Annotated in this window: 42 protein-coding genes and 1 tRNA gene (1 of these 43 cut by a window edge); 21 read left to right on the top strand and 22 right to left on the bottom strand. The window is 55.4% G+C overall.

All coding sequences use genetic code 11. From position 1 onward, the window contains the following. Positions 1-912, top strand: the 3' portion of a protein-coding gene (locus tag Pla52o_RS12765) for an outer membrane protein assembly factor BamB family protein (protein WP_231612293.1). 597 nt of this gene lie to the left of the window's left edge; 912 of the gene's 1509 nt are visible here — the last part of the coding sequence; its start codon lies beyond the left edge, outside the window; the stop codon is at positions 910-912. Between the two features lie 100 nt (positions 913-1012). Here the strand turns inward: Pla52o_RS12765 and Pla52o_RS12760 are convergent, their stop codons facing one another. The 9 genes from Pla52o_RS12760 to Pla52o_RS12720 all read right to left on the bottom strand — a co-directional run bounded on the left by Pla52o_RS12760 (position 1013) and on the right by Pla52o_RS12720 (position 19841). After that, positions 1013-2035: a nuclease-related domain-containing protein gene (locus Pla52o_RS12760; RefSeq protein WP_146594990.1), complete on the bottom strand. Its 1023-nt coding sequence runs from the start codon at positions 2033-2035 to the stop codon at positions 1013-1015. A 190-nt stretch (positions 2036-2225) separates the two neighbouring features. Beyond that, positions 2226-5939, bottom strand: coding sequence for a DEAD/DEAH box helicase family protein (locus Pla52o_RS12755; protein ID WP_146594989.1), 3714 nt, complete (start codon positions 5937-5939; stop codon positions 2226-2228). Between the two features lie 368 nt (positions 5940-6307). Then, positions 6308-7057: a hypothetical protein gene (locus Pla52o_RS12750; RefSeq protein WP_146594988.1), complete on the bottom strand. Its 750-nt coding sequence runs from the start codon at positions 7055-7057 to the stop codon at positions 6308-6310. Positions 7058-7061: 4 nt separating this feature from the next. After that, complete coding sequence (locus Pla52o_RS12745; RefSeq protein WP_146594987.1) at positions 7062-7841, bottom strand: hypothetical protein; 780 nt, start codon at positions 7839-7841, stop codon at positions 7062-7064. After that, the gene (locus Pla52o_RS12740) at positions 7838-9805 is read right to left on the bottom strand and encodes a hypothetical protein (protein ID WP_146594986.1); all 1968 of its coding nucleotides are present in this window, start codon (positions 9803-9805) and stop codon (positions 7838-7840) included. Before Pla52o_RS12740 ends, Pla52o_RS12745 begins: the two co-directional genes overlap by 4 nt. Positions 9806-10103: 298 nt before the next feature. Then, a complete protein-coding gene (locus Pla52o_RS12735; RefSeq protein WP_146594985.1) occupies positions 10104-10619 on the bottom strand; it encodes a hypothetical protein in 516 nt (171 codons plus the stop codon). A 59-nt stretch (positions 10620-10678) separates the two neighbouring features. Beyond that, positions 10679-12394, bottom strand: a complete 1716-nt coding sequence (locus Pla52o_RS12730; protein ID WP_146594984.1) for an AAA family ATPase — start codon at positions 12392-12394, stop codon at positions 10679-10681. Further along, a complete protein-coding gene (locus tag Pla52o_RS12725; RefSeq protein WP_146594983.1) occupies positions 12395-16300 on the bottom strand; it encodes an Eco57I restriction-modification methylase domain-containing protein in 3906 nt (1301 codons plus the stop codon). A 151-nt stretch (positions 16301-16451) separates the two neighbouring features. Continuing rightward, the gene (locus Pla52o_RS12720; RefSeq protein WP_146594982.1) at positions 16452-19841 is read right to left on the bottom strand and encodes a helicase-related protein; all 3390 of its coding nucleotides are present in this window, start codon (positions 19839-19841) and stop codon (positions 16452-16454) included. Positions 19842-20388: 547 nt separating this feature from the next. On the opposite strand from Pla52o_RS12720, the gene Pla52o_RS12715 reads away from it, so the two are divergent. The 4 genes from Pla52o_RS12715 to Pla52o_RS12700 all read left to right on the top strand — a co-directional run bounded on the left by Pla52o_RS12715 (position 20389) and on the right by Pla52o_RS12700 (position 24902). Beyond that, a complete protein-coding gene (locus Pla52o_RS12715; RefSeq protein WP_197169208.1) occupies positions 20389-21345 on the top strand; it encodes an HNH endonuclease in 957 nt (318 codons plus the stop codon). 291 nt (positions 21346-21636) lie between these two features. Next, on the top strand, positions 21637-21819 hold the full coding sequence (locus Pla52o_RS12710; RefSeq protein WP_146594980.1) for a hypothetical protein: 183 nt from the start codon (positions 21637-21639) through the stop codon (positions 21817-21819). 376 nt (positions 21820-22195) lie between these two features. After that, positions 22196-23044, top strand: a complete 849-nt coding sequence (locus tag Pla52o_RS12705) for a dienelactone hydrolase family protein (RefSeq protein WP_146594979.1) — start codon at positions 22196-22198, stop codon at positions 23042-23044. Between the two features lie 514 nt (positions 23045-23558). Next, positions 23559-24902, top strand: coding sequence for an MFS transporter (locus Pla52o_RS12700; protein ID WP_146595234.1), 1344 nt, complete (start codon positions 23559-23561; stop codon positions 24900-24902). A gap of 203 nt (positions 24903-25105) precedes the next feature. Here the strand turns inward: Pla52o_RS12700 and Pla52o_RS26890 are convergent, their stop codons facing one another. From Pla52o_RS26890 to Pla52o_RS12680, 3 genes are all read right to left on the bottom strand, one after another. Then, the gene (locus tag Pla52o_RS26890; RefSeq protein ID WP_197169207.1) at positions 25106-25306 is read right to left on the bottom strand and encodes a GxxExxY protein; all 201 of its coding nucleotides are present in this window, start codon (positions 25304-25306) and stop codon (positions 25106-25108) included. Between the two features lie 1388 nt (positions 25307-26694). Beyond that, positions 26695-27762, bottom strand: a complete 1068-nt coding sequence (locus tag Pla52o_RS12685; RefSeq protein ID WP_146594978.1) for an ADP-ribosylglycohydrolase family protein — start codon at positions 27760-27762, stop codon at positions 26695-26697. Beyond that, complete coding sequence (locus tag Pla52o_RS12680) at positions 27759-28322, bottom strand: RNA 2'-phosphotransferase (RefSeq protein ID WP_146594977.1); 564 nt, start codon at positions 28320-28322, stop codon at positions 27759-27761. The genes Pla52o_RS12685 and Pla52o_RS12680 overlap by 4 nt, the downstream gene beginning before the upstream one ends. Positions 28323-28556: 234 nt before the next feature. Between Pla52o_RS12680 and Pla52o_RS12675 the strand changes: the two genes are divergently transcribed. The 4 genes from Pla52o_RS12675 to Pla52o_RS12660 all read left to right on the top strand — a co-directional run bounded on the left by Pla52o_RS12675 (position 28557) and on the right by Pla52o_RS12660 (position 31632). Further along, the gene (locus Pla52o_RS12675; RefSeq protein ID WP_146594976.1) at positions 28557-29144 is read left to right on the top strand and encodes a sigma-70 family RNA polymerase sigma factor; all 588 of its coding nucleotides are present in this window, start codon (positions 28557-28559) and stop codon (positions 29142-29144) included. 13 nt (positions 29145-29157) lie between these two features. After that, positions 29158-29472, top strand: a complete 315-nt coding sequence (locus Pla52o_RS12670; protein WP_146594975.1) for an anti-sigma factor family protein — start codon at positions 29158-29160, stop codon at positions 29470-29472. A gap of 636 nt (positions 29473-30108) precedes the next feature. Further along, positions 30109-30801 (top strand): hypothetical protein, encoded by a 693-nt coding sequence (locus tag Pla52o_RS12665; protein ID WP_146594974.1) that lies wholly within the window; start codon positions 30109-30111, stop codon positions 30799-30801. A 126-nt stretch (positions 30802-30927) separates the two neighbouring features. After that, a complete protein-coding gene (locus tag Pla52o_RS12660; protein ID WP_146594973.1) occupies positions 30928-31632 on the top strand; it encodes a Crp/Fnr family transcriptional regulator in 705 nt (234 codons plus the stop codon). A gap of 144 nt (positions 31633-31776) precedes the next feature. On the opposite strand, the gene Pla52o_RS12655 is transcribed toward Pla52o_RS12660, so the two are convergent. Next, the gene (locus Pla52o_RS12655) at positions 31777-32211 is read right to left on the bottom strand and encodes a zf-HC2 domain-containing protein (protein ID WP_197169206.1); all 435 of its coding nucleotides are present in this window, start codon (positions 32209-32211) and stop codon (positions 31777-31779) included. Between the two features lie 179 nt (positions 32212-32390). Between Pla52o_RS12655 and nrtS the strand changes: the two genes are divergently transcribed. The 7 genes from nrtS (at position 32391) to Pla52o_RS12620 (ending at position 40816) form a co-directional block, all read left to right on the top strand. Continuing rightward, a complete protein-coding gene (gene nrtS / locus Pla52o_RS12650; protein WP_146594971.1) occupies positions 32391-32618 on the top strand; it encodes a nitrate/nitrite transporter NrtS in 228 nt (75 codons plus the stop codon). 164 nt (positions 32619-32782) lie between these two features. After that, positions 32783-33625 carry a DUF547 domain-containing protein gene (locus Pla52o_RS12645; protein WP_197169205.1) on the top strand — a complete coding sequence of 281 codons (843 nt, stop codon included), beginning with the start codon at positions 32783-32785 and terminating at the stop codon, positions 33623-33625. A 151-nt stretch (positions 33626-33776) separates the two neighbouring features. Further along, on the top strand, positions 33777-34538 hold the full coding sequence (locus Pla52o_RS12640; RefSeq protein WP_146594969.1) for a TVP38/TMEM64 family protein: 762 nt from the start codon (positions 33777-33779) through the stop codon (positions 34536-34538). A 154-nt stretch (positions 34539-34692) separates the two neighbouring features. Beyond that, positions 34693-36249 (top strand): mercuric reductase, encoded by a 1557-nt coding sequence (locus Pla52o_RS12635; RefSeq protein ID WP_231612292.1) that lies wholly within the window; start codon positions 34693-34695, stop codon positions 36247-36249. Positions 36250-37186: 937 nt separating this feature from the next. Next, positions 37187-38335 carry a C45 family autoproteolytic acyltransferase/hydolase gene (locus Pla52o_RS12630; RefSeq protein WP_146594968.1) on the top strand — a complete coding sequence of 383 codons (1149 nt, stop codon included), beginning with the start codon at positions 37187-37189 and terminating at the stop codon, positions 38333-38335. An 18-nt stretch (positions 38336-38353) separates the two neighbouring features. After that, positions 38354-39748, top strand: a complete 1395-nt coding sequence (locus Pla52o_RS12625) for an aspartate aminotransferase family protein (RefSeq protein WP_146594967.1) — start codon at positions 38354-38356, stop codon at positions 39746-39748. Between the two features lie 441 nt (positions 39749-40189). Beyond that, positions 40190-40816 carry an SOUL family heme-binding protein gene (locus tag Pla52o_RS12620; protein WP_146594966.1) on the top strand — a complete coding sequence of 209 codons (627 nt, stop codon included), beginning with the start codon at positions 40190-40192 and terminating at the stop codon, positions 40814-40816. Between the two features lie 342 nt (positions 40817-41158). Here the strand turns inward: Pla52o_RS12620 and Pla52o_RS12615 are convergent, their stop codons facing one another. Beyond that, positions 41159-42094: a nuclease-related domain-containing protein gene (locus Pla52o_RS12615; protein ID WP_146594965.1), complete on the bottom strand. Its 936-nt coding sequence runs from the start codon at positions 42092-42094 to the stop codon at positions 41159-41161. A 504-nt stretch (positions 42095-42598) separates the two neighbouring features. Between Pla52o_RS12615 and Pla52o_RS12610 the strand changes: the two genes are divergently transcribed. Continuing rightward, positions 42599-43315 (top strand): ZIP family metal transporter, encoded by a 717-nt coding sequence (locus Pla52o_RS12610; protein ID WP_146594964.1) that lies wholly within the window; start codon positions 42599-42601, stop codon positions 43313-43315. A gap of 733 nt (positions 43316-44048) precedes the next feature. Here the strand turns inward: Pla52o_RS12610 and Pla52o_RS12605 are convergent. The 3 genes from Pla52o_RS12605 to Pla52o_RS12595 form a co-directional block, all read right to left on the bottom strand. Further along, positions 44049-44633 carry a DUF2726 domain-containing protein gene (locus Pla52o_RS12605; protein WP_146594963.1) on the bottom strand — a complete coding sequence of 195 codons (585 nt, stop codon included), beginning with the start codon at positions 44631-44633 and terminating at the stop codon, positions 44049-44051. A 178-nt stretch (positions 44634-44811) separates the two neighbouring features. Further along, complete coding sequence (locus tag Pla52o_RS12600; protein ID WP_146594962.1) at positions 44812-45111, bottom strand: hypothetical protein; 300 nt, start codon at positions 45109-45111, stop codon at positions 44812-44814. A 214-nt stretch (positions 45112-45325) separates the two neighbouring features. Next, positions 45326-45940: a hypothetical protein gene (locus Pla52o_RS12595; RefSeq protein WP_146594961.1), complete on the bottom strand. Its 615-nt coding sequence runs from the start codon at positions 45938-45940 to the stop codon at positions 45326-45328. A 162-nt stretch (positions 45941-46102) separates the two neighbouring features. On the opposite strand from Pla52o_RS12595, the gene Pla52o_RS12590 reads away from it, so the two are divergent. Next, positions 46103-46762 carry a metallophosphoesterase family protein gene (locus Pla52o_RS12590; protein ID WP_146594960.1) on the top strand — a complete coding sequence of 220 codons (660 nt, stop codon included), beginning with the start codon at positions 46103-46105 and terminating at the stop codon, positions 46760-46762. A 310-nt stretch (positions 46763-47072) separates the two neighbouring features. Here the strand turns inward: Pla52o_RS12590 and Pla52o_RS12585 are convergent. Beyond that, positions 47073-47146 (bottom strand) — tRNA-Met (locus Pla52o_RS12585). Positions 47147-47729: 583 nt separating this feature from the next. Between Pla52o_RS12585 and Pla52o_RS12580 the strand changes: the two genes are divergently transcribed. Continuing rightward, complete coding sequence (locus Pla52o_RS12580; protein WP_231612291.1) at positions 47730-49298, top strand: prenyltransferase/squalene oxidase repeat-containing protein; 1569 nt, start codon at positions 47730-47732, stop codon at positions 49296-49298. A gap of 17 nt (positions 49299-49315) precedes the next feature. On the opposite strand, the gene Pla52o_RS12575 is transcribed toward Pla52o_RS12580, so the two are convergent. Both Pla52o_RS12575 and Pla52o_RS12570 read right to left on the bottom strand, forming a co-directional pair. Beyond that, entirely contained in the window at positions 49316-50641 is a 1326-nt protein-coding gene (locus tag Pla52o_RS12575) for a DUF58 domain-containing protein (RefSeq protein ID WP_146594959.1), read from the bottom strand. A 123-nt stretch (positions 50642-50764) separates the two neighbouring features. Continuing rightward, a complete protein-coding gene (locus Pla52o_RS12570; RefSeq protein WP_146594958.1) occupies positions 50765-51733 on the bottom strand; it encodes an AAA family ATPase in 969 nt (322 codons plus the stop codon). 350 nt (positions 51734-52083) lie between these two features. Here Pla52o_RS12570 and Pla52o_RS12565 point away from each other — a divergent pair, with 350 nt between their 5' ends. Beyond that, entirely contained in the window at positions 52084-53349 is a 1266-nt protein-coding gene (locus Pla52o_RS12565; protein WP_146594957.1) for a cytochrome-c peroxidase, read from the top strand. Between the two features lie 464 nt (positions 53350-53813). After that, entirely contained in the window at positions 53814-55472 is a 1659-nt protein-coding gene (locus tag Pla52o_RS12560) for a BBP7 family outer membrane beta-barrel protein (RefSeq protein ID WP_197169203.1), read from the top strand. On the opposite strand, the gene Pla52o_RS12555 is transcribed toward Pla52o_RS12560, so the two are convergent. Further along, the gene (locus tag Pla52o_RS12555) at positions 55469-56206 is read right to left on the bottom strand and encodes an SDR family oxidoreductase (protein ID WP_315852952.1); all 738 of its coding nucleotides are present in this window, start codon (positions 56204-56206) and stop codon (positions 55469-55471) included. The genes Pla52o_RS12560 and Pla52o_RS12555 overlap by 4 nt on opposite strands. A gap of 133 nt (positions 56207-56339) precedes the next feature. Continuing rightward, entirely contained in the window at positions 56340-57110 is a 771-nt protein-coding gene (locus tag Pla52o_RS12550) for a DUF6655 family protein (RefSeq protein WP_146594954.1), read from the bottom strand. Between the last annotated feature and the right edge of the window lie 561 nt (positions 57111-57671).

Raw genomic sequence — 57671 nt, 5'->3', positions numbered from 1 at the left:
GTGTTGGTCGATCATCATGGCCCGTCGTACCTCGTCGCGCTCAATAAATCCGACGGCCAAGTCGCCTGGAAAGCCGATCGCGGCGATCGTCTTCCTTCCTGGTCATCGCCCGTGATCGCCCACCGGGGCCATCGTGATCTGGTGATTACCAGCTCCGCGGATACCGTCGACGCCTACGACGCAGTGACCGGGGAATCGCTGTGGCAACTCGACGGTTTACAGGGCAATCACATCCCGTCGGCTTCGGTGGTGGGAGATCGGATCTTTGTCGGTTCGACAACGATGTATGGCGGTGCAACGGATGAGAACGCGACCGCCGGCGCGAATTGCTGCATCGAATTGACCACTGACGATGGCAAGCCCGGCTATCGCGTTCGTTGGCGAGCCGAGCGGGCGAACTCGTATTACTCGACGCCCTTGGCGTTTGCAGGCTACGTTTACTATGTCAACAAAGTCGGCGTGCTGTATTGCATCGACCAAGAAACTGGCCAGCAACGATTCGCCAAACGGATCGGCAATCCCTGTTGGGCATCCGCCGTTGGGGTCACCAACTCGGCCGGAGAGTCGTTGGTGTACTTTGTGTTGAAAAACGGCTTCACCGTCGTGCTGCGTCCCGGCGACCAATACGACCAAGTCGCCCGCAATCGATTGTGGGATCGCGAAGCGATGATGGAGGCCAAAGCGGCGGCGGAGCAACAACGCAGTGCCAATCTCGTCCCTGCCGACCAAGCCAAACCGAAAACGGGGCCAGAGAAGGTGTTCGCGGGGATGCCCGAACGCCAACTGCACCAAATGTTTTCCTACGACGATCCGACCGTTTATGGCGTAGCGGTCGCGGGCAATCGATTGCTGATTCGCACCGGCCAGCGACTGTATTGTGTCGGTCCTGCAGAACCGATCTCAAAACCCTGAACCAACCATGGAAGCCGCGGGTTTCTTGGCAAGTTCCGTTGCGGTGTTCAAGCATGCTCGCGTCCAAGCCAACGGAGTCGGTGCATGATCGCCTAGCAGCTCACTTACTTTCCGATTCGGCCGGATTGGTATGCAGCAGAATCGGGGTGCCACACGACTGGCAATCGCGATAGAAGCAGTTCGCTTTCTTACGAAGCTTCGCTTTCTCGCTACAAACTTCGCATTTTTGCGGCACCGTCTTCTTGGTGTCGCAGACCCGACAGCGGAAATAATAGCCGTAGCGGCCATACAAAATCTCAACGTCCTTGGCGTCGCAGCCATCACACTTGACTTCGAATGGCGGTGCCCCGTTTGACGGTTGCGTCGATGCGACCTCCTTTGCGATCGCCACTTTCTTGGGAACCGCCGGCGGCTTTGGACTTTTCGCGGCCGCAGCACCCCGGCGGCGACTCGCCAGAAAGTCCTTGACCGACTCCATCTCTTCGTCCGTGAAAGCGGGGATATGATGCTCTTCGAGTTGCTTCATTTCCTTTTTTCCTGCGGTCAAATAATTGACAAAGCCCTTCACTCCTTGGGTTTTCTGATAGGTCTCCGTCTTTTTCACGATCTCGTTGACCACCCGTTCCGCCTTCATCAATTCAGGCGGGTTGGCTCCCTTTCGTTCGATCACGCCCTGGTCGGAGATCGCGACAAACACCTGGAAGCGTTGGTCACCAAAATGAGGCTGGATCTTTCCGAACATCTTCTTCGCCCTGAGCGATTCCTTGGCGTCATTGAGCAAGCTTTGCAGCAACTGAGCCTGCAGTCGTCCCTGTTCGATGGGCGATCGCATCCCCGCACGTCGGCTACCCGACTTCCTGATGAACTCGAGATGCTCATTCACCTCGACGGTGCCCGTGATCGACTTGCTTTCGATGATCACAAAACCAAAGCGATGCAGCACCAGATGATCAATCTGCGCTCGCTCGTTGTTCCTTTCAAACGTGACATCATTAAAGACCATCACCTCGGGCGACTCGGCAAAGGCGCGTCGCAAGAAGAACGCCATCTGTTTTTCCGCTTCATAGCCCGCATTTCCCATTGGGTCCGTCGGCCGGGCAGATTCCTTTTCTTTTAAGATCATCAATGACTCTCCGTTCGCAGTTTTAAACAGGCAATCCTATTTCGTTTAGTAAATTAGCCGTTTGGGCGTTAGCCCCGGTTTCGTCATCATAGAACCGGACGCTAACGCGGGTATTGCAATCTCCGGACGCTAACGCGTGGCGGCTGAATAAATTAACACTTGAACTAGCCGCGGTTCCCTGACTCAACCGTCACTCCTCCGCTGACGGATCGATCAAGCCAACGAATTCGCCGATCACTCTCAAGTCGTCCGCTTGCTCCGCAGACACTTGGATCGGAGCATAATCCTTGTTCAGTGGCTGCAGCTCGATCGTGGCATGCTGCCAGTCCTCGCCGGAAACGTGCTTGGTCGAGTGATAGCGTTTGATCGTGTACCGGCCGCCCTCTTCGGGATCCGTGTGGGTGTTGGCTTGCACGAGCAGCAGCTTTCCTTCACGAGATCCTGCATCGATGGGCCGGAACAAGCACCAAGAGCCCGTCGGTATCCTTGGCTCCATCGAATGGCCCGTGACGCGAGCGGCGAACATTCCCTCGCTCAGCGGTTGATTGGGAACCGCAATCCAGCCGATCGTCGTCGGCACTCCCTCAGGCCCCCAATCACCTGCCGCGATCGACAGATCGTAAACCGGTGCATGCGTATTGAACCTCGCCGCCTTCGCCACCTTCGGCCCGACTATCTCTGGCACGACTATCTCGGCATCCGAATCAACCTGCTCGGCGGCATCACCTTGGATGGCCCCTTCGACCGGGCATGGTGACACCTGCCATTGTCCGTCCTGATTCGTGAACTGCACATGGAAGTTCGTTCCCGGCAAGCCTGCCTTCGGCCCAAACCATTTTTGCAGCAGCTCGCCCAACTGGTTCTTCGTTTCGCCTTCGGGTGCCGCCACATTGCAGGCAATCTTGACCATCTTGAATTCCCACTTGGTCCCGTCAGGCAACTGCATCATCGTTGGCCCAAGCGGAATCCCTGGTGTTTTCTCTCTTTCTGGGAATCGGAGGATCGGGCGGCCACCCGAATGCGATACTTTCGCTTCAAAATGGATCACGCCATCATCGGTTGGGATTAAGCGTCGGCTGCGGGTATACGCCGCAAGTCGCCAATCGACCAGTTCTTCGCTCAGTGATTCAAGCGTCGGCTTCAAATGATCCGGACAATCAATCGTCGATTGAAACAATCCGTCCTTCATTGCAAACCACACCGACCCATTTTGCTGGTCGAGCCAGCGATCGATTGGCCAATCGCTCCACCACTTCGCCCAGTCTTCGTCTGTCGCCGTTTCATGGTCGACCGCATGATTTGATCCAGTCAGATCTCGTCTTAGCACGTCGTGGTTTTGCATGAATCGACGACACGCTTTGGCGAACTCGAACAAGTCGACGCCCGTGAACATTTGGCCGGAATCCAGCAATGCTCGTAGCACGACCATTTTGTACGATTTGTTCAGACTGGTCGTCTCCAGGGTCTTAAGCCAGTCCGCAAACAGAGCGGCTGCTTCTTCTTCCCGTGCGTCCAAATCTCCTTCGGCCTTGGCGAATTCGAACCAACTTCCCTCGCCTGCGCCAATCGTTTTTGGCAAATAGCCGCGACTAAACACTTCTAATGCCGAAGGACGGCGGCCCAGTTCATCTCGGATCGCGCGATAGCCTTCGATCGACGCAGTTTTGCCCTTGGGAAGAAACTTTTTCAGCATGTCCTTGGCGTCAAGCTCGACATCTAACAAACAGCCCTCAGGTAGATCTGCCTGTTTTCCCGCCAGCCAATCCTTCAGCGGTTGCCATTTATCGCTACCCGAACGCAGCGATAACAAGTGCACGATGCGCTGCGCAAAAATGCGATGGTTGCCAACAAAGTCGATCACTAACAGCCGCGACTTCCCTTCACTGGCACGCAGACCACGCCCCAACTGCTGAAGAAAGATGATTTTTGATTCCGTCGGTCGAAGCATCACGACACGATCCACCGCGGGAATGTCGAGCCCTTCGTTGAACATGTCGACCACGCACAACGTCTGGAGTTCGCCGCTGCGAAGTCGCGCGAGCGATTCGCCGTAGCTGTCGCTTCCCTCGCCCGAAAAGACCGCTGCGGACGAGACATCCTTCGCCTTCAGCCAATCGCGAGCAAACAAGGCATGACGACGCGAGCAACAAAATACCAGCGTGCGATCCGCGGGATGCTTTTCCATCGCGACCCACAGCTTGTCCATCCGTTCGCTGCGAGCGACTCGTTCTTCTAGCTCCGCCACGTCGAAACGTCCGTTTCGCCAGGGGATTTGCCGGAAGTCGACGGTATCTTTGATCCCCACGTAGTGAAACGGGACGAGCGAGTCCTCGGCGATCCCATCACCGATCGTGGCGTGATAGGCCAAGTTGTCGTCAAAGATCGTGGCCACATCGACGCCGTCGGTACGTTCCGGAGTCGCAGTCAATCCAAGGGCAAAGTCGCAATCGAGTTGGGCCAACACGCGGCGATAGCTCGGTGCACTCGCGTGATGCACTTCGTCCATGATCACGTAGTCAAAGTGTTCTTCGGCCAGCCGTTTGAGCCCCTCGGGACGCGACAGCTTCTGAATCGACGCAACGACCAGATCACCCGCTAACTCGCTGCGTTCTCCGATGTACCACGCCGTCGAGCCTTCGGCGAAGCGGTGGTCCAGTAGCCGCGAAAGTACCGCTTCGGATTGCGCCAGAATATGAGCTCGGTGGGCAATAACCAGCACTCGAGGACGACGACCGACGGAATCGCCGAATTGGCAGGCATCAAACGCCGCCAACCAAGTCTTCCCCATCCCGGTCGCCACGGCGACAAGAGCCCGGCGATGGCCGGCGTCGCGAACACGCTGAAGTGCCTGCAGCGCCTCGACCTGCCAAACGCGAGGCGAGGGAACTTGCACCGGTTCAACCGTGACCGGGACAAAATGCTCGCGGCGGTACTTCTCCGCGGTTTGCTCGTAACTCGAGACAAGCTCAGGCGTCAGTGGCGAGGCGACGTCCCACAACAAATCAAACTGTTCGGAAAACTGGGCGTGGGATGACTCTTGCGTATTGGTGGTTGACAACAGGTTCCATTCCACGCCGGTCAACAACGCCGGTTTTGAAAGATTACTGCTTCCCACTGAGATGAAGTCGCGGTACTCCTCCACGATCCGCCACGCTTTGGGATGAAACGATGCCGGACTGGACGGCAGCTTCGCCATCTCGATCATCTTGACCGACAACCGCGGTGAAGATGAGTCTTCCGCCACTAGTTCGCACCATCCCAACAGTGTTCGCAGTGCTTTAGGGTCCGAGATGAACAAATAGTCGCTGACCAAAATCCGCACGACCGCTTGGTTGGCGATCGCTTCAAAGAGTCGCTCCTCGATCACATCCAGCCCCGAAGACTGGACAAACGACACCAACACGTCGACTGATTTTGCACCCGCAATCCGCCAGGCCAAGTGTTCCCAGAGCGGCGATTCCGGATGCCCTACGCTCAAATGCAAATCGGTATCGGCCGGCTCCGGTGCCGGAGGTTCGCTTTGCTCGATCAGATAATTTGCTTTCGCGGGGATCACATGACGCACTCCACCACGCGGGTCGGCGACATCACCGAGGTAACGCGGGATTACATGGATATGAACATGATCCACGGTCTGTCCTGCAGCGTCCCCCGCGTTGAACCCAACGTTATATCCGTCGGGTTTCGGCTGCAGTGTTTCATCGAGTTTCTGCTTGACGACGTTAACCAGTTCCATCAAGGCGGTTTGTTCCGCCGGCGAAGCATCAAACCAAGTCGCCACGAGCCGTTTGGTAACAACCAGCGAGTGGCCTGGAGCAACAGGGAACCCATCAAAGATGGCAAACGCCAGCTCATTAGAGGCAATCCAATCCTCAGGTGGAACGTAAAGAAACGGAGATTTCATCGACAACGTCTCTGCGACCACAAAGAACAGGCGGGAATCCAAAGGAGCATTTGGAAGGATCTCCCAGGATACAGCCCCAAGCAACGGCTGTCACCCGGGAAGCAAGCGTGAGTCTTCAGGTTGCCAAAAACGTTGTGAGGTCGATGGTCGTTGTTGTCAATGCACCCAGCTTCGATTTTCTCCTATGCGCCGTCAAGCGACAAAAACAAATTTTTGTTGGGCACTCGGCCCGAACGCTTTCGTTGAAGGATTCAATTAAAGCGTCGTCGTACTACTTTGAGGCTCAACTTCATTCGCAACTCAGTTGAGCAACCCCGTCTAGTTTTACGAGGACTAATAGAAGTCGCGATGTCAAACTCCAGGGTGGCTCACTGCATACTTAGCTCCATTTGAGATTGGGAGGTGGCTGCACGCTGACGAAACTCATCGCCTAGGATTTCTAATAGCTGATCCGCATCCAAACTTTGCAAGTCGTAGGTTTTCTCCAGCTGACGGATGCGTGTTGGAAAACGATGCACCAAATCGCCTGCACTGATCTTGTGTGGGGACACGATCCCTTTTGCGGGGCGATTATTCGAGCAGTCCCAATAAAGCCGATCGAGCAATTCAAAGAGGCAAGGAATGCGAGTTAAATACAGGCGTTTGAATACTTCCGTTGTCAACTTGTCGAGAGTGACTAGCGATGAATCGAGAAACAGTCTGTTGCATTCCGGAGCAACCTGCTTGACTTGCCACGCAATAAATAGCAAGTGTCGGTAGAAGTACCGCGATTCGTCGGGCATGTAGATGTACGTGTAGTCGTTGCGGACTTTTCGATTGCCATTACCAGTCGGGCAGATCTGATCAAAATAGAACAGTGAAAGCCACGTCCAGATTCCAGCGTCTTTTCTGACCGCATCCGGTGGTATCGGAGAAAGGAGATCCTGGAAATAATCTGCGGCTTGGCGTCGCGAAGAAAACTCTCGTGGCTCAACAACGATCTGTTTGGACGTCAACACGGTATGTTCGTGACTCTCGAGCAAATCCACTGGCACTGGCTCTTTGGGATTCTCCCGACACGCTTCAAGGAATCTGCGAAACGCTTCGACACCGGCTTTATTGAACTGTCTTAGATGCATTTGATTAGTCCTCCCCATATCCGGAAGCATATCCGGAGTTGGCGTACTTGTTTTTCAGTTCGTGCAACTTGCAGAACTCCGCAACGACCATTTCTACCCAGTCATCGATGAGTTCATCGCCATCAGTAGGTGCCGGCGGTTCTTCGTGATCGGGGTGAAGCTTTCGACCAAAGGTCAACCAAAGAACCGGCCAACGGTCGTCGTCCTCGTCGGGTTCCGCTCCGTCCGCAATTGCGTGGTGGAGTACCTGTCGCATAACTTGCGGATAAATCAATGAAAAGAACACAGGATCGGAGCGGATACTTTCCGATAGGCTAGGGACATCTTGATTGACCAACAGGAAAACGTCGTGCTCGCGAAACTCCAATTTCCAAAGTTCTTGCCCCAGCGGTGCGTGTTCGACCGGCAGGATTCCTTTTCGTCCACTGACGGTTTGCTTGCCTGTTGTGAACGGACGAATGTTATCCGCAACGCCGAGCAATCGGCCGATCCGCTGGCTTGTATCAATGATCTTCAGAGAGAAGAACACGTTTTGTCCGTGAAGGTCGTTGAGCGGCAAACCGGCCGGCTGTTTGAGTTGCCCGACAGTCCCGCAGTCAAACCGCTGAACCAATGAAGAACCCGCACAGGTTGCTTCTAGGACAACGGTTCCATTCGTATCCCAACTGTGACTTCCAAAATCGATATGGGCTGAAAACCGACGCGGAGCTCCGTCTTCCACCTCGATCGTGACGCAGTCTCTGGGGACTCGTTTTCGCCCCAATGAGTTGAATCGCTTGATCATGACATCATCTCCGCTGATACTTCCGTTTGTTCCGGATCCTCTTGGACTTCGTCGATCCGGACGATCAAGTCTCGATGAATGTCAAATCCGCTTGCATTCAAACTGAAGTCTTCTTTCTTGATCTTCATCTCGATTACGTTGCCGTCCTTCGCGGCCGCAGTAATTCCTTTTCCAGTGACCTTGATCGGTCCGTTCTTTGTACGGAAATCAAAGTCAAAATTGCTCCAGTGTTTCATAGGATTTCCGCTAGGCATATCATAGGCAACGGAAACACGGAGTGAAGCTCCGACGGGAGTTGGAAGCTGGCTGGAATCGCAGATTTGAAAACCGCCTTCTCTGCCGTGCATTCGGTACCATCGCGGCGATGGCTCTGGCGGATCAAAGTCTCGTGTTCGTTCACCGTCAGATTTGGGTTTTCGCTTTCTCTGCGGCGATTCGAGCTGCTCTATCGAGAAGAAGTCACTGAGAAGATCAAAGTCGGCCTCCTCGGGAGGTGGAGTCAGCAGCTCGACGAGCGAGTCCACGATCTTGGCAAAAAACTTGACGCGTCCCTTCCAAGTCTTCCAGACTCGGTTCGGGCGTTCATCGTTGGACGTATCCCAACTAACATGGGATGGCCCCTCCGTGTCACCAAGCAATGACGCGAGCGGACCAGGATCAACGGTAACCAACGCGCGGGTGCCCCGCATGGACGGCTTGGAATTGAGCCGAGTAATCGTCATCCCTTCGCGGACGTAATACGACTCAAATCGATCGTTCACCGCAGTGCGTTGTAGATATACATTCAGCTCGCCAATTTCATGACCTCCAGCCTTCTTTGGCAGTGCGGACTGAACTCGGATGGCTACTAACTCTTCATCTGCAAAACTTTTTCGCAGTTTCTGTAGCGTCTCCGAGTCGAATGCCTCCTCAGTCATTGAAGGAATACGGGATTCACCTAGCAGCTTGGTTGAGACCACGTCCCTCGTTGCGTCGAAACATTTCTTTGCAAATTCGACTGGAGGTGGTGTGTTCAGTTTCTGTCGTGCCTTGCCAGTCCAGCTGAGCTTCTTGCAAACCGATCCGATCGTCTGATCGTCAACGCGATACTCGGTCTGTCCACCTGGGAGTCCATCGCCTGCGATCTCGACAACCAGACGCTTTTGAACGACTGGCACGAAGAAGTTAACCGCAACCAGTCGCAGAATGCTTTCCGCTTTTAACTCGTCTGCAACGAAGGGAACAACGACCGAAAGCCCCGGTTCGTTTTTCCGTGTCAGATTCCACTCTGAAGCAAATTGTGCGAGGGCTGCTTCGTCATTGATTGGGAGCACGGTATCCGTCTCGTTGCACCCCCCGCACCAGTAGCCTTCCGCCGCATGCTCCGTCCCCTGGTGTTTGTGAATTTTTAGCACGGCTTGTCCCATGAGAAGCTTCTGCCCATCGGCGTGCCGCACGGTCATGCCGAGCATACACCCAACACGGCTGGCTGCCCGGTAGACTGTTTTGCCAAGTCCCCAACGTCCCAAATCATCGCCCGTTTTTCCACTGCGACCAATGTTTCGCCAGAACCAGAAAAAGTCTTCCCCCTTCGTACCGTTTGGTGGGTCGGTCGCACGATACGGATCGCCACCGAGTCCGCGAGTCCCAAAATCCTCGCAAACGAGGAAGCCGTTTGGTAGAGCAGGTACACCGTCGCCATTGAATTCGACGTCGCGATAGGTCAGGCCCGGCTGAAGGCGTGCAAAGTATTCCGCCAGTCGTTTATTACCTGGCGACGTACCGTGGGGGTGCAAAGCGAATCGAACACGAACCGGTCCATCTCCAGTTCCAGCATCCATCGAATTCTGAATGACTTCACGGACCAACGCATCCGTTCCGGCATACTCTCCTTCGCCGGCATCCTCCGTCTTAAACAGCTCCGTCTCTTGTGGATCCCGCCGGACAGCAGCGCCTGACAGTTCTGCAAAAACCCATTGACTCATCGGTGACCTACTGAACAAAAATAAAATGCAAAATTCTTTTAGAGAATTGTAGCCTGTTTCTATCGCTAGGGGGGGAGGATAGCCGTGGGAGCTGCTCGGAATCAGTTACTGAAAACTTTCGTTCGCTGCTTCTGGATTACGGTCTTCTCGCAGGCACACCTTCATGCTTTTCAACAGGTTCCGAACTCGTCCAGCATTCGGAGGATCACATCGCGGATGCTATTGGCGGATAGATTGCTTTCGACGAACAATCCGTCTGCTAATCGCATTGCTTTACGAAGCGATGTAGCATCCGGCGTCACCGTGTGATGCCCACGGTTGCTGATGAAGTCGGGATAGTCATGCAAGGACCGAAACCGACCTTCGTCGCGAGAAACGAGATGCTGGCAGACCAGCCCATAGAGCCGTTGCCACGTGGTGACACCCGTCGTCGCATGCGGTCCAGGATGAATCCATACGGTCGTTTGTACGTAAAATCCTCATTCAACAAATGAGGGTCTTCACGGTCAAGTTCCGCGATGATTCTCTCGTTCTGTTCGCGATCTGAACCGCTTGCTTGCTCGGCCTCATCTAATCTCACGCTAGTGTATTGCTGAACCAGCTCCGAAAGCTCACTGGCGACTGAGTCGAACGCAGCCACCTTGGTGTTGTATGCGCGTTTGAAGTCGACGCCCTCTTCCAATGCCTGTTCATCGTTGTGGTCGATGGAAAGCCAAATGTCGTCGGAAAGCGCAAGCAAATTTTCACGAACCGCTTCTAGATCCTCGAGTATCAGTCGAGTTCGTGATGCGGCAGTTGGGTTCTGTGGTAGCATGGTTCAGCTTCATTAACACATTGAATATTGACAAATCCCGCCAGGCAATTCCTAGATTGCTAAAGTGATGCGAGTGCGACTCCAAGTGCTGGACTTAGTTGATGAATGATCTTGATCGCATCCTCAGCCTCCTTCGTGTAAAGCGGTGTGACACCAGCGTGGGAAGCAGGGTTGAGAATTCGATCTTTGATCTTCTTTACTTCATTGAGAAGTCGAATTGCATTAAGCTGTTTCCTCGATTCTTCGGTAAGCAAATCAAGAATTGCGTCGTGCAATTCAATTCGTGCTGCCAAGAGCTTGGCAACGAGCCGCCCTTTTTTCTTCTTATCGGCGACATCGATCTTCGTATGATCGATTCCTTCGTCGCGTAGCAGCTGCCTGAACTGCTCAGGCGTAAACTTCGCCTGCAACAAGTTGGCAAGCTCATACTGTGCTTTGAGAGCAAGCAACGTTTTCGCTTCACTGATTTTGGACTCCAAAGTTGCGAAGCCCCCTCGCTCAATCGCGTGGCTTCCGAACTTTTTCGTTTTCGCGGCTGACAGAAACTCTTCTAGCGACTGCTCAACACATTTGCGGAGTCGATTGCCGCACTCCGCAAGCTGATCATTCGCCAAAAAATCCTCGGCAATCTCAAGTTCGGTTTTGACAATATCTAATTGCGGACTGGCTTTGGCATCACCTGACAGCTTGGCGTATTGCCAGTCGTGATGTTCTGCTCCGATGTGCCGTCTAAGTTCTTGGAACAGGCCTATTTCATGAGTCAGGATGATCTTTTGATATCCAGAAAACTCTTGCGAGTTAAGCAACTCAACAACCTTCATTCGATTGCTCATGTCCAAGCTCACCAGCAAATCGTCAAGAACAAGCAGTTTCATCTCCGCCTGATGGAGATTAACGAGTGATGCTGCAAATCGTATCGAGAGGGCAAGCTGTGTGAGCTTGGCTTCGTTGAGAAAGGTCTGCGGTCGTGTAATTGGTTGTCCGTCGAGTTGAACGCCAAACTCTACCATTGGTACTTTGAAGTCAGCGTCTGATTGTCTGGTGCCTGAAAACGATGGTGGGCTTGTGACCTTGAGTTTCAGGTTGAGTTTGGCTGCACTGTCAGCGAAGTGATCGTCGTAAAAACGCTGCGCCCTGTCGCTGATCGAATCGATAATCGGACTCAATATCGCGGCGAATTCGTCTGTTCGAGCTCGAAATTGATCATATGCGTCGGTTCCTGCGATTCCCCGACTTCCCCAGGGATTAGGGTCGCCTGACTTAATGTAATCCCAGCAATCCTTGGGGTTCTTGTTGCTCGTTGAGACGCAGAATGGGAGGATCTCTCGCTCGAACAGCGGCCAGAGGTTGAACCGCTGTGAGTTGCGAAAATGGGAAAAGCCAAAGAAGAAACGATAGGTAATAAAGTCGCTGGCCATTTCACCCTTGGTTATCACCGGCTGGTTTCTGGTCCCGTGAGTATCGTGGCTTATTCGATAGGTCGTATCGTTCTTGGTGCGAGTATCGCGAAGCGTCAATGCGATTTCGCCGGGAACAGTTGCGGCGTCTTCGTGAATATTAAGCAATCGCTCAGGGCTAGCTGGATCGAAGTACTTCGCGATCGACATCTTTCGCCCGCTCTGCAAGAATGTGTAAAGGGCCCAGTAGAGCGAAGATTTCCCCGAGCCGTTTGGACCGTAGACAAGTAGATGTCGGCCTTCAAGATTAAGCGAGAAGTCTCGAAATGCCTTAAAGTTGCGAATCTCAATTCGATGCAGAAGCGACGCGGGAGCCATTTAAACACGCCCCTCTTTTTTGATCACCGCCAGTAGATCTGGACTGTCGGCCGAAATACGCAGCAGACGATTGCGGATCGGTGCCTCCGGCGCGTTATGTGTTCTATAGAAATAATCCAGATAGCCGCTCCGCTTCGATTCACTCGTAGAGGGATCAAAGTCTTCAAGCTCACTTACTAAGTCATCCAAAAACAACAGATCACGCTCGGCCATATGCTCTCTAAAATAGGATTCCATTACGCATCCATCAATTAGGTCTTCCAGGAACGTTGCGATTGACTCCATGCCTGATCGCCGTGCGTGCTGGACAAAATGAACCAACGCCCGAAACGTGTCTTGATACCTAGATTCAATTCGACGTATTGGGATCAGCTCGAAAAACGACTTCTTCACGCGATATGTGTTTCCCGCGTTTTCTGGGAAGTTGTTTTTGAAGCAGCAACGAAAAACCGACGAATTCAAAACACAGACAAGCGATTCGAGACATTCTGTGTCACTCGTCATGACGTAACAAGTATCATTGACGACGTAGTGTTCGTTGAGATCGAAATAGAAAGGGAGTTTCTGAGCTATTTCCTGGTACAAGATCTTTGGCTTCGAGAACACGTCTAGAAAATCACTAGTAGGGTTATTGTCGAGTTCAAGCCAATGATGTTGCCCTGGGTATTCCTGCTCACCAGCAGACCGCAAAGAAGCTCGGGAGTACTGGCATTGGCCACGCTTCCTTAACTGTTTTTCAAAGGCAGACAGATGACGGAAAACTGCTGGGTAGTCAACCTGAAGCGTTGTGTAGGAACCGAATGGGAACGCAAGTTGAAACGCATTGGGCCAGCTAACCCGATAACGCGAGATATCTCGGCCGCGAATGAGGCGATGGATCACATCTACTGAAGAGGGATCCTCTTCGACAATTTCATCACGCTGCTCCTGGCTTAGGTAGAACGCCTCATTGAACCCAGTCTTTATCCCATAGTTAATCTGTATGTTCCAATCCTTCAACTTTAAGCCACCCGCCTCAACAGCAGACTTAATCTCTTGAGTCTTGGAGGAAAGAACCACCCAGGGATCTTCAGACAGGCTGGATTGAACCACCGAATTTGCTAAGAAGTAGCGTGCTGGATCGGCCATTGCTGCGCGATCGTCACTTGCATAACACGATCGCACTTTTTGTCGAGACGGATTCGCAGCAAATCGGGTTATGCAGGTATATGTCGTTGCAGCACCAAAATTCTGTGCCATTCCGAAATCGAGTACGGCCTGCGTGTCGACCTTATTGCTAAGGAATTTTCGAAGCATTTTTCCGTAGCCGGCTCGCATCCATTTGTTGGAGGTGATGTATGTCAATGTTCCGTTATCGCGAAGGAGCTCTGCTCCGCGTTCGTAGAAAAAACAATAAATATCGCCGCGGGCCGCGTATGTTTTGTATCGATCTTTCCAACTATTCTGAACCGACGTACCTGCGAAACGTTCAACTGAGATGTAAGGAGGATTTCCAACCAAGAGATCAAACCCATCCGATAGTGACTTATCGAACATCCAGAGCGGCTCAAAGAACGACGCTGATCCCTGTGGGTCATACGGATCCCATCCAGCCAGCTTCAAAGCGGTGTCCTGATCCCAGAACGTAGACTGCTCGAGCTCTTTCGCCATCGCGGCTCGGATCTCTCGATCTCGCTTTTGCAGTGATTGCTTCTTCTGACGGGTTGTTGCAGCAAAATGGTCGTGACGGATTCGCTGCAGTTCCTTCTCGAGCTTCTGAATCTTCTTACTTTCGAAGAGTTCGAGCTGGGCGTCTTTCTTAAGCGAGATCAGCGTGTCCGCGGCGACGAACTTGGTTTCAAGGTTGGGTAGCGGTCGGATGCCGTGATTATCTTTCTTGCTACGGTTCGTGCGTTGGTCACAAATCAACGAGATGAAGAAACGCAGCTTCGAGATCTGGATGGCGATCGGTTGGATATCGACCCCGTACAAGCAGTTTTCAATGAGGTACAGCTTGCGACCATAGTCGTCGTCGTTATCGCGAAAGTCCTTTTCTATCGCTGCGACGGCGGCGTTGCGGGCAGACGAGTCTGGAATTTCGTCAGCTTTGTCAATTTGCAATTGCATCCACTTTGCGTTATCGGGATCAAGCTTGTGGATGACGTAGACAAGCTTTTGTAGCATCCCCATTGGGAACGCGCCGCTACCGCACGCGGGATCGAGGATTTTGCAGGCGTGGATCGCTTCGAGCAACGTGTCGATTTGATCATCGTCGAAGGGATGTGGCTGTTCGGTGTACGCGAAAAGCGATTCAAGCCCATCGCGTGCTGTGTCTTCACTTAGTCCTGAGCTTGTGAGCGCCGTTCGTAGGTGGGCCTTGAGCGATTCGTCAACCATGTATTCGACGATCGGGCGTGGCGTGTAGAACGATCCGGTTTGCTTTCTCGCGGTCGTTTTGGTTTCTTCGTTGTACGACGCCAATAAGTTTTCAAACACCTTGCCCAATAGTTCGGGGTCAAGAGCTATTTCTTGGTCGATGGGCGTGTTTTCAACGATTGTGAATTTGTAGGCATTTAGGATCCGAATAAGGCCACGAACCGTTTCATTTCGACGGGAACGGATGCCGTACGCATTCGGGCCAGAAAGGTCCACTCCATGTATCGGCTCGGAGAAAAAGAGGTAGTTGGGAACTTGAGGACGCTTCTTTTTGTTCCGTGAAAAGCCGTCGATGTAAAGTTTCTTGCCGGTTTTCTCATCGGTGCGATCCAGGCACTCAAAGAGACCACCGTTAAGAAATGGGATGTCAGCAAACTGCTTGATCGCTTCGTCAGCATCATGAAACAGCGCTTCGTAGCGATAGAGATTGTTGACGTCGTAGGTTGATCGGTTTTTCTTAAACCCTTCGTCTTTGGCGAATTCGCGGTATGATTTCTTGGTTTTCGGGTTTTTGCCCATCTGTTGGTTTAGTGTGCCGAAGAACAGATTTTGCAAAATTCCTTGATGGTAAGTATTAGAGTCGGATTTGAGATCGACGAGCAGTTCCTTCAACGCATGTTCATCGAACAGCGATGGCGGAATCAGCCCCTTCTCTTTGAGGAACCAGCAGAAGATCAGCCGAGTCAATAGGCGGATTAGCGATGTGGCATTTCGTTTGACTTCGTCTTCTTCAACGTCATCAGGGTACTCGACTTGCGTGAGTGCCCAGAAGTACCAACTGGCGAGTTCTCTATAGAATCGCTGGTTGAGCAGCTCTACGTTGAAGATTTGTTCCCATGCGACGTGTAGTGCGTCGAAGGTCTCGATCGGTTCGCGAGACTGTTCACGAAGCGTTTCGAGTGCGAAAGAAGCGAGGATATCCAAGTGGCCGCGATGGGGATCTTCAATCACGATGTCGCGAATGATCGTGACTTTGCCGAGGACATCACGCGACGAGTCTCGCTTGTTTTGCCTCCGGTTGATGACGGCGATTGACAGCACGGGCTGCTTTGCCGCTTTGTGTTTTAGTAGCACCATCACTGGCATCGGGAACACGCGATTAATTTGACGAGCGATGTCGGTCAACCGGCCTCGCGAGTAGTCGTCACCGCTGAGCTCGATTGCGAAGAACAGATACGATCGAAGTAATCCGGCGTTGATATTGGTTTCTTCAAACAGGCTTTTCTGAGTGGAAAGTTCGCTGTCAGTCAGCTGGAACAACAAGTCAGCTGATTTCCACTGATCGAAAAGTGCTTTCTGTTCATTGAAGACGCCGTCTTCGGCATTCTGCTTTACAAATTCTAAGAATCCTTCGGGCTTCGAGGACCCTAGGTCGATCGTTCTTTCACTGCTGTAGCCGAGCGTGCGCAAAAACTCGACCGCATTTTCGCAAAGCGATTTAGCAGACAGCGATTGGATGGATTGACGGATGGTGTCGCGAATGTCAGTCATATTATTTTAATCTTCGTCCGTGATTTCCGGTGTGGTGTCGTCAGGAAAGGCGCGGCGGACGACGCTGGTGAGTTGTTCGGCGGTGGGGAGTTTGCCTTCGAGTTCCGTTGGCAACTTGGTTTGCAATTCGTACTGGGCGACGCCGATCGGTTTAGGGGCTTGACTCTAAAATCGCGAGCCATGTGACCAAGTCAAAGTCGTCACCATCAGCCGCCGGGGTTTCTCCGGAAGTGGGCAGAACGGCGTCACGTCCGGAAAGCAAATTGGAAGTGGCCTTTTTGCGGAATGTGTTTTCGATCGACGCGAGTACTTTGGTAAGCAGTTCGTCGTAATGACTCATGTCGGCGCCGTCCGATGTGTTCGCATCAAACAAATTGCAAAGGCTTTCAATCGCACGAGGGTGATCCGCGGCTAGGTCGCGCAGCAACATCATCGCCTGCTTAGGCTGAGCGAAAGTCAATCGAACCGTGCCATCGTCCAATACATAGACGAGGTAATACGGAGCGAGCGGGTTCAGCCCGGCAGAGTCGGAGCTGACCATTTCTGGATTCGGAGAACCTTCCCCTCGTCGATGACGCAAACAGAACAACACGCCTGCTCGACCGATTGGAACTTCCGAGTTCGGTCCAACGACCGCATAGATTCCTTCAGGCGACTCCTCCAACTCGCTACGGTTCGCTTCTAAAAATCTCAACAAGTCAAGACGAAACTCGTCGAGAGAAAAGTCAGTCAATGAAACGCTGTCGTCAAGGTCTTCGAGATCCAAAATCTCATCTCGAAGTCGCTCGAGCTGCTTGTCGCGGAACAGCATGTCCTCTTTGATCAAGTCTTCGAGTTGGCTGGGGTCGAGCAAGTTATCGGCCTGCGTCGCCGACAGATCCACCAGAGCCATACGGGCTTCGACGCGATGTTTGACGTTGATGTAACGATCTAAATCAGCTACCGGCCAGAAGTTGACAAGCTGGACGCTGTCGTTGCGAGACCCGATCCGATCAATTCGCCCAAACCGCTGAATGATCCGCACGGGGTTCCAGTGGATGTCGTAATTGACCAACAGGTCACAGTCCTGCAAGTTCTGACCTTCACTGATGCAGTCGGTTGCGATCAGCATGTCGATCTCTTGGGCTTGATCTTCAAATTCGGACTCCTGCTCGCTACGACGTTTCGACATGGGCGAAAAGTTTGTCAGGATGCTGTCGTAATCACTTCGTCCCAGAGATGCTTGATTAGCACCATCGCCACGCACAAGGGCCGTATGAATTCCAAGCTCCGTTTGTGCCCAGCCGGCAAGTTCGCGGTACACGTATTGAGCCGTGTCGCTGAACGCGGTGAAGATCAAGATTTTCCGGTTTGGCTTGCCATCGCGGTTTGTGGTCGGTTTACTCGCTTTGCTTTGAATCAGCGATCGAAGTTCGGCTAGCTTGCCATCGCGAGCTGCCGTGACGACCTCAGTCTTCTTGAGCAAGAACTGCAATTGCGTGCGGTCGTTACGGACTTCCTTCAGCCATTCAGGAAGTTTGATGTGCGCTAAGTGTATTCGCCGCCGACCGCCAATCGTAAAATCTTCGCCCTCAAAATCAGGGTCCTCAAAGTCATCGGGCGTGAGAGAATCGAAGTCGATCTCAGGATTGGATTCCTGATGATTCTCAAACGCCTCGATCCGCTCTTCGAGTTTGTCGATCTTTTCGATAGTTCGCCCGAGCGTCAACCGGAATGAATCGACGGAACTTTCAAGACGCTTGAGGAAGTTAATCTTCATCATCGAGATCAAGATTCGTTCGCGGCCTTCTTGTGTAAACACGCCGTTGATTTTGGCTTCATAGCCAGCCCGAACTTCTTCGGGGAGATCATCACGCAGCTTGCTTGAAGGATGGTAAAGTGCCAGCGTCAATCGACCGATCTCGGAATCGAGCTGTTCAAAGGAGAGGAATTTTTCATCCAGGTCGATCGTTGCATGAATTGCCTTTGGCGGTGGCCGTTTGGGAAAGCCACCTAGTCGTTTGATCTCTTCGGCATAGTAAGTCGCGATTTGGCGGCGTGAACGAGCGATGCTAAGTCCGTCAAGTAACTTAAAGAAGTCACCGCCGATCGCGGCGATCAAATCTCTTGTCTTTCGTTGTTCCGCAGGTCGCTTGGACCAAAGCGTGAACTGTGCCTGTGCTCTACGCGTGGTTTCCTTGACCGACGCAATCCCCAGTTTCTGACGAAAGGCACGGTCGGCAACACTGTCTCGAGCAACATCGGCACCCGCGATAAACGATATTTGGTTCCTCAAGTCAGCCAGTTGATTATTCACCGGCGTCGCCGAAAGCAGGAGCATCTTGGTATTTGCACCGGAGGCTACAATGTCCTCCATTAAACGCTCGTACCGACTTCGTCGTCGCTTGGCGTCGCCAGGACGCTGAACTGCTTGCGCGTTGTTGCGAAAGTTGTGAGACTCGTCGATGACGACAAGATCGTAAGCGCCCCAGTTAAGGTCGGCGAGGTCGATGCCGTTCGACTCTCCCCGATCACGTGACATGTCGGTGTGGTGGAGTACATCAAATCGAAATCGATCGTCTGTGAACGGATTCAATTTGCTGTTGGCCTGATAGACGGTCCAGTTGCGACGGAGTTTTTTGGGACAGAGAACAAGCACTCGCTCATTGCGAAGTTCGAAATACTTGATGACTGCGAGCGCCGTGTAAGTTTTGCCGAGACCAACGCTGTCGGCCAAGATGCAGCCGTTGTATTGCAAAATCTTATTGATCGCCGCTTTGGCGCCGTCTTTTTGAAACGAAAACAAAGCCTTCCAAATATCGGTGTCAGGTAAAGCGAGCCTGTTGAGCGAATCATCAACGTCAAGATTACCATCCAGATATTCACGAAACAATTTAAAAAGCGTTAGGTAGTATACGAACTGCGGACTCTGGTTGGCATAAAGCCGTTCGAGGAACTGGATGACGTCCGCTTTGACGTCCCGGACCATTTGCGGATCATTCCAAAGTTCCAGAAACCACTGCTTTAATTCACGACGATCGCGATTACTGTCTACAACCAGGTTCAGTTCAATGTTGTTCCCTTGGCTACCGAGTCCAAGTCCGCGAACCGTAAAATTGGAACTGCCGAGAATCGCTTCTTCGACACCGTCACGGTCGACATGGTACATCTTGCCGTGAAGCAGGTTCGTTTGCTTGACAGTGCGAATTTCAACCTTATCGCGAATCCAGTCGGCACACTGGCGTGCGGCACGTTTCTGTTTCAAACGATTGCTGAGGTGCAATGAGGAATCTTGCAAAAGAAACGCTTTGGACTGATTCTTCTCGGGATCAAGGCGACTGACGAATGTTGGCTCGCCAAATAGAAAATTGAGGTGTCCGATGGAGTCCAGCGTCGATCTCAATGCCGCGTAAGCGTAGATCGTGAAGTAAGCGGAGACGATCGAAAGTTCAGAACCCGGCTTAACCTTCTCCATCAAAAAATCGCCGACGGTGCCGCGTCGATGATTGTCTCGGATGCCGGTGTCGACCTTCGATTCGATTGTTTTATCGCCCTTGCTCATGCTGGCTGAATACCGATACCTGTTTCGCTTTGATCTGCTTGATGTGAAGAGGAAATAATTTACGCTTACCCACCCCACCAAACAAGCTGACTAAAACGGTGAATTCGAACGGAACCCTTGGAAATCGCGGGCGTTTGACCCTTCGGATGTTGCGCCCGCTGGCGTATATGGCCGGCTTCGGTTCGATTGGTTTTTCGAAACGGGGGAATGATCAAAGGTAATACGATTCATTGTAATTACTCGCACTCGAGTGTTTTACATCGTGTTCGGAAGTCCCAGGTATCTGCGTTAAGACAGCGTGTAGACGGCAGGAGGCTCCGCGGTGCGGATCGGCGGGCGGTCCCTGTGCCCCGCGTGTGTCAGATAGGTGGGGCCGGAGGTGTGGCAAATCCATATTTCGCACCCTTTTTTTGCCTGATTGTTCCTTGAGAGAATGCCCACTTTTATTCAGTTGGTGCTGTAAATTGAATCGATCGTCCCGTGCTTCGCAGCGGAACCTTCTGCTCGGACGCGTCCGCGGGTGCACATGGTGCTGCGGTCTCATAGAATGCAAACCAGTGTCAATGGGTATAGACGAAGCAATATCGCGATCGTGGCAGACGAGTACGACAAAATTATCAAGAAGCTCGCTAAATTGCGGGTCGATCGCTCCAAGGGCATCGCCCCGCATAAGCCGCTGTTGCTGCTGGTCGTTCTGGAGCTTGCTAAATCCGGTCTGCTTCGCGATCCGCTTTTAAAACTGACGCCTGATCTGGCGTTTCGCTTTTCGGTGTATTGGTCCATCGTGGCCCATCGCCGTTCGCAACGGCCCGATGTTCGGTTGCCGTTTCACCACCTGGGTTCCTCCAAACTTTGGACTCCCCTGCAAGCGGACGCGGCGCCATCGAAACATCGCGAGTCAACGGTGTCGGTCCGGCTGTCTGACGCATTTTTTGCTGCGTTGCAATCGAGCCGCTTTCAGCAAGCCGCCGGTTACACGCTGATTTCAAATTACTTTGAGCATGCCGAACAGATCGCCCTGTACGAACTTGCCGGAATCGTGCCGCCGGCTGACTCGGCCACGTTGGATGAACTCGCTGCCGAAGTGGACGGCGAAGCCCGCGCCGAAGGACGCACCGCACGCTTCCGCGTCGATGTCGTCGCAGCCTACTGTCACACCTGCGCGCTAACGGGCTACCGCATCACGACCATCACTGGCCACAGTATCGTCGATGCCGCCCACATCCATCCCTTCGCCCGCTCGCGGAACGATGATCCGCAAAACGGCATCGCGCTCTGCAAGAATGCTCATTGGTTGTTCGATCTCGGGCTCTGGAGTATCGAGGATGACTACCGCGTGATCGTCGCCCCCAACGCCTTTGATGAAGCTTGCCCGACGCAAGAATCTCTGGCGTCGATGGCAGGCAAACGTCTGATCTTGCCGCGTGATGAACGGCTTTGGCCGTCGATGAAGCGGCTCGCTTGGCACCGACGCAAGTGCTTCCTTGGATTGGAAAATCGATAGCAATCGTCGCTGCGAAGGCAGGCGAGATGATGATGCGGAAATGTTGGATTGAAAAAGTGAAATTGACAATTGAAAATTGAAAACTTGGAATAGGGCTGGAGTACGCTGAGCGAGACGCTGGCCGCTGGCCGGAAGCAACCGCTTCGTTGCCAATGTGGATGCTCCAAAGCAAACAGGTGGTGGGATCGTGGTGGGAATCGAGCTATCATGCTCTGGACCGTGCAAATCGACACATTGGTGTCGTTTGACCGCCCTGTGTGCACTGCGCTTCGCTTACTCCCTGAACTTGCCATGACCCACACCGACCGTCACGAACAAATCCGCTCGCTGTTCAACCAGGCAGTGCAGATGGTTGATACCGAGCGTCGCTGGTTCCTGCACTCGATTGAAGACCGTGACCTGGCCGCAGACGTCGAACGATTGCTCGAGTCCTCGGCCTGCTGCGGTAGCTTTGGTGACAAAAAATCATCTTAGGGATGAGGGGGTAAGGACACATCGGACGGTGGAATGTGTTGGCGACGATGCACCTCCGCTAACGTAGCCTAGGCTTCCAGCCTGGAGACTCCATCGAACCCAGGCTGGAAGCCTAGTCTACGTGTTGCAGCTTCGCCGCTGTGAGGAGCTATGCCGAAAGACTTCTGCCGAGGTGCTTATATGACCGGACGGCGGAATGTGTTGGGGATGGTGAGAACACATCGGACCGCGGAGCGTCCCGGCGACTATCTGGCGACGATGCGGCGACTATAGGGCGACGATGCGGCGATTCCGACTCGTCTCCGCTTCATTTGCCTGATACCATGGTTCGCTGCTCCGTTGGTATTGCAACCCTTCCCTAGAGATGAGGCATCTGATGTGCGATCAAGATCATTTTGACGACGATTTGAAGAAGTATTCCCGACGTGACTTTAGTGCGATCGCAGCCGCTGGCGTTGGGGCGGCAATGTTGCTGCCCCGCGCGGCTGACGCCGTGGAGGTGAGTGACCGCGATGTCACGATTGAAACTCCCGACGGCCATTGCGATGCCTACTTCGTGACCCCGCAAACTGGCTCCCATCCCGCCGTGCTGATTTGGCCCGATATCTTTGGGCTGCGACCCGCGTTTCGCCAAATGGCAAAGCGACTTGCCGAATCGGGCTACAGCGTTTTGGTCGTCAATCCGTTCTACCGGATCCAGAAAGCACCGACCGCCTCCAAGGGAGCCAACACGCCGATCGCGGACGTCCGTCCCCTGGCTCGGTCCCTCGACGCGGCGACACACCAAACCGATGCGAAAGCCTTCATCGCCTGGCTCGACAAACAGCCTCAAGTCGATAAGAACAAGAAAGTCGGAACGACGGGCTATTGTATGGGTGGCCCCATTGTGATGCGAACCGCTGCGGCGGTGGCCGAGCGTGTCGGAGCGGGCGCCAGTTTCCACGGCGGCGGATTGGTTACCGACAAACCGGACAGTCCCCATCTGCTAGTCCCGCAAATGAAGGCTTCGTTCTTGATCGCGATTGCGGAGAACGATGACGAACGCGATCCCGAGGCCAAGACCACGCTGAAGGAAGCCTTTGCCGATTCCAAATTGCCAGCCGAGATCGAGGTGTATCCCGCCGGCCATGGCTGGTGTCCGCCGGACAGCAGGGTCCACAACGAGGAACAGGCGGAAAAGGCTTGGCAGAGAATGCTGGTGTTATTCAGCAAGACTTTGGTGTAAGCCGGACTCGGCAGTCCGCATTGACTGCGGTCGGTTTCGAAGTTGCGCGATTGCCGCTGTTCCCGGCCTGTCCTCCCCCGAAGCGTGACGGCGTGTTGATTCAATCCGCCGTCGCGAGTTCGTGGCCGGGTAACCGCGGTTCGCCGTAAACCAATGCAGGGCCGCTAATTCTTTGCGGTCGACATCCCTTCGGGCTTGCCCAAGTTCTTGCCTTCCTCAGGCGAAAGAGACTGCTGGCTTGGTCGCGTTTTGCCTTCCCCCGCTCGTTCCTTGCGACCCGCCCTGGGGAGGGTGAAGTGGGATCGGTGCCCAATTCAATGCGAGTTCCGATCAATGCGAGTTCCTCCGGCCGTCTCCGAGTTCCTCCGGGCGTCTCCGAAGTTTGGGGCGAGGGGGAAAGACGACGAAGTTGATTTCGAGCGGGAGCGAGCGATCGCGGTGTCAATCCCCGCTGACTTGGTGAGCAAAGTAGCCTCCAATGAGCGCTTCGTCCTCCATTGCGATGGCACCGCATATGAAATCTGATCGCGAGACCCCGAAGCTTCACCCTCGACCACGGTTCGCCAACGTTCCGTTTGATCCCGTTCGGCTACCGTTCTTTTACGGCACGGTGGTGTTGGTGTGTGGCACGTTGGGGGTGTTGGCCAGTGCCCCGGGGCAAACCGTTGGCGTCTCGGTATTTACGGACTTTTTGATCGAAGCTCACCAGTTGTCGCGGAGCTGGATCAGCTTTGCCTACCTGGCGGGCACAATCGCCAGCGCGTTGTTGATCACCCGGGCGGGGCGTTGGTACGACCGGCTTGGCGGTCGATGGGTGTCCGCGTTCTCGGCGGCGATGTTGGCACTCGTCTTGACGGGGATGAGTTTTTCGGCCGAAATCGCCGAGTCGGTCGCAGCGATGTTGCCCGACGATTCCCGCGATCACGCCTCGTTTGCCGTCTTGTGCTTGGGCTTCTTCGGGATGCGTTTCTTTGGCCAGGGGATGTTGACCTTGTCGTCACGCAACATGGTGCTGGAGTGGTTTGAACAGCGACGTGGCATGGCGTTGGCATTCATCGGGATCGCGGTCGCCTTTGGGTTTTCCGTGACTCCGGCCTTTTTTGAATGGCTGATCCAAAAAGGCGGTTGGTCGTGGGCTTGGCAGTCGATTGCCGTGATCGTGGCCCTGTTTTCGTTGCTGGCGTTATGTTTGGGGCGATCGAGACCAGAAGACCATGGCTTGGTGCCCGACGGCTCCTTCGCGAAGAAGAACCGAAAAACGCATGCGGAAACCTTGAGCGGCCGTCAGTTCACGCTGTCCGAAGCTCGCCGAACCTACAGTTTCTGGGTGTTCACGTTCAGCGTCGTTCTCTCTGGCTTCCTGCTAACGTCCTTCGCCTTTCATGTCGTGTCCATTTTCGCGGATGCGGGCATGCAGCGCAGCCAGGCGGTTGCCATTTTTGTGCCGGCCGCCTGTGTCAGTGTGGTGGTGGAATTTGTGGGCAGCTGGCTGAGTGACTTCGTCAAGTTGAAGTATCTGGCGATGGTTCAACTGGTTGGACTCATGACGCTTTCGCTGAGTCTGTCGTTCTTGGATATCCGCGGGGCGGTTGTTTTTGCGGTGTTGGGGATGGGATTGATGCAAGGCATGTTCGGGATCATTTCCGCAGTGACGTGGCCGCGTTTTTATGGCCGAACGCATCTCGGCGCGATCTCTGGATTCTCGACCTCGATCGTGGTTGCTGGCACCGCGGTCGGCCCGTATCTCTTCAGCGTGACGCATGACCAATGGGGCAGCTACCGGGCGGCGACGTTGTTGTGTGCCATCGCCGCGCTCGTTTTGTTTGCCGCGGCATTCCGCGCTGATCGCCCGCAATAAGTGGGAGAGTGGGAGAGTGGGAGAGTGGGAGAGTGGGAGAGTGGGAGAGTGGGAGAGTGGGAGAATGGGAGAATGGGAGAATGGGAGAATGGGAGAATGGGAGAATGGGAGAATGGGAGAATGGGAGAATGGGAGAATGGGAGAATGGGAGAATTGCTGCTTTGGCTTTCAGCTCCTTAATCACCCGTTCCTTAATCAACAGCTCAGCACGCAAGGCACTGGGCCTCGTGCAAGTCGTCGTATTCAAGTGCCACCAGTCTTTCTTCGACCACGTGATAGCCACGTTGACGCAGCTCGTACGCGAGACACCTTCGGTAGACGGATTCCCGCAATCTTGGTTCTAAACGTCGATGCACTTCAATCGCAGCTCCAATGATCGCAGCGATTAGTTCATGCTCAGTCATGTCGTCACCCTCTCTTCCTTCCTTACAGTGTCGCTCTGCTCCCCGCTCCTCCGCTCCTCCGCTCCTCCGCTCCTCCGCTCCTCCGCTCCTCCGTTCCTCCGCGTTTCCAACCCATGCCACCGATGACCATTTTGCAATCTGCAGATTTGTAATCTGCCCATCAGTAGGGTGGGGCAATCCGGCGGAAGCTGTGAAAGCGCACGATGATCAGGAACATCAAATTGCGGTTCAGGACGGCTACGGGATTGAGGGCCGGGACGTTGTATGTCGGGGCGTTGCAAGTCGGGTCGCCAGCGATGGAGTTAAGCAGGTAGGCAGGAGTCTTTCGGCATCTTAGCCGTTTTGGCGTTAGCCACGGTTCCCACGTTCAACCGGGGCTAACGCTGGGCTGCTAAATCTTCGGTAGGGACAGAGCATTTCGCGAAGCCATTTTTGTTCCGCAATTTTTGTCCTGAAGGCTTTGTCCTGAAGGCTGTGTCTTGATCCCGAAGGGATCCTTAGAGAATAGCCGGGGATAAGCGTAGCGACATCCCCGGAATCCGAACCCGTAGTGCGCCGCCGACCCCGCAGGGTGTCGTAGACCGAGCATCTGCGACACCCTGCGGGGTCGGTTGGGACATCCCCGGAATCCCTTCCGGTGGTATTCGCTGCGCTCAAACCACCGGCTACTGTCTGTCATCCCGTCGGGATGAAAATTGCGCAAACCCAAAACCCTTTTCCACAACCGGGGCTAACGCCCAAACGGCTGATGGGATTTCGCCCAATCATTCCTGTTTAGCTGCTTCGCAATCTCCAATGTCCAGGCTTGTTATCGGACCATCAATAGGGTGGCGCGAGCCGGCGGAAGCTGTGAAAGCGCACGATGATCAGGAACATCAAATTGCGGATCAGGACGGCCACGGGATTAAGGGCCGGGACGTTGTATGTCGGGGCGTTGCAAGTCGGGTCGCCAGCGATGGAGTTAAGCAGGTAGGCAGGAGTCTTTCGGCATCTTAGCCGTTTTGGCGTTAGCCACGGTTCCCACGTTCAATCGGGGCTAACGCTGGGCTGCTAAATCTTCGGTAGGGACAGAGCATTTCGCGAAGCCATTTTTGTTCCGCAATTTTTGTCCTGAAGGCTTTGTCCTGAAGGCTGTGTCTTGATCCCGAAGGGATCCTTAGAGAATAGCCGGGGATAAGCGTAGCGACATCCCCGGAATCCCTTCCGGTGGTATTCGCTGCGCTCAAACCACCGGCTACTGTCTGTCATCCCGTCGGGATGAAAATTGCGCAAACCCAAAAACCTTTTCCACAACCGGGGCTAACGCCCAAGCGGCTGATGGGATTTCGCCCAATCATTCCTGTTTAGCTGCTTCGCAATCTCCAATGTCCAGGCTTGTTATCGGACCATCAATAGGGTGGCGCGAGCCGGCGGAAGCCGTGAAAGAGCACGATGATCAGGAACATCAAATTGCGGATCAGGACGGCTACGGGATTGAGGGCCGGGATGTTGTATGTCGGGGCGTTGCAAGTCGGGTCGCCAGCGATGGCGTTGGCGAGCGATTCACCCAGTCGCTGCATCCATGCGGTGCTACGTGGCCACTCGCTGATGCGGGCGATCCATTCCTCGGGGATTCCTTCGCGTCCGACTCCGGCACCGACGATCCCGCCCACGATTGCGGCGGTCGTGTCGGCATCGCCTCCGCAGCGGATCATGGTGGTGACGGCTTGGCGAAAGTCGTTGGGGTGAGAGAGCCAGGCGTGAATCGCAACGGGAACGGTGTGGTACGTGTATCCCGTGACGCCGTTTGCCAGTCCCAATGACTCGGCGAACGCCGTCGTGCATTGGCCCTCGTTGACACTCTCGCTGGCTCGGCGAAGCAGGTCCACGAGTTCAGCTCCTTCATCGCCGATGGCCTCGATCACTTGATCGAGCCAAACGTTCGCGTCAACGGTTTCGTGATCCCGCGCATGCTTGGCTGCCAACGCAACCGCGATGGCTCCGTATTCGGCCTTCGGATCGCTATGGGTTAGTCGGGAAGAGGCACGCACCGTTTCCAACATCAGCGAAACGTCGTCCAGCGCCGCACCCACGATCGCCGCTCGCATCGCTGGCCCGTTGCCCGCAGAAAAGACGCCTGCGTTTCTCGGTTTGAATCCCAACCACAGCTTGATTCCGGATCGAGCCGTCGCTTTGCCAACCCCCGCGGGCAACGCCAAAATCCACCACTGCAATCGACTCGCGAAGCGTCTCGTGAAGACATTGACGTCACCTCGTGCTTCGATCATCGACTGAGCCACCATGCAAGTGTGCTCGGTATCGTCCGAAATCATCCCGCGTCCAAGCAAGAATCGGTAGCGATCTGGCGGCCCGAGTAGTCGCTCGGCTCTCTGTGGCGAGACGCCTTCATAGGGCAGACCCAGCGCATCGCCAACCGCGGTCCCCAAGAGGCATCCGATAATGGAGTCGCGGCTCAATCCATTTGCTCCGGGAACGTCAAATAGGGCGTCGGCACGGAATCGACCAACCAAACCCCATTGGCCGATCGGTAGAACCGGTGTGCGTTTTGATGCATTGCCGCCGCGGCGACGCGAAGGAGGATCGGCTTGCCGCGTCGCGATCCGACTTTGCTCGCGGTTTCTTCGTCGGTCGACAAGTGCACATGGTTTCGAGATCGTTTTTGCAGACCGTTCGCTCGAATGCTTTCGATGAACGCGGCGACGGTTCCGTGATAAAGCGTGTCGGGCGGCGTCCTTTGCTCAAGCTTCAAGTCGACTCCGGTGATCGAGTGCCCCTGGCTGGCTCGAATACGAAGACCGTCATCGCTCAAGGCAAATCGCTTTTTGTCATTCGTCGCGACGACTTCGTGAAGCCGTTCCAACGTCAAGTTCGTGCCACGCTCGTTGGCGCCCGCAATCAGCTCATTGATATTGAGCCAACCTTCGTCGTCCAAATTCATCCCGACGACATCCGGTCGGTGCCTGAGCACGAGGCTGAGGAATTTGCTCGTCGATAGGAGTTTTTGATCGGGGGGCATCGGATGAATTCTATCCGACGCGTCAGAACGCCCGCAACGATTGTTCGCGCCCTGTATTTTGATTTCCGAGGCATTTCGATTTCCGATTGCTAACTCGCTGCGTTGCGATCAGCCCTTGGGCGGTGTTGGCGGATGAGATGTTTGAGTGTTTTGTGAGCTAGCTCACAGACTAGATGCCCCCATGTCCGGCTAGATTTAGCCCCACTAGAATAGCGGCATGGTTAGAGGAGACCTATGGAACTTCCCGGTGAGGCAAATGTGCTCGCGTCGTCAGAGCCGACGGCGTGGGTTGATCAGTATGGCGATTGTCTCTACCGGTACGCGCTATCGCGACTCCGCAGCGCGGAGGCGGCCGAAGAAGTGGTGCAGCAAACTTTTTTGGCTGGGTTGGAACATTTCAGCCAGTTTTCCGGACAGGGATCCGTGCGTGGCTGGTTGTTTGGAATCCTGAAACGCAAAATAATCGACTTGGTTCGTCAGCGCAATCGAACCACGGACTTAACCGACGACGGGGATGGCGATCCGCTGGACCAAATGTTTGACCGAAACGGAAATTGGCGCCAGCGTGTACGGTCGTCGCTACTGCAACCTCTCGATCCACTTGAGCGAGAGGAGTTTTGGCCGATTCTTAGCCAGTGCTTGGATGGATTACCCCGCAATCAAGCCGACGCGTTCACGTTTCGAGAAATGGACGAGATGGGCAGCGAAGAAATTTGTAAGGAATTGTCGATTACGCCGTCTAATCTATGGGTCTTGTTACATCGGGCGCGCATTCGCTTGGCGAACTGTATGAAAACCCGCTGGAATCAAGAAAACGATTAACCGGACGCTCAATATGCTCAGTTGCAAGGAAATTTCGAAGCTTGTCTCCGAATCGCTCGACCACAAGTTGACCTTGCGGCAGCGAATGGAGATGTGGATGCACCTGCGCATGTGCCGCCTCTGTTCCGCGTTTCGTCGTGACCTGCTCCGGCTTCGCAACGGAATGCGACAACACGGGGCAGACGTGGACGCTGCGGAGACGAATCCCAGCGAAACGGACGCTGGCGAAGCGACTGCTGGCGAAACGAGTGCTGGCGAGGCGAGTGCCAGACTCTCTGCGGAAGCTCGACAGAGGATCAAGCGAGCGCTCTCATCGACCGATCGATGATCTTCGGAGATCGATTCGCTTGCCCGTCACCCAACGTTTCCCCGTCCCCCAGCGACGATCGTCCCCCAGCGGCGTCGACGCGGGATTGGATGTGGCGGACCATTCTGGTCTGAGACCACCGATCTCTCGGATGTTCTTAGCGTTCTTTGTGGACGCAAACGTCGCTTGACGTCAGCAGCATCCCATTCTGCTTCGATTGCCCGCTGTTCGATTGCCCGGTGTCCGATTGCCCGGTGTCCGATTGCCCGGTGCCTACTACCCCGCGTCGATTACCCCCCGTGTCCTCGGGTGACAGTGTCTCAGGGTGACAGTGTCTCAGGGTGACAGTGTCTCAGGGTGACAGTGTCTCAGGGTGACAGTGTCTCAGGGTGACAGTGTCTCAGGGTGACGGCAATCGACGACGGACGCATCCGTCTGCTGTCTACCGTCTGCTGTCTGGTCGGTCGGTCGGGGAAGTTTCGTGCTCATTGAATCATGCGTGCGATCCAGCCGGCTCACCAACCCAGCCAGTTCCCCAACCCAGCCAGCTCGCCAAAAAATTTCTTTCGTCGTTTGTAAGGAAGTCGCCGTTGGTTCGTCTACGTGGATGCACGCACCCATGCTTTTACTCTTCACTTCCTTTCCAGGAGACATTTTATGTTTCAACAAACCACCAAAAGCCCTTTCAAACGCCCGTTAGGGTTCGCGGTTGTCGCGCTGTCGGTGTTCGTCACCGCGAGTCATTCCGCTCACGCACAATCGGGAACACGGACCGCCCGACCGAAGGCCAAGCCGCCAGCCCGAGCGGCCGCAGGCGGCAGCCAAAGTCGGACGGCACCGGCCACCGTCGCACTGGATGGATATTGCGCGGTGTGCGTGATTGAGATGAAGAAATGGGTTCCCGGCAAACCTGAGTACCAGGTCACCTACGACGGCAAAACTTACCTCTTTCCAAACGAAGAACAGAAGCAAATGTTCGTCTCCGATCCGGCAAAGTACACGCCTGCGATGGGCGGCGACTGCACGGTTTGCTCGGTCAAGATGGGACAAACGATGCCGGGCAAAGTGCAATTCCCCGTGCTCTATGGCAATCGCTTGTTCCTGTTTCCAGGCGAGGAACAGAAGCGAGAGTTCCTACAGAGCCCTGAAACGTACGCGAATGTCGACCTCGCGTTCGACGGCAAGTGCTCGGTTTGCCGTGTCGAGATGAATCAAGAGATCCAAGGTGATCCGGGAATTGCAACGGTTTATCAGGGCATGCGATACCTGTTCCCCGGCGATGAGCAGCGTCAAATGTTTCTTGCCAACCCGGCAAAGTACGCGATGCCTTCCGGTCGAACCGGAAAGTAGTTTGCGGATTCGAGAGTATTGTCCGTAAAGAATCGAGTGCTCGATCGTCCTGGCGATCGATTTCCACCCCCATCATCCTTTGCCGTTTCAGGTTTCGAGTGTCATCCAAGACGAAAGAGCGAACGAATGCCTGAAAAATTGTGGCACCTTAAAAACTGTGACATCTTCGGGAAACTGCTTCCCGAAGAGATCAAGCGACTCGAGTCGCGAAGTCGCTCGCGATCGTTTCCCGCTCGCAGTCCTGTTTACCTGCCGAGCGAGAAAGCGGACAGCGTCTTCTTGCTCGCCAAGGGCCTCGTGAAAGTTTGTAATCTCACGTCGGACGGAAAACAGTCCATCCTCGCGTTTGTGGAGCCAGGAGAACTGTTTGGTGAGTTGGCTATTTTTGCGGAGGCCGCGCGAGACGAATACGTGGAAGCGGTCGACGCCGCAACGGTGGTGATGATCCCTGCGGAGGAGCTCCAGCAGTTGATGTCGCATCACAATGGAGTGGCGTTGGAGATCACCAAGATGGTCGGACTGCGCCGGCACCGTATTGAACGCCGATTGAAGAACTTGATGTTCCTCTCTAACCGCGATCGTTTGATCCACTTGCTACTTGATTTGGCGGAACAGTTTGGCGTTTGTGATTCCGAAGGCATCCGGTTGCGAATCAAATTGGCGCATCAGGAGCTTGCCAATTTGATGGGCAGCACTCGCGAGACCGTGACAATCCTACTGGGCCACTTGAAATCGGAAGGTCTGATTCATGTCGGTCGACGAAAGATCGTGCTCGTCAACACGGAACAACTGGCCGCATCGGTCGATCGCAGAATCCCTGTCCTGCGGTAGCACCGATAGGGCATTGCGGTTTTCACGCCTTCGCATGAGACCGTTGCGTTACGTTTTTCGCGGCAGGGCGCGAGCCCTCCGGTTTTTATTGATCCCAACGAATCGTTCACGGGGCCCGAGGAATCCTTTATGGGTCTCAAGGAATCACTGATCCCAAGGAATAAGGATGGACAACGCACGAGTGCCTCGAAATTGGGTTGAGACCGGACGGCTCACGATGTTGCTGGCTGGGACTTTCGTCGCTTTCAAGATGTCGCGGCAATTCGGGCACTGGTCCAAGTGGATTGCCATGGCTTCGTGTTGGGCGGGTTCCAGTTCATGCATGGTGAACGCTTGGAAGTGGGTTTGCACGTCGCTGCACGTCACGCCGCCAAAGTTAAATTCGGGGCATGGTTGCGACGAGGTTTGGCTGAAACGACCCATGCCGAGAGCGAGTAGCATGACGACGATCATCGGGCCGCCAATGCGGATGGCGACTTGACGTTTGCGTTGAGAGACGATTCGGTCGTGTAGATGTGCAATCGTCCCAGGCGGGCAATCCGACCACAGGTCGTGATTTTCGTTGGTTTGGCGGACCATGACGCGATTCCTCGATTGATGGATGGGAGACGATCGTTTGGGTGGCAGGAATGCGAAGTGCTTTCGGGTATGCCGCCACTGCATTATCGTCGCCGTCTACCGCCGGAGCGTCTGTGCTCGAACTCACAAACGCTAGAAATTTACCGTCTTCCCCCGTGCCCTTTGAGAGCAGAGAGATCATGCGTGATTGGCTAAGGCTCGCTACGAAGCGATCCGTTGTACGGCGTGGGCTTGGCTACAGCGTTGTCGTGGGAACGGTTCTGATGGTCATCAACCAGGGGGATGTCGTCCTCAGCGGCGAGTTGACACGCACCCATTTTGTCAAAATTGGGTTGACGTATCTCGTCCCCTTCGCCGTTTCGACCCTCTCGAGCGTCGGGGCGATGCGAAATGCTGTAAGGATTTGACGGTTGGCACGTCTTCGTGGGTGTGCTCGGTAGCGACCCTTCGTCGTTTCCGATTCGATCCAGTCAATCCCATTGGCCCTCGCATGGAAAACAATATCAAAAAGCTTCAGGATCGCTGGAGCCCAACGCCGCTTTGGATGAGCGAGGATGTCCCCCGGAGGCCTATGGTCCGACCGTGGGCATTCGTGATCGTCGCACTTGTGGCGCTGGTGACCCTCGCCACGTTTTTGCCGTTCGAAAACTTGATTGTTCGGCTGTTTGGCCCGCCTCGGGTCGAGCTGAGCGAGGCTTACGCGGACAACGCAGCGGGTCCGAGTTTCGATCATGCCGCGTTCGACTCGCTGCTGGGCCGATACGTGGACGCGGAAGGTTGGGTCGACTACATCGGCTTGAAAGCAAATGTTGCGGAGCTGGACGCGTACCTTGAATCGATCGCCGCGGCGCCTCTGGATGAAATGGGACGCGACGAAAAACTCGCGTTACTGATCAACGCCTACAACGCAAGCACGTTGAAGTTGATCCTCGATCACTACCCGATCCGCTCGATCCAGCAGATTGCGGAGGAAACGCGTTGGGACGCCGTTCGCTGGAACATCGGAGGGAACGTGTGGAGTTTAAACCAGATCGAGCATGAGCAAATTCGCCCGAAATTCATCGAGCCGCGCGTTCACTTTGCATTGGTGTGTGCCGCTTCGAGCTGCCCGCCTCTGCGAAATGAGGCGTTTACGGCAGCTCGGTTGGAACGACAACTGCACGAACAATCGCAGTACGTCCATGACCACGCGACTTGGTTCCGGTTTGACCGAGAGACTTCGACGGCGTCACTGACAAAACTTTATAGTTGGTACGGGGGCGATTTCACGCAAGTCGCCGGCAGCCCGCTCGAATTTGCGTCTCGCTACGCTCCATCGCTGGAGCAAACGCTCGCCGCGGGCGTAACACCGCAGATTGAGTGGCTGCCGTACGAGTGGGAACTCAACAGCCTATCGAACAAGCGGCCTCGATAGGAGAAGGAGAAATTCGGTGCACTAACCGAAACGCTTGCGAAGCGTTGGTGAAGGAATCGAATCGTGCGGCCTCATTTATTTAAACACAGGCCGAATTCAAATTGCATGGCAGCACACGCTGCCGAGAGAAACTTTAGGTACTGGAAAAATCATGGCATCGGAAAATGCAGTCTCGGCGGTAGCGAACAAGTCGGGGAATGCCAAGAAGTGGGTGGTCTTCTTGGTCGTCGTCGCAATCGGCGTGATTGCTTACACCCAGTTTGGCGACCTGCTGAGCCTCGAAAACCTAGCCAAACAAGAAAGCGGTCTCCGCACGTTCCAAGCCGATCATCCGATCTTGGTTTATGGAGCCGCGTTTCTCGTTTACGTCCTCGCGACGGGACTCTCGCTCCCGGGCGCCGCCGTATTGACGCTCGTCTACGGTTGGTACTTCGGTCTGCTTCGCGGTCTGGTGCTCGTCAGCTTTGCTTCGACTGCCGGAGCGACGTTGGCTTTCTTGTTGAGCCGGTTTTTGTTTCGCGACTCGATTCAAAAGCGATTTGGCCAGCGGCTGGAAAGTTTTAACGAGGCCTTGGAAAAGGAAGGTCCGTTCTTTCTGTTCACGTTGCGACTGATCCCGGCCGTGCCCTTCTTTGTTATCAACGCCGTGATGGGGCTGACTCCGGTCCGAACGGTGACGTTTTGGTGGGTCAGCCAATTGGGGATGCTGGCCGGGACCGCGGTCTACGTTTATGCCGGCTCTAGCGTCCCGGACTTGCAAACGCTGGCCGATGAGGGCATCGGAGCGGTGTTCAGTCCAAGTCAGCTGTTTCAAATCGTGATTGCGTTTGTGCTGCTCGGTTTGTTTCCGCTGATCGTTCGGTTCGCGATGAAGTACATCAAGCGGACCCCAAAACAAGCGACCACGACATGACCCACTGTATGACCCACGACATGACCAACAACGTGCCCCATGACGTGAGCCGGCCACGCTAGCCGTGGGGCTCGTACGGCTCCCAACGGAAACCCGCGGCTAACACCGTCGACTGACACACTCTGTACCATTCACGAACGAAAGAAACCTACCGATGGCCTCTGAATTGATCCAATTGCAACCTCACGACGAACACAACTCAAAGCTTGAAGCGAACGTCCATCCGCCGACGTGGACCAATCCGACACCGAGCCAACCCTATCATTTGGTCGTCATCGGTGCTGGAACGGCGGGGCTGGTGACGGCTGCCGGAGCCGCCGGACTTGGCGCCCGCGTCGCGTTAATCGAGCGAGAATTGATGGGGGGAGATTGTTTGAACGTGGGCTGCGTGCCGTCCAAAGGTGTCATCCGAGCGGCCCGGGTTGCGGCGACGGTGCGTGACGCATCGCCCTACGGAGTCGAGGTGCCTGAGGGGGTCGCCGTCGACTTTGCCAAAGCGATGCAGAGGATGCGTCGTTTGCGGGCATCGATCAGTCCCGCCGATTCGGCCAAACGCTTCTCTGACCTGGGCATCGATGTCTTCTTTGGCCAAGGCGCGTTTGTCAATGACAACACCATCATGGTGACACGTGGTGATGGCTCCGTCACTCCGCTCCATTACAAAAAAGCGGTGATCGCATCGGGCGCGCGGGCGTCGGCTCCACCGATTGAGGGTCTGGACTCGGTTCACTATTTGACGAATGAGAGTCTGTTTTCGCTGACGGAACTTCCCCGCCGGTTTGGAATCGTCGGCGGCGGCCCGATCGGCAGCGAGATGGCACAGGCGTTTGCTCGCTTCGGCAGCGAGGTCTTTCTGTTTCAACGTGGCGATCACATTCTTCCACGTGAAGACGCTGACGCCGCCGCCGTGGTGCAAAAGCATTTTGAGCGCGATGGCATTCAATTGATGTTTGACAGCAAGGATATGAAAGTCGGTCCTGCCGATGACGGGGCCATTCGCGTTCAAGTCACTCAAGACGGCAAGCCGAGTGAGACCATCGTCGACCAATTGTTGATCGCGGTCGGTCGCGCACCGAACGTTGACGGATTGAACCTCGAGGCGGTGAAGGTGAAGTACGACCACGCAGGGGTCGACGTCAATGATTTCATGCAGACCAGCAATCCTCGCATCTATGCCGCGGGCGACATCTGTTCGAAGTACAAGTTCACGCACGCCGCCGACTTTCAAGCCCGCATCGTGATCCAAAATGCACTGTTTGCGGTGGGGCCGTTTGGCAAGAAAAAGGCCAGCGATCTCGTCATCCCGTGGGCGACTTATACATCGCCTGAGATCGCCCACGTTGGTCTCTACGAACAGGAAGCCAAGCAAGCGGGAGTCGAGATTGACACGTACATTCAACACTTTGCCGATGTCGATCGCGCGATCTTAGAAGGCCAAGATGATGGGTTCGTCAAGATTCACACCAAGAAAGGAACCGGCACGATCGTGGGCGCGACGATCGTCGCCGAGAACGCGGGTGACATGATCTCCGAAATCACGGTCGCGATGGTCGGCGGTTTGGGGCTAGGGAAAATCGCCAGCGCGATCCATCCCTATCCAACTCAGGCTGAGGCGATTCGCAAGCTCGGCGACCAGTTCAACCGGACACGGCTGACGCCGATCAGCAAGGGCGTTTTAGGCTGTCTGCGACGCTTGAACGTTGGAGCATAAACGTGATGCGTGCCAGCGCATTGCGTTTGCGTTGATCGCTGTGCGATCGTTGTCGCTCCGCTTCATCGAACGTTTCTATGTTCACTGAGGTCTCTGTTCACTGAGGTCCCTGTTCACTCGGGACCATGTTCACTGGGGACCCTGTTCACTCGGCATTCGCAGGGTGAGCACGCTGGCGGTGCTCGTTCCCGAATCATTTGTGACGTTCGGCGCTGTGTTTACCGCCTCACGTTCTCGGAGGTCAGAACGCACCGATAGCAGAGGAAGGGACCGTCGTTTTCACCGCCCCAAGTGGATCAAGAACGCGATCGGCTCCAGTGTACGGTGGAGCGGGTTCGCGCTAGGCAGGTTCGCGCTAGGCGGGTTCGCGCTAGGCGGGGGCCCGTTAGGCAGGGGCGTCTTAGGCAGGGGCGTCTTAGGCAAGTTCGCGAGGGAGAGGGGACGCGCTGTTTTGCCGCTAACGGCGGTTCCCACGTTCAACCAGGGCTAACGCTGGGCTGCTAAATCTTCGGTAGGGACAGAGCATTTCGTGAAGGCATTTTTGTTCCGCGATCTTTGTTCTAAAGGCTTTGTCCTGAAGGCTTTGTCTTCATCCCGAAGGGATTTTTTGGAGAATAGCCGGGGATAAGCGTAGCGACATCCCCGGAATCCGAACCGCTGGCCTTGCGGTGGTATTCGCTGCGCTCAAACCACCGGCTACCTTCTGTCATCCCGTTGGGATGAAAATTGCGCAAACCCCAAAAAACGCAAGCCCAACTTTTCCACAACCCAGGCTAACGCCCAAACGGCTGATGGGATTTCTCTCAATGATTCCTGTCTGGGTGCTAGAGACGCGTCGTCTCGACCACTACCCTAAAATCAGAGTTTGACGTACTCTCGATTTCTAATCATCGATTGGTGCCGCTGTTGTGTCCATCCTGACCAGGAACACCGCTTTATGCCTTCCATCGAAACGCTGAAAATTGACGGCGATGCCGAGGCGATGGGCCGCGTCCACGGCACCGCATTTCGTACCGAAATTCAAACGCTGACCGAAGAGCGTATGCGGCTTTGCTACGATCGTTTCTGGATCGGGGAAGGCCGCGCGACGGTGAACCCCACGGCGTTGGCCAACGCTTGCTGGGCACATCAGCAGCGTTACGACGACCTCGTGACGGCCGAACTTGAGGGCATCGCTCGGGCCGCAGACGTGCCCGCCTGCGATCTGTTGGTGACAGGCGGTTTTACGGACTTTGTCGACGCCCTTCGCGGCGGCTCGGCATCCGGCCAGAAGCCGATCGATGATCCAGGCCAGTGCACCGCCGTGTTAGTTGCCGCCAAAGTGGCCGCGGACGGGCGACCCTTGTTGGCGCAAACTTGGGACATGCATCCCTCGGCCACTCCGTATATCCGCGTGCTAGACCTGCGCTCGACCGATCAGCCCGCCGCGGTGGTGTTCACCGTGACGGGGTGCCCCGCCATGATTGGCGTGAATGAACATGGTCTTGCCATCGGGATCAACAACATGGTGACCTCCGACGGTCGCCCGGGCGTGATGTGGACCAGTGTGGTACGCCGCATGCTTCGTGCTCGCAACGCCGACGAAGCGCTGACGCTGTTGAACGCAGCACCGGTGGCTGGCGCCCACCACTACCTGCTGCTCGATGCGGAAAGCACCGGGTACAGCGTAGAACGCTCGCCCACCCGCATCGCCGTGTGGTCCTTAGAGTCGACGCTTGCCCACACCAACCACTGCTTGAACTCGGAATTGATCAACATCGAGCCGCCGCGTGGGGCGGTGCCGGCGTACAGCACGCGCAACCGGCTGCGAACCGCCGCAGATTGGCTCGAGGGGCATCCGGCGGACTGCTCACGCTCCGGCCTGTGGCGATTGTTGAACCACTTCGATGAACGTGATCCGTTGGGCTCCATCTGTCACGGCCCGCAGCCGGGTTACGATGTCGAGACCGGGGGCGCGGTGGTGATCTCACCGCGTGATCGTGCGATGGATGCGACGTGGGGACAAAGTGACGTCCGCAACGCTACGGATCGAATCGCACCAGAGACCTTCAACGTGTTTAGCCCCTCTCGAACGTCAACCCCTTAACGATTTGGAGCGTCACCGATGTCTACGAGCGATACCGATACCCAAGACACCACCATTCGGATCAACGGCCCTCTGCCTGGCGTACGCGCCCAAGCGATCCTGGCGCGGCGAGACGCGACCTCCGTCCGCGGGCTGTACCGTTCCTGTCCGATCGTCGCGGACCGCGCCACGGGCGCCACGGTGACGGACGTGGACGGCAACGTCTTCATCGACTTGGCCGGCGGCATCGGCGCCCTCAATGCCGGTCACTGTCCGCCCGAAGTCACCGCTGCGATCCATGACCAAGTCGACCGGCTGCTGCACTTGTGCAACATCGTGGGCACCTATGAATCGATGGTGCAACTGAGCGAAAAACTGCATGAAATCGTGCCCATCCGCGGCCCCAAGAAAACGCTCTTGTGCAACTCTGGTGTCGAGGCTGGCGAGAACGCGGTAAAGATTGCCCGCTACGCCACCGGCCGCCAGGGCATCATCGTTTTTGAGGGAGCCTTTCACGGCCGCAGCCTGTTGGGCATGACGATGACGAGCAAGTACGACCTGTACAAACGCGGTTTCGGACCGTTTGCCAGCGAGGTCTATCGTGTGCCATTCCCCTACGAATACCGCGAGAAGCCTGACGGGATGAGCACGCAGGATTTCTGTGAGCTGCGGATCCGTGATTTGAAGAAAGCGTTGGTGGCGCAGATCGATCCGACCAGTGTGGCGGCGGTGATTATCGAGCCGGTGCAGGGCGAGGGTGGCTTCATTCCCGCGCCGCCTGAATACATTCGTGCCCTCCGCGAACTGACCGCCCAGCATGGCATCCTGCTCGCCAGCGACGAGGTCCAGACCGGCTTTTGCCGCACCGGGAAAATGTTTGCCATCGAGCACACACCGGGCTGCGGGACCGAGTGGGACGTGGACATGGTGATCATGGCCAAGAGCATCGGCTCGGGATTGCCCATTGCGGCGGTCACCGGCAAGGCCGAGGTGATGGACAAGCCTCACGTCGGCGGTCTGGGGTCCACTTACGGCGGCAACCCCGTGGCCTGCGCGGGCGCCGTGGCGACGATCGACTATCTGCGTGAACATCACTTGGCCGACCGGGCCAACGAGATCGGCGCGATCTGCGAAGACTACTTTCGCCGCTGGCAGACGAAGCACGATGTGATCGGCGACGTGCGGTGCACCGGGGCGATGTGTGCGCTTGAGTTTGTCACCGATCGAGTGACCAAGGAGCCCAATGCCGTGCTGCCGCCGCTGATTGTCGAAGAGGCGTTCCAGCGCGGTCTGATCATGATCCGGGCCGGGCTCTACGGCTCTTGCATTCGCTCGCTGGTCCCCCTGGTGATCACCGATGTGCAGCTGCACGAGGCGATGCGGGCACTCGAGGCCGCGGTCGATGCAGCGGTGCAACGCGCCGCGTCCGCCTGAGGCCGACTCGATCAACGAGGCGGCTTCATCGATCCAGTGGAGCTTCGTCTGGGATGGCAACGGTGGGAGGGTGGATGACCGCCAAGAGGCCGACCCGACTGAAGTGGAGGAAACCGACCTCCTGCTCGAAAGGTCTCTGCGCACAATTGATCCACAACGGAACTCTGGCCACCCGACGAAGGCTCAAGGACTGGCTGCTCCGTGGCTGCTCCGTGGCTGCACACGATGCGATTCGACGACTTCACAACCCGCAACTCGCATCCGCATTTTTCAAACTTCAAACTTCACGATCACCAGGAACAATGGGGGAGCGGTTCGTCATTCCATCCGCCGTTTTGACAATCGACACGGTTTTTCCGGCCACCTTGCCACCCCTCTATCATTCCTGGGTGGATGATTCGATTCCCGACTCGTCGCCGTACGTTTTCCCCAGGTGATCCGATGCTTCGTAATCCAGTGGTCTATTTTGCGACGATTGCCGTCTTCGTCGCGATCGGAGTGTTCGCGTGGAATGTGACTGCGCGAGCCGGTTACGAGTCCGCCGAATACGAGGTCATCGAAACCGACGGCAATTACGAAATCCGCGAATACCCCGATCTGATGTTGGTCGCAACGACCACACAAATTGACGCGCAAGGTCGAGACGGCAGCTTCATGAAGCTGTTCCGCTACATCTCGGGCGCGAACGAGTCCGAGCAAAAGATCTCCATGACCACGCCCGTCTTTATGGAAAACGACAAAGCGGATTCGCAGGTCCAAATGGGATTTGTGATGCCCAAGGACGTCACCGTCCGTGGCGTCCCCTCGCCGACCGGCTCCGATGTTGACGTTCGCAAACGATCCGGCGGCCGCTTCGCCGTGCTGCGGTTCTCGGGCCGATTGAATGCCCAGCTCGCCAAGGAATCCGAAGCCAAGCTACGCGTTTGGATGGAAAGCAAAGGCTTGGTCGCAGCCCATGACAAGAGCGCTGACACGGCGTCCGCAAGTGGCGTCGAAACGGCCGCCTACGATCCGCCTTTCACTCCCGGCCCACTGCGCCGCAACGAAGTCCTGATCCGGCTGAAGTAACTTTCACTCTCCTGCCGGGAGGGGCGAGTGGAGGGTTCTTAAGCAGATAGGCAGGAGTCTTTCGGTAGATTAGCCGTTTTGGCGTTAGCCACGGTTCAAGCGGTTCAAGCGGGGCTAACGCCCAAGCGGCTAATGGGATTTCACCCAATCATTCCTGCCTCCCTGCTTAGAGATGCGAATGGTAGCCCAGTGGTTCAAATTCATTTGTCTTCGTTAGACACCGCCGCGTCCTAACTTATCGCGAGTCGTTTCTCACCAAACAAATCGATCATATCGAGTATCTTGCCCCGCTCCGCTTCGGAATCGTCGAGCCAGGTAAACGTTGATGTCATGGGAGATTCCTTAGGTTTGCTTATCCCAATTTGGATCTTCGCGGAATGACGGCTGCACATCGCGGCAGAGTTGTTCCAAGTGATGGGCCAATTGGCTGATTCGAGTGCCCGAGAGCACCTGCCGTGATTGAACGAAGAACCGCTTGGGTTTCACAGGGTTGATCACGAACACTTTGCCTCGACCGATTCGCTTGGAAATGAACCAGCCGGGAAGAGCCAAGATCGGCTTGGCTTCAATGAACTCATCCATTGCGGCAGACAAGTGTTGCGAGAGCCATCGGGATTCGGTTTCAAGTTGCTTGTTGGGAATTCGCCATTTGAAATCAGGGAATCGAATCTCGCCTTTTTCATAATCGATAACGATCTCGGCCTTGCCCTCGCCCTCCTTGGGCTTGCCCCGCATCTTCGTATTGACGCTAAACACTCCGCTGGGACTGACGACGACATGGTCAATGTTGCCGTACGGAAACGGGATGTCATGGAATACACGGCACCCCTCCAACATCAGTTGGTCAAGTTCTTGGCCGGTCGCCAGTTCTCCTTCCAGTCCAAGCTTGTAGTAACGCAAATGATCGAGCTTCTTTTTCAGATTCCGACCAATCATGATCGACGCTCCGATGAACACCAGTCCTTCCAAGACGATACGCGTTATCGATTCGGGAGTTTCTCTAAAGTAAGAATCAAAAAGATGGAACACGCAAAGCAACGGCGGCAAGAGCATCCAGGCCATTATCAGAGAGTCGACGCCAATCTCTAGGTCGTCAATTCGCTTGCGTAACGAGTGGCCGGGAGCTCGGAGCAATGCTCGCGTTAGCGGATTCTGTCTCGTCTTCTTCGATTGCTCGCGACGCCAATAGGCAGCGAAGAGAATCACGGGCGCTACCGCGGCAATCATAATAGAGGTAGGCAACAGCACGATCATCAGCCAGTGAAGTAATTGTTCCACGTTGCCCCTTTAAATCCCCGATTGTTGTTTTGCTGCATCCAGTGACGACTCGACTGCATCCAGTGATTGCTTGTTCATTGCAGCTAACTTCCGAAACGACGCTAGGCTCTGGCTAATTCGTTTGTAGTTTGAAGCTGGCGTTTTGTTTGACTGCAATCGCTCATCCCCGTCGGCTTCCAACTCGCCGGGCAACTTGTGAATGAAGTGGTCCGGTGGGAAGTCGACCAAATGCAATGTTTTTGCGTTTGGCTTTGCAGATGGATAACGTGCCGACGTCCAGACTTTCGCCGCGTGCGCCCTGTGTAAGTTCGTTCGGTTGCTACCGGTGTCGTACGTGTCTCACGTAATCCCATGACGGCATCCCCGCAGATTGTGGTGCATCGGGGGGTAACTTTATGCTATGAGTAGATGTTAGTCAATTTGTCGTTCGCAATGAGGAACCTTGGAACGGCCGTCTTGCGCGGCGACATCGAGTCATGATCAAGGGGGGGCAGCGAACGCGACATGAACGAACTGGTGCAGGTGTTGTTGCTGACCATGATGGCGGGGGCGGCCATTCCGATCGGCGGCGCGCTCGCGATGGTCGAAAGAATTTCGCCGCAATGGATTGAAGAAGAGTTTCGGCACAGCGTGATCGCGTTCGGCGGCGGAGTGTTGATCTCGGCCGTTGCCTTGGTGCTGGTGCCCGACGGGGTGAAGCCGTTATCGCTGGGCTGGATCGTGGCCGCATTCGTTGCGGGTGCGGTTGTGTTTTGGGGATTGGAAACGCTGCTGGCCCGATCGAAGAGCTCCATCGCCCAGTTGGTCGCGATGCTGTCCGACTTTATCCCCGAGGCGATTGCGCTCGGAGCGGCGTTCGCGCACGGCGAGAAGACAGGATTGCTGCTGGCGGTTTTGATCGCGCTGCAAAACCTGCCCGAGGGTTTCAATGCGTACCGCGAGCTAAATGCGACCGACGATATCGGCGGCAAGAAACTCCTTTTGTTGCTGGCCGCCTGCATCCCGCTCGGTCCGCTGGCGGGATGGGTTGGCTACCAGTATCTCTCGGATTACCCGAGAGTCGTCGGCTTCATCATGCTTTTTGCCGCCAGCGGAATTCTGTATTTGACGTTCCAAGATTTGGCACCGCAGTCCAAGGTCGAGAACCAAAGGGCACCGGCGATTGGTGCCGTGCTGGGGTTCCTGCTCGGCGTCGTCGGCCAAGCCCTACTCGCCGGCTGAACGTGAGCGACCACTGAAGGAAGCCGGAAGAAGGAAGCCGGAACGTCGGCATCTAGAGCCTTCTGAGTTCTCTAAATCAGATGCCCCGTCTGAAGACGTTTGGGCTCCGTTTCGGTGGACGCTATAAACTGGGCGAGAGGAAATAGCGTGATTTACAGCGTCAAACGCGGTGCTCAACTGGATCGAAAGGGAGGTCGCGACGGCTCCTAGCCCCCGCCGGCTAAGAAACGGCGAACGTAAGGATTCCATCAGTGAAAATTAGCGTTCGCCTTCGTTGTTGACCTTCCCGTTCGTGAAGATCATTGACGATCAAGCGTTTCATTCCAGTTCACCTTTGTTGGCAAAGGCAATCAGATAGCCAACTTGTTTCCGTTCCCCATCACCTGGAAAAACGGGTGAAGTCCCCTTCGCGGAACGCGTCAAGAGTTTCGGCAGCCTCAATCCGTCGTCGTGCTCGACCACCACGACAGGGCATGGCTTCCATCCCCATTGCGAAGCCTGCCCGAACGTGGCACTGATAACTGTCTTCGCCTCAGCCTGCTCATCGATCCTGTTGGGCAACGATGCCGTGAGTCGAGCGATTCGGAATGGAGTCTTACGAGGCGTCCGTCTAGTTATCGCGTAGGTTATTGCCCCGTCGTTGCGATTAGAAGCATCGATCTTGATCAGGAGTGGCCTGTCATCCACCAACGGATGCTCAATATCCTGAATTCAATTCGTGTCATTCGCTCGCCTAATCAATTCCGATGACTTCGCGGTATTGCGGATAATTGCTGCAGGCCCAAAAACGTTTGCCGGCGTGTTTGCCTTTGGCGGCTTTACGCTTGACCATTGCGGTGTTGCACTTGGGGCAGGAAGGGTCGGTCGCTTTCGGAGATGACTGGTCTGCGGGCAACGGTGGCGGATCGAATGAGGCGGCTTCGGTGCCGGGTAATACGACCACGATCTGCTGTTGGACTTCGGCGATGGAGTAGGAGCGGGCAGCTTTGATGTGCAGGATCGGTAGGCCGGCGGCGGCGAGGGCTTGGTCGAGAAAAGCGTCGCGGTCTTGTCGGTCTTTGCGGTGGTGGCTGGCGCCGTCGAGTTCGATGGCCAGAACGGGCTGCATCGTCGTGGGGTCGCAGAGCAAGAAGTCGATGTGCTTGCTGCTGATCTTGTTCTCGTACTTGCGGCTCTCCTCGCTCCGCGGCACGTACAACACGTCCCACAGTCGAACCTTGTTGTTGATCGAGTGATTTTGACCGGCGGTTTGCGCTAGAGCAATTTGAGAAATGACGTAGGTAAAAAAAGTAGCTGCGTTCGCCAGAACGTGGTCCATCGTCTGGTGACGGTAGCTACATCAAAGTCGCGGTAGCGGGCAAGTTCGGCCGGCGATAGAAATTTGTCGCGAAGCCGATACGGGAGGTTGTTAGCGTCTTGTCTCGAGCCAGCACTTGGTGTGATGCCCACCAGCTTCCAAAAGAGACCAAGGCGACTGCTTCGTTGTGATTTCGCCATCACTTAGCCTCCGCTTCGAGATGCAGCGAAAATATTTCTTCGTCGCCAATCAAGATCGCGTAGTCTTCGGTAACAAATGTTCCGATTGAGACGATCTGTTTGTAATCTTCACTTTTGACATAGAACACGGACTGACTTTTGGGAGGACGTCCGACGATTCCCCATTTCCCATCTTGGAAGCTGAGTTTGCCGCGGAAGGTGAGTGGTTTACGCGTTTGCATCTCTTTGAAGAACATTTCAACGGGCATTACCACGGGGGCATCGCCGTTGCCTGGCTCGTCGGCAATCGCGAATGTCATTGTAAAAGTAGCTGCGTTCGCCAGAACGTGGTCCACCGTCTGGTGACGGTAGCTACATCAAAGTCGCGGTAGCAGGCAAGTTCGGCCGGCGATAGAAATTTGTCGCGAAGCCGATACGGGAGGTTGTTAGCGTCTTGTCTCGAGCCAGCACTTGGTGTGATGCCCACCAGCTTCCAAAAGAGACCAAGGCGACTGCTTCGTTGTGATTTCGCCATCACTTAGCCTCCGCTTCGAGATGCAGCGAAAATATTTCTTCGTCGCCAATCAAGATCGCGTAGTCTTCGGTAACAAATGTTCCGATTGAGACGATCTGTTTGTAATCTTCACTTTTGACATAGAACACGGACTGACTTTTGGGAGGACGTCCGACGATTCCCCATTTCCCATCTTGGAAGCTGAGTTTGCCGCGGAAGGTGAGTGGTTTACGTGTTTGCAACTCGGTCGCATCTTCACGCGACATCGGTATCGCTAGCGGTTGCGTCGGTGAAATATGAAAAGGAAACCGCGCTGACGGCTTGTGTTTGTGGATGGGGGATGAGGTTTGGATCGTTGCCAAGCCATCTTTCCACGTAACGCCTTTGATTCGTACGCGATATTCGAGAACGACGTCATCGAACTTGGCGTGAATCTGCTCTCGCAACGTCGCGAGCGAATCTTCTTGTTCCAATTTCGTCTTGCCTACCGGAACACGCCGCGCCAGCAGTTGCATCTCTTTGAAGAACATTTCAACGGGCATTACCACGGGGGCATCGCCGTTGCCTGGCTCGTCGGCAATCGCGAATGTCATTGTGAAGGTGGCTGCAATCGCGAAACTTGTGAACAAACGCATGCATTGATGTCCTGCAAAACCCACGTGCTGGTTCTCTCAATTGAATGTAAGTGGAAGTGGGAACCGATCTTTATAGCGGTTTTAGCCAACGGAAGTCGCTGTCATCGACGTGTAACTAAAATGGATAGAATGGGGCAACCTCCCGATCGGTAAGGATTAACGATGAAGATTTGGTTCATTTCGGACACTCACAACGAGCATCTTGGACTGCAGGTTCCCGATGTGGACTTGGTGATCCATTGTGGCGATGAGTCGACGCATGGAAATGCTTCGATGAACAAACCGCAGGCAAGACGGTTCTTTGACTGGTACTCGGGTTTGAATATTGAAACCAAGGTGTTCGTACCGGGGAATCATTCGACGGCGGTTGAACAGGGACTGATCCGCGCCGACGACTATCCTGCCGTTCGGTTCTTGATTCATGATTCGATGCAGTGGAACGGGCTCAAGTTGTTCGGTTCGCCCTACACGCCTCGTTTTCACGATTGGGCGTACATGAAGAAGCGAACGCAGCTCGATCTCGTTTGGCAATCGGTGCCGGGGGATGTGGACATTCTGATCACGCATGGTCCGCCTAAAGGAGTGTTGGATCTGGCGCATGACAGCGAGTCGAAGGCACTCGTCCAAGTTGGATGTACGGCCTTGCGCCGACAGGTCGAAGAACGGATCAAGCCGAAGATCCACGCCTTCGGGCATTTGCACGACGAGAAGTGCATTAGCAACTACGGCATATACACTCGCGGTGCGACGCAGTTCATCAACTGCTCGTGCTGCAACCTCGCCGCGAAGTTGAAGAACCACGGATTTGTCGTGGACGTGTAGCCGATCTCGAATACGCCCGCGATGGATTTTTCCGCGTTTTGGCCAAGCATCGTTTGACGTCTCAGGATTCATCCCACGATGGCTGGAGCGTTCAGCCTTTCTTTCAGAGAGACCTCCGGAGGGGAGAATTGCCGAGAGGCCAAATCGAAAGGAGATGAAGGTGACAATGGGCGGGAACGGACCGCGGAGCTTCCCGGCAACAATCGGGGAAGCGGACGGCGCGGCGTTTTGGCGGCAATCGGGCTAGATGATGCGGTGGCCCACGAAAAAAGCCGGCGTCGGTCTTGAAGACCAACGTCGGCTTTTGAAGTTGCGGGAGCCGGATTCGAACCGACGACCTCGAGGTTATGAGCCTCGCGAGCTACCGGGCTGCTCCATCCCGCGGTGAAGTTTTCGATGGGAGTGACTTGCGTCCCCCATCGATGTGCTGACTATAGATTAACTCTCGGCAAAGTGTCAACGGGCTCTCAAGCACAATTCAAACATTTCCTTCACCCCACCGGAGCTGGCCCCCCGCTGCTGCCCTCACGACCCGAAAAATCGTTCGTCACGACGTCTCTTGTAACGATGATAGCTTCGCCGCTGAGCAAATCAGTCGGCTTTCCCACCTCTGTGGTTCGCATTTTTTTTACTCACACCCTATTCTATGTAGAAGCCTCTCGCTCTTGCATTCTTTTCTCTCGTGCTACGGTTTTTGATGTCGCAAGCGGATTCCCAATCCGATTTGATCCGCCCTGATTCGCCGCCCTCCACGGTGCGGGCAACCACCGATGCATCGCCACCGGTCCCCCCTGCGCCACAAGCATCAGAGCCGGTTCGGCCGGCAAGTCCCCCCGTCGCCCCGGGCCGACCCGTCGACTCAGATCGACCCACTACCTCGGATCGGCCCGCCCCCCCGATTCCGCCTCCACCTCCGCCGCGCTCGACCCTGCCGCCACTGCGGCGGCCGCCGGGGGAAGCCAGCACGGTGGGCCCAAATTCAACCCAACCCAATGGCGTGAGCCAAGCGGCGCCGCCCGTCGTTCCGAGTGGGATCGGCTCGGCAAAATCGTTGCGCTGGCGAGATGAATTACCAACGTTCGAAAAAGCAAAACCGCAGCCGGAGGGGGCATCCCCCAGTGGTGACCCGCCCGACGCCGAATCGGATGAGCAGGAAGGGCCGTCCACCGAAGAGAGAATCGTCAAGGGCGCGCCGCCTTGGTTGATCAGCACCGTCATCCACTTGGTGTTGTTGTTGGCACTGGCCCTGATCTCGACTCCGGCGGGCGATGCGATCAGTCGCGTGCTGCTGGAAATCGGACAGAGTGAAGCGAAAGCAGAGGTCAACTTTACCGAGTTCGTGGTCGACCCCAGCGATGTTCTGGCGGAAGCGTCGGATTTCGAGACCGACCAAGAGGTGATGGTCGATATCCCTTCGATCTTTGATGACACCAACGATTCAGCGTTGTCGGATTTGTCGATGCTCGAAATCGGCACTGGCCCCGCGATTGAGATTGCTCGGCCGATGTTCAATGGACGTTCCGGAGCGATGAAGTCGACGTTGTTGGCGCTCTACGGGGGAACCAAAGAGACGCAGCAGGCGGTCGAACTGGGATTGGCATGGCTGAGCCGCAACCAAGCCAGTGATGGGGGCTGGAGCAAGCGTGGGCCGTACGCGGACGGCGGAGTCGCCGAAAACCGAACGGCCGCGACCGCGATGGCGCTGTTGGCCTTTCTGGGCGATGGCAACACGCACCTCAAAGGACCCTATGCCGCGAATGTGGACAAAGGGATTAAGTATTTGGTGAAACAACAATCGCGTAGTGGTTTCATGGCCAAAGACGCACGCGGCCACGAGCAAGCGTACGCCCAGGCCCAGGCCACCATCGTGCTCTGTGAATTGTATGGGATGAGCAAGGATTCATGGTTGAGAGATAAGGCACAAGTTGCAATCGAATACGCCCAAGAGGCTCAAAGTGAGCAAGGGGGATGGCGTTATTATCCCAAGTCCGATTCGGACACCTCGATTACGGGATGGTTTGTGTTGGCCTTGGAAAGTGGATCGTCAGCGGGTTTGGAAGTGAATCGCAGTGTGTTGTACAACGTCGAAGGCTATCTCGATCTGGCTCAGTCCAGCGGCGGGGCTCAGTACGGCTACCAACCTCGTAGTCGCCCCAGTCCGGCCATGACCGCCGAAGGTTTGTTGTGCCGCCAATACCTCGGTTGGCCGCGAAACCATGAACCGATGATCCGAGGAATCGATGCGTTATGGGAAGTAGCTCCGTTCGACTACAACGACCGCGATGGATATTACTGGTACTACGCGACTCAGTTGTTGCATCACTACGGCGGGGAGCCTTGGAAACGCTGGAATGAAAAGATGCGCGTCGAATTACCCGCCAAGCAAGAGTCGCGAGGCCGCGAGCGGGGAAGTTGGGATCCCCAGGGCGACCGCTGGGGCGATCATGGGCGGTTGTATGCGACCTGCTTTTCGTTGTTCTGTTTAGAAGTTTACTACCGCCACATGCCGCTCTATGCCGGGCACGCGATCGAGTAAGCCCGAGTGCGGCATGGCTAGGGAACAAAGATCCGCTTGCAGGCGGCATTGGCGACGATCGCGGGAAAATGTTGCCGCGCGCTGAGCAGCAGCGTCGGCGTTTTGGGCATCGACGCAATCGCCGCTTCGAGATGCTGATTTGCCAATCCCGCTGGGGTGTGCCGGGCCATCGCTAAGCGGATCAACATCGCTTCGAGATCATGTGCGTTGTCCAGCAATGCGTGGGGATCATCGGCCGTTTCGATCGACTCGCCCGCAATCAACATCTTCACGCTCACCTTGCGCTGAAAAAGTTCGGTCAAACACGTTGCCGCGAACGAAAAAACCGTTTCGATCGTCTCTGCGGAGAGTCTTGGGTTTGCATCGGAGGTGCGTGTTGCCTCTTTCCCAGGCAATGCAGACCCAGGCAACGTAGACCCAGGCAATGTAGACCCAGGCAATGTAGATGGTCCCCCATGATGAGGCTCGACGGCGGTGTCGACGATCAGGCACACGGTTTGGACTCTCGGCGATTGAAACTCTTGGACGATCGGTTTCCCGAGTCGAGCCCATGACGCATAGTCCCAGCGTTGCACAGGCATGCCGTATTGATACTCTCGGCTTCCGGCGTAGTCGCTTGTGTCGGCAGCGGCGACCGTGCTGATCCATGCCGCTAGCTCCGAAAGTTGACCACGGGCGGCCGAATCGTCCGCTTGATAAAGTCGTTTGGGGGTGACCGCAACGGTGCTTTGGCTGGGGATCCGTGTTGTGTATTCGAATAAACAGAATGGGAACATCGACTTCACCGTCATATCGGGCATCGTGTGAATACCGCGTTTCCAGAATCGCATCTTGACATCCGCGGTTACTGATTCGCCCGGTCCGATTTTGGGGATTGGCGATGCGTCGGAGAGCACTTCGTAAGCGCAGTGCGAGGGGTGGTCTTGGTTTCGTGGCTTCCTGGATCGCAGCGACGGGTCGTTTTCAGGGGGCAAGTCGAGGTCGGCTACCAATTGCAGGGCTGGCAAACGGCGTCGGTTCCGCAGGTGGACACGGAAACCGAAGGTCTGTTCCGCTTCGATACTTCGCGGAAGTGAAACGTTCATGTTCAATCGCGGTTGCATGAATTGGTTGGCGCACAAGCCGATGGCAAGGGTGGAAATGCACGCAGCAAAGATGCCGCTCCATGGATAACCCCATAACACGTTTATTGAGACAATGGTGAATAGCAGCAGCGAGATCGAAGCGATTGTGGCCGAGCGGCGAACCATTGCCGCGGTGCGTAGCGGAAACGTGACGACCGAGACAATGGTCTGTGGAAGTCGCTTCGTCCAGCTCTCTTTCTCTAACACGATCGATTGCATGACGAATCCCTCGTTGATAGGAATGTTCGATGGGGGAAACCCAATGGAACGGGCGTTGGTTTTGGGGCGTGCGCCCCAATGCGAACTTGTGGCGGTCGAGCGGTCGAGTGAGGTGACGAGTCGCTAGACGGGCACTTTGATTGTGTTGATTAGATCAGCAATGATTTGGGTGGTTTCCGCGGAGGTGGAGGTGACATTGCGAGTGGAAACGCGATGAGAAAGGACGCTCGATGCCAAGTTTTGTATGTCGTCGGGAAGCACATAGTTGCGACCTAGCAATACCGCTCGGGCTTGAGTCGCTCGCAACAGCATTTTGGATCCCCGCGGGCTAACGCCGACGCGCAGTCGCGAATCCGTACGAGTCGCGGCGGCGATTTCGACGATATACATGGCGGCTTTGCGATCGACTTTGACTTTCCGCACGAAGGTTTGCAACGCCGTCAATTCGTCGGCGGTCATCACCGGTTGGAGCGCCGAGGATGGGTCCGAGGCGGCTTGTTCAAGCAGCAATTCGACTTCGCTTTCACGATCGGGATATTCCATCGACAAACGCATCAGGAAACGATCGAGTTGAGACTCCGGCAACGGAAACGTGCCTTCAAACCCGGAAGGGTTTTGCGTCGCGATGACAAGGAAGGGACGCTTCAGCACGTACCGTTTGGCATCGATGGTGACTTGCGATTCTGCCATCGCTTCGAGCAGGGCGCTCTGAGTCCGTGGTGACGCTCGATTGATTTCGTCTGCGATTAACAAATTGCTGAAAATCGGACCCGCGCGAAATTCGAAGGTTCCCGACGAGGGTTTGAAAATGTTGCTGCCGAGCATGTCTGCGGGCAGCAGGTCGGGAGTGCATTGGATGCGGTGGAATTCAAGATCGATCAAGCGCGCGATTGATTTGGCGAGCGTCGTTTTTCCCACGCCCGGGACATCTTCCAACAGCAGAGATCCCTCCGCGAGCAACGCGATCAACACCGTGTCAATCACATCGGTTTTACCCCGAATGACATTCTGTAACGCCTTGCGAACCTCGTTGATCTTATCGAGCAACGCGGTGGGCGTAGGGGGCGATTTTGATTCCGGTAATATGGTCATAGAAGAATCGAAGTGATGCACGGGGGCGCTGGTAAGTGGCAAATTGGTGAGTCGCAAATTGCACTGGCGAGACCGCAGGAAGCGGATCGGTGCGGCAAACGAGCGGTGACCGGGCTGGTCTTGGCTTGGAATCGGGCGACGGAACACGAGATGGAGGATTCGTCTTGAGGAGTAGGATTGATTGTAGCAAAGTTGCCAGTGCTATTGGGGGGGTGGCGATTTTTTTGAGCTACCCTCGCTGGACTACCACTACCTTCGCTGAACTACCATGGTGAACCGCGACGCTTTGGTAGCTATACTGGACAACCCTACCCTTTCCCGTTCCGGTTCTGAATTGAGAGACGCCGCTAATGCGACATCCGATTTCTGCAAAATATTTGAGTTTCGTGTTGACCCTCGTGTCGACGCTGGCCGTCGGCACCAGTGCGAGTGTGAGGGCCGAAACCGCGGCCGCCGACGCTTCCCAGGAGGTCACATTAGGGGAAGGATCCTTGTTGTTGGGGATCCCCGGCGAGGGAGATCTAACCGTCGCGGAACTAAAGCTGTGGCTTGCCAAACCTGAGAATCACGCGGAATTGAAGGTCAAATTGCCGCTCGGTTTGGATGCGGCCAGCGCCAACGTGTCGATTCCCCCAGACAATCCGATGACGCGAGCCAAAATTGAGCTCGGTCGCCAATTGTATTTCGATCCGCGTTTGTCCTCCGACGCCACGGTCTCCTGTGCCTCGTGTCATGATCCCGATCAAGGGTATGCTGCCAATACTCAGTTCGGTGTTGGGGTGCGTGAGCAAGAAGGTGGTCGCAATTCACCGGTGTCGTACAACCGGATTGTGAGCAAGGCCCAGTTTTGGGATGGTCGCGCCGCATCGCTCGAAGAACAGGCGGTTGGGCCGATCGCGAACCCAATTGAAATGGGGAATACCCACGAAGGATGTATCGAATGCTTGTCAGGCATTGAAGGGTACAAGTTGCAATTCGATGCGATCTTCAGCGATGGTTTGAGTATCGATAACGTCGGGAAAGCGCTCGCTGCCTTTGAACGTGCGATCGTGACCGGGCCGGCACCGTATGACTACTATGCTCCGTTGGTCCAGTTCGAGGAAACGTTTGCCGATGACTTGGAGTTCTTAGACGAGGAACCCGAGCTCAAGAAGCAATACGATGCGTTAAAGAAGGATTCAGCCGAGCATCCGATGAGCGAATCGGCAAAACGGGGAATGAAGTTGACGTTTGGCAAAGCGAACTGCACCGCGTGTCACGCGGGTGGAAACTTTACGGACGAGCAATACCACAATATCGGGGTGGGGATGGACGCCGAGAAACCTGATCTGGGACGTTTTGAAATCAGCAAGGATGCCAAGGATCGCGGCGCCTTCAAGACTCCGACGATGCGAAACGCGGCGTCGTCACCTCCCTACATGCATGATGGAAGCCAGAAAACGCTCGAAGAAGTGGTCCAGTGGTACGACAAAGGTGGCCACAAGAACGAGTCGCTCAGTGACAAAATCAAGCCGCTGAATTTGACCGAGCAAGAAAAGGCCGATTTGGTGGCATTCATGGTCGAAGGCTTGACGGGGGATTTCCCCGCAATCCAGCAGGGACGTTTGCCCGAGTAGAGACGGTCCCTCTAAGTTCTTAACAAGTTTCACGCGCGGTAGTGCTCCACTGGGGGTGCTGCCGCGTTTGCGTTGATGCACATCTTTGCTTCCGCTCCCCCAAAAAGAATGCCTGCACCGCTCATTCAACGAAGCGTTTCGGCTAGGGAGTGATGTACCCGGATTTACATCGCACCCCAAAGCGTTAGCGAGGGACTGCGTCTACGGAGGGCCCATTTGGGCCTGCCAAATCCGAATAACCGTCAAAGCTTCCCAGAATTGCTCAACCGGCACGACCCGGTTTGTCGAAACAGCACATAGGGTCACTGTGCATTCGCAGTTCCCAGTGATGATGGTTCGTTCAAAGTGTCGGAAGAAAAGCAATGAAGTTGCCGCGTACAAACTGCCTTTCCCCTCTTTCCCCACTGCTATTGCTGCCACTAATTGCTAGCGTACTTGTGGGGGGACCGGCGGCGAATGCGCAGGTGCGTACCAAAAAGCCCGATCGAGGCGTCTATCGTCCTCCCATGGCGGTTGCGACCGACGATGTGGCTCAGTCGCCCTCGAGCGAAGGGGGCGAAGTGATTCGCAATCAACGCTCGCCCGCGCCTGTGACCACGTCTACGCCTGTGACTACGACTGCGACACGATCGACAGCCCCGGCAAAGTTGATTGCGGTTCCGCTTGAGGACACGAACGGAAACGTTGCAGATCAAACGGATGAGGATCGTAGAAGTGCTGGTTCGGCGGCGCCAACGTTGGTGCCCCGTCAAGCCAAACTTCGCCAAGTCGGTCACAACGACGTCGTTTTAATGGATCCAACGCCGCACGGGATCGTGGGCGAAGAGGTGATCGTTGAGGGAGAGGCTTGGCCGACGCCGATTGAAACATGGTCCGACCAGGGCGGTGAGTTCTACGAAGGGGACTACCACCAGGGTGGCTATGGCGAAGTCGGTTGCGGCGTGGAAGGCTACGGCTGCGATCATTACGGCTGCGATGGCTACGGCTGCGATGGCTACGGCTGCGATTCGCTGGGGTGTGGCCAATGTGGTTCGGGCCAGTGGTCCAATGCAAGTTTGGTCTTCCGTCGTGATCGGTGGTTTGCCAACTTTGAATTGTTGTTGATGTTCCGCAGCGGCGATTTTTTGCCGCCGTTATTCACGACCGGCCCCGCCTCGGCAACCAAGCCGGGCAGTCTTGCCAATGCTAACACGCGTGTATTGGCGGGCGGCGGCCAGGTGTTGAACGAGTTGACCGCGGGTGGCCGAATCACGCTGGGGACTTGGTTGGATGATTGCCGATCCCGCAGCATGGTGTTTCGTGGTTGGGGTGCAGGCGACGAAACTTACAATTTCAACGCGGACCAATTAACCACTCCGATCATCACGCGTCCCTTTTTGAACGTGACGAACGACCCTGCCGCACAGGACACTCAAGTGGTCGCGACGCCAGGGGTCACCACGTCGGGGTTTGCCAACGTGCACGCGACCAGCGAACTTTACGGTGCCGATTTTTCGATTCGCCAGCACGCGTATTCACGCTTTGGTGGTACCGTGGATCTGTTGTACGGTTATCAATACATGCACTTGAGCGAAGGTTTGACCACGTCAAGCACTTCCACTGCGGCAGCGGGCAGCCCCGCTCCGTTGGGCTCGATCATCTCGATCAGCGATTCGTTTGATGCCGAGAACAACTTCCACGGCGGCCAGATCGGGATCGCCTCTCGCTATCGCGAAGGATGCTGGTCGTTCAACAGTTTGTTCAAGGTCGCGGCGGGGAATTTGCGACGAGAATCACGCCTTGCCGGGCAAACGGAGGCCCAGAATGGGCTGGTGACAGATACCCGGCCCACCGGCTTGCTGGTTCGCAGTACGAATGCGGGGACACGCACGGACGATACGTTTGCTTGGGTGCCTGAAATCGACTTGTCGCTCGGGTGGCGCTACTTCCCTCGCTTTGACGTGACGGTGGGCTATCACATCATCGCGATGACCGAGGCGATTCAGGTCTCGGGCTTGATCGACAATCAACTCGCCTCGAACCTTGACGATACGCCTACCGGTTCGATGCGTCCGAGTGCGGAAATGGACGACCAGACCTTTTATGTGCATGGCATCCACTTTGGGTTGCAATACGTTTACTAAACCCATTCCTGTGTCGTCGGTTTAATCACGATCTCTGGGACGTGGGCGCGTGGCGGCAATTGGCAAATCGTGACGACGAGCGATGCGATGTCATCGGGTTGTAGGATCGAATCTTTGTGGGCTTGCGTTACCGGGACAGGACGTCGATCAAGGATCGGCGTGTTGACTTCGCCCGGATAAACATTAGTCACTCGGACCCCTTCGTGCCGCACTTCGTTGGCGATCGCCGTCCCCAGTGCGGTCATTGCAAACTTGCTGGCACAGTAAACGACGCCGCCCAGTGCGATCGCTCGCTTGCCAGCGATCGACGAGATGTTGATCACGATGCCGTCGCGTCGCTCACGCATCGGGGGCAGCACCTCGAGGATGCATCGATACGCACCGGAGGTGTTGATTTGCATGACGCGATCCCAATCTTCGGGGACCATGGTGGCCATCGTGCGGTTTTGGATATTGATTCCCGCACTGTTAACCAAAATATCCACTTCGCCCACTTGGTTGCGAACAAAGCTGAAAAAGTCAGTGACGCTTTGCGGTTCGGCGACGTCGATGGGATGCGTCAAAACAGGCTTTTCGCTTGGAATCGATTTTGCGAGTGCGTCGAGCGGCTCAATACGGCGGCCGCCGATGACGACGTTGCAACCCGCCATGGCCAAACCGCGAGCGATGCCGGCACCGATACCGGTTCCACCGCCTGTAATTGCAACGACTTTTCCAGCTAAGGATGACACGATGTGAATCTCGATTGGGATGAGGGGTGAGCGTGTGATGAGGGTGAATTCCCGCGCACGCATCTTAGCTCAAACGCAGCGGGATTTCACTTGCCGTCGCGGATCGCTCGTGCATCGCACGTTTAATCCGGTTGGGTTATCGATTGAAATAATCGGTCGGGGTGGGAGTGTCGGCTATTTGTGCCGCGGGAGTGAAGGGGGCGCCAGCCTCGTTGCGATCGATGATCCGCACCGGTGCACTTTTTGCGACCTGTCCGGTGCTCATGATGCTGCCGCCGACGCCGTTGTACCCCACCGCTTTTTGGCGTTGGTCGACGACCGATCCACTGCGGAAGGGGCCAATTCCAAGCACGTAAGTGTCATTGTTATGGGTCAGTGCGGTCGATTCACCCCCGCTTCCCAGTGCGGTTCCCGTCTTGGCGTCGTAGCAAATCAGACCGATTTTCGCGGTCCCCATTTGCGTGTTCCGCGATGCAAACTTGATCTCGGGAAGCTCGATCGGCAATCCTGGCATGCCGAGTGAGGGGATCCCCACAAAACTCTCTTGGGTGTCCGTGCCGACACCCCCGCTGCGCGGTTCGAGCACGACATCGGCTTGGTCCATCGCAGTTACGAGATGTCCACCGGATTCAAATACTTTGTGGCGGAGCGTGCCCACTAAGTAGCCTTTATCAACCGAATCAAGGTACTTTTCGTCAATGAAGACTTTGTAGCCCGCTAATTCATTGAACTGGACGTTGGAGAATGCGCTATCGATTGCCGCGGAAATCAAGAGTTGTTCGGTCCCGGTGCGCGCGGTGTTGGACGTTTTTGACGACGCACATCCGACACCGAAGACGCTGATTCCAGTGGCCAGTCCCGCTAGGATCGTGTGCTTCCAAAGCGATGGAGTGTGCTTCGTTCTCATTCGTAAAACATCCCTGTTGAGTTAATTACGCTAGCATTAAGTTGGTTGGGGCAAACGGGTTGCGTCGTCCCGTTGATAAGGAACTTCGGATCTTCGAGTTCCTCGGAATACAGAAAGTCGGAGTGCTCCTACCATCTTGCCACTTCTGCGTGAATTGCCTATTTTTCGGGTTGTAGGCTTGCGAGGGCGGTTAATCCGTCCGTCGCTGGTTTTCACGCCGTTGAGGGAGATGCGTGTAGTCGTCGCTTGGGAAGCCCAATATTAACTTTTAGGATTAACGGGGCCGATGCGTGAATAGGCCTTCTGTTAGCCGAAAGAACTGGTTAGAAATATCGCCATCGCGCGAGAGCAAGAGGCCAGCGCGATGAAGGAGTCGCAACGGCGCGGAAAAATCAGTGTGTCGCCGGACCAGCAGGTTCGTTGGCAACGCTTAAGATTGTGATTAAGATTCGGTCATGAACTCGGTCGCGGGCCGAGAACGCAACGCTGTGGTTGCTGGCCAGCGTGATTTTTGGCTCGCTGCACTTTGTAAAGGTTGTGGGCAATGCCCCGTTCACAACG

The organism is Novipirellula galeiformis (assembly GCF_007860095.1).
Classification (GTDB): domain Bacteria; phylum Planctomycetota; class Planctomycetia; order Pirellulales; family Pirellulaceae; genus Novipirellula; species Novipirellula galeiformis.
Note: the sequence above shows the minus strand (reverse complement) of the source record. Positions and strands in the feature narration are given on the sequence as shown.

What these genes read in the sequence shown, in the direction of transcription:
- Pla52o_RS12760 (WP_146594990.1), bottom strand. Translation starts at nt 2,035, where the DNA reads ATGATCTTAAAAGAAAAGGAATCTGCCCGGCCGACGGACCCAATGGGA.
- Pla52o_RS12755 (WP_146594989.1), bottom strand. Translation starts at nt 5,939, where the DNA reads ATGAAATCTCCGTTTCTTTACGTTCCACCTGAGGATTGGATTGCCTCT.
- Pla52o_RS12750 (WP_146594988.1), bottom strand. Translation starts at nt 7,057, where the DNA reads ATGCATCTAAGACAGTTCAATAAAGCCGGTGTCGAAGCGTTTCGCAGA.
- Pla52o_RS12745 (WP_146594987.1), bottom strand. Translation starts at nt 7,841, where the DNA reads ATGATCAAGCGATTCAACTCATTGGGGCGAAAACGAGTCCCCAGAGAC.
- Pla52o_RS12740 (WP_146594986.1), bottom strand. Translation starts at nt 9,805, where the DNA reads ATGAGTCAATGGGTTTTTGCAGAACTGTCAGGCGCTGCTGTCCGGCGG.
- Pla52o_RS12735 (WP_146594985.1), bottom strand. Translation starts at nt 10,619, where the DNA reads ATGCTACCACAGAACCCAACTGCCGCATCACGAACTCGACTGATACTC.
- Pla52o_RS12730 (WP_146594984.1), bottom strand. Translation starts at nt 12,394, where the DNA reads ATGGCTCCCGCGTCGCTTCTGCATCGAATTGAGATTCGCAACTTTAAG.
- Pla52o_RS12725 (WP_146594983.1), bottom strand. Translation starts at nt 16,300, where the DNA reads ATGACTGACATTCGCGACACCATCCGTCAATCCATCCAATCGCTGTCT.
- Pla52o_RS12720 (WP_146594982.1), bottom strand. Translation starts at nt 19,841, where the DNA reads ATGAGCAAGGGCGATAAAACAATCGAATCGAAGGTCGACACCGGCATC.
- Pla52o_RS12715 (WP_197169208.1), top strand. Translation starts at nt 20,389, where the DNA reads ATGCAAACCAGTGTCAATGGGTATAGACGAAGCAATATCGCGATCGTG.
- Pla52o_RS12710 (WP_146594980.1), top strand. Translation starts at nt 21,637, where the DNA reads ATGACCCACACCGACCGTCACGAACAAATCCGCTCGCTGTTCAACCAG.
- Pla52o_RS12705 (WP_146594979.1), top strand. Translation starts at nt 22,196, where the DNA reads ATGTGCGATCAAGATCATTTTGACGACGATTTGAAGAAGTATTCCCGA.
- Pla52o_RS12700 (WP_146595234.1), top strand. Translation starts at nt 23,559, where the DNA reads ATGAAATCTGATCGCGAGACCCCGAAGCTTCACCCTCGACCACGGTTC.
- Pla52o_RS26890 (WP_197169207.1), bottom strand. Translation starts at nt 25,306, where the DNA reads ATGACTGAGCATGAACTAATCGCTGCGATCATTGGAGCTGCGATTGAA.
- Pla52o_RS12680 (WP_146594977.1), bottom strand. Translation starts at nt 28,322, where the DNA reads ATGCCCCCCGATCAAAAACTCCTATCGACGAGCAAATTCCTCAGCCTC.
- Pla52o_RS12675 (WP_146594976.1), top strand. Translation starts at nt 28,557, where the DNA reads ATGGAACTTCCCGGTGAGGCAAATGTGCTCGCGTCGTCAGAGCCGACG.
- Pla52o_RS12670 (WP_146594975.1), top strand. Translation starts at nt 29,158, where the DNA reads ATGCTCAGTTGCAAGGAAATTTCGAAGCTTGTCTCCGAATCGCTCGAC.
- Pla52o_RS12665 (WP_146594974.1), top strand. Translation starts at nt 30,109, where the DNA reads ATGTTTCAACAAACCACCAAAAGCCCTTTCAAACGCCCGTTAGGGTTC.
- Pla52o_RS12660 (WP_146594973.1), top strand. Translation starts at nt 30,928, where the DNA reads ATGCCTGAAAAATTGTGGCACCTTAAAAACTGTGACATCTTCGGGAAA.
- Pla52o_RS12655 (WP_197169206.1), bottom strand. Translation starts at nt 32,211, where the DNA reads ATGGTCCGCCAAACCAACGAAAATCACGACCTGTGGTCGGATTGCCCG.
- nrtS (WP_146594971.1), top strand. Translation starts at nt 32,391, where the DNA reads ATGCGTGATTGGCTAAGGCTCGCTACGAAGCGATCCGTTGTACGGCGT.
- Pla52o_RS12645 (WP_197169205.1), top strand. Translation starts at nt 32,783, where the DNA reads ATGGTCCGACCGTGGGCATTCGTGATCGTCGCACTTGTGGCGCTGGTG.
- Pla52o_RS12640 (WP_146594969.1), top strand. Translation starts at nt 33,777, where the DNA reads ATGGCATCGGAAAATGCAGTCTCGGCGGTAGCGAACAAGTCGGGGAAT.
- Pla52o_RS12635 (WP_231612292.1), top strand. Translation starts at nt 34,693, where the DNA reads ATGGCCTCTGAATTGATCCAATTGCAACCTCACGACGAACACAACTCA.
- Pla52o_RS12630 (WP_146594968.1), top strand. Translation starts at nt 37,187, where the DNA reads ATGCCTTCCATCGAAACGCTGAAAATTGACGGCGATGCCGAGGCGATG.
- Pla52o_RS12625 (WP_146594967.1), top strand. Translation starts at nt 38,354, where the DNA reads ATGTCTACGAGCGATACCGATACCCAAGACACCACCATTCGGATCAAC.
- Pla52o_RS12620 (WP_146594966.1), top strand. Translation starts at nt 40,190, where the DNA reads ATGCTTCGTAATCCAGTGGTCTATTTTGCGACGATTGCCGTCTTCGTC.
- Pla52o_RS12610 (WP_146594964.1), top strand. Translation starts at nt 42,599, where the DNA reads ATGAACGAACTGGTGCAGGTGTTGTTGCTGACCATGATGGCGGGGGCG.
- Pla52o_RS12605 (WP_146594963.1), bottom strand. Translation starts at nt 44,633, where the DNA reads ATGGACCACGTTCTGGCGAACGCAGCTACTTTTTTTACCTACGTCATT.
- Pla52o_RS12600 (WP_146594962.1), bottom strand. Translation starts at nt 45,111, where the DNA reads ATGACATTCGCGATTGCCGACGAGCCAGGCAACGGCGATGCCCCCGTG.
- Pla52o_RS12595 (WP_146594961.1), bottom strand. Translation starts at nt 45,940, where the DNA reads ATGCGTTTGTTCACAAGTTTCGCGATTGCAGCCACCTTCACAATGACA.
- Pla52o_RS12590 (WP_146594960.1), top strand. Translation starts at nt 46,103, where the DNA reads ATGAAGATTTGGTTCATTTCGGACACTCACAACGAGCATCTTGGACTG.
- Pla52o_RS12575 (WP_146594959.1), bottom strand. Translation starts at nt 50,641, where the DNA reads ATGCAATCGATCGTGTTAGAGAAAGAGAGCTGGACGAAGCGACTTCCA.
- Pla52o_RS12570 (WP_146594958.1), bottom strand. Translation starts at nt 51,733, where the DNA reads ATGACCATATTACCGGAATCAAAATCGCCCCCTACGCCCACCGCGTTG.
- Pla52o_RS12565 (WP_146594957.1), top strand. Translation starts at nt 52,084, where the DNA reads ATGCGACATCCGATTTCTGCAAAATATTTGAGTTTCGTGTTGACCCTC.
- Pla52o_RS12550 (WP_146594954.1), bottom strand. Translation starts at nt 57,110, where the DNA reads ATGAGAACGAAGCACACTCCATCGCTTTGGAAGCACACGATCCTAGCG.